52 protein-coding genes and 1 pseudogene (2 of these 53 cut by a window edge) are annotated in these 55896 nt (G+C 73.1%); 25 read left to right on the top strand and 28 right to left on the bottom strand.

Going from position 1 to position 55896, the window contains the following annotated elements:
- Positions 1 to 706, top strand: partial view of a coenzyme F420-0:L-glutamate ligase gene (locus Srubr_RS35055; protein WP_189991911.1) — the 3' portion only. Its footprint begins 635 nt before the window's first position; the window shows 706 of its 1341 coding nt (coding positions 636-1341); its start codon lies beyond the left edge, outside the window; it ends in the stop codon at positions 704 to 706.
- Positions 707 to 774: 68 nt separating this feature from the next.
- On the top strand, positions 775 to 1788 hold the full coding sequence (locus Srubr_RS35050; protein ID WP_189991914.1) for a DNA-3-methyladenine glycosylase family protein: 1014 nt from the start codon (positions 775 to 777) through the stop codon (positions 1786 to 1788).
- A 230-nt stretch (positions 1789 to 2018) separates the two neighbouring features.
- Here Srubr_RS35050 and manB read toward each other — a convergent pair whose 3' ends face one another.
- Together manB and Srubr_RS35040 are read right to left on the bottom strand one after the other, a co-directional pair.
- Positions 2019 to 3101 carry a mannose-1-phosphate guanylyltransferase gene (gene manB / locus Srubr_RS35045; RefSeq protein WP_189991915.1) on the bottom strand — a complete coding sequence of 361 codons (1083 nt, stop codon included), beginning with the start codon at positions 3099 to 3101 and terminating at the stop codon, positions 2019 to 2021.
- Between the two features lie 148 nt (positions 3102 to 3249).
- Complete coding sequence (locus Srubr_RS35040) at positions 3250 to 4626, bottom strand: peptidoglycan recognition protein family protein (RefSeq protein ID WP_373313409.1); 1377 nt, start codon at positions 4624 to 4626, stop codon at positions 3250 to 3252.
- Positions 4627 to 4755: 129 nt separating this feature from the next.
- On the opposite strand from Srubr_RS35040, the gene Srubr_RS35035 reads away from it, so the two are divergent.
- From Srubr_RS35035 to Srubr_RS35020, 4 genes are all read left to right on the top strand, one after another.
- Complete coding sequence (locus tag Srubr_RS35035; protein WP_189991918.1) at positions 4756 to 5511, top strand: TIGR03089 family protein; 756 nt, start codon at positions 4756 to 4758, stop codon at positions 5509 to 5511.
- 185 nt (positions 5512 to 5696) lie between these two features.
- Positions 5697 to 6881: an LCP family protein gene (locus Srubr_RS35030; protein WP_373313411.1), complete on the top strand. Its 1185-nt coding sequence runs from the start codon at positions 5697 to 5699 to the stop codon at positions 6879 to 6881.
- A 240-nt stretch (positions 6882 to 7121) separates the two neighbouring features.
- A complete protein-coding gene (locus Srubr_RS35025; RefSeq protein ID WP_189991922.1) occupies positions 7122 to 8882 on the top strand; it encodes an LCP family protein in 1761 nt (586 codons plus the stop codon).
- A gap of 80 nt (positions 8883 to 8962) precedes the next feature.
- Positions 8963 to 10618 carry an LCP family protein gene (locus Srubr_RS35020; RefSeq protein WP_189991924.1) on the top strand — a complete coding sequence of 552 codons (1656 nt, stop codon included), beginning with the start codon at positions 8963 to 8965 and terminating at the stop codon, positions 10616 to 10618.
- A gap of 44 nt (positions 10619 to 10662) precedes the next feature.
- Here Srubr_RS35020 and Srubr_RS35015 read toward each other — a convergent pair whose 3' ends face one another.
- Positions 10663 to 11685, bottom strand: coding sequence for a glycosyltransferase family 2 protein (locus tag Srubr_RS35015; RefSeq protein ID WP_189991926.1), 1023 nt, complete (start codon positions 11683 to 11685; stop codon positions 10663 to 10665).
- Positions 11686 to 11812: 127 nt separating this feature from the next.
- On the opposite strand from Srubr_RS35015, the gene Srubr_RS35010 reads away from it, so the two are divergent.
- A complete protein-coding gene (locus Srubr_RS35010; protein ID WP_455569597.1) occupies positions 11813 to 13303 on the top strand; it encodes an LCP family protein in 1491 nt (496 codons plus the stop codon).
- Between the two features lie 88 nt (positions 13304 to 13391).
- On the opposite strand, the gene Srubr_RS35005 is transcribed toward Srubr_RS35010, so the two are convergent.
- Complete coding sequence (locus Srubr_RS35005; protein WP_189991928.1) at positions 13392 to 13967, bottom strand: acyl-CoA thioesterase; 576 nt, start codon at positions 13965 to 13967, stop codon at positions 13392 to 13394.
- Between the two features lie 92 nt (positions 13968 to 14059).
- On the opposite strand from Srubr_RS35005, the gene Srubr_RS35000 reads away from it, so the two are divergent.
- Positions 14060 to 15382, top strand: coding sequence for an LCP family protein (locus tag Srubr_RS35000; RefSeq protein WP_189991930.1), 1323 nt, complete (start codon positions 14060 to 14062; stop codon positions 15380 to 15382).
- 108 nt (positions 15383 to 15490) lie between these two features.
- Here Srubr_RS35000 and Srubr_RS34995 read toward each other — a convergent pair whose 3' ends face one another.
- Both Srubr_RS34995 and Srubr_RS34990 read right to left on the bottom strand, forming a co-directional pair.
- Positions 15491 to 15856, bottom strand: coding sequence for a four-helix bundle copper-binding protein (locus tag Srubr_RS34995; RefSeq protein WP_189991932.1), 366 nt, complete (start codon positions 15854 to 15856; stop codon positions 15491 to 15493).
- A gap of 203 nt (positions 15857 to 16059) precedes the next feature.
- The gene (locus Srubr_RS34990; protein WP_268257569.1) at positions 16060 to 17217 is read right to left on the bottom strand and encodes an acyl-CoA dehydrogenase; all 1158 of its coding nucleotides are present in this window, start codon (positions 17215 to 17217) and stop codon (positions 16060 to 16062) included.
- A gap of 188 nt (positions 17218 to 17405) precedes the next feature.
- On the opposite strand from Srubr_RS34990, the gene Srubr_RS34985 reads away from it, so the two are divergent.
- Positions 17406 to 18749, top strand: a complete 1344-nt coding sequence (locus Srubr_RS34985; protein ID WP_189991934.1) for a UDP-glucose dehydrogenase family protein — start codon at positions 17406 to 17408, stop codon at positions 18747 to 18749.
- A 177-nt stretch (positions 18750 to 18926) separates the two neighbouring features.
- Here the strand turns inward: Srubr_RS34985 and Srubr_RS34980 are convergent, their stop codons facing one another.
- Positions 18927 to 19433, bottom strand: a complete 507-nt coding sequence (locus Srubr_RS34980) for a CGNR zinc finger domain-containing protein (protein ID WP_189991936.1) — start codon at positions 19431 to 19433, stop codon at positions 18927 to 18929.
- Between the two features lie 84 nt (positions 19434 to 19517).
- On the opposite strand from Srubr_RS34980, the gene Srubr_RS34975 reads away from it, so the two are divergent.
- A complete protein-coding gene (locus Srubr_RS34975; protein ID WP_189991938.1) occupies positions 19518 to 19877 on the top strand; it encodes a VOC family protein in 360 nt (119 codons plus the stop codon).
- A 31-nt stretch (positions 19878 to 19908) separates the two neighbouring features.
- Positions 19909 to 20301: a VOC family protein gene (locus Srubr_RS34970; RefSeq protein ID WP_189991939.1), complete on the top strand. Its 393-nt coding sequence runs from the start codon at positions 19909 to 19911 to the stop codon at positions 20299 to 20301.
- Positions 20302 to 20320: 19 nt separating this feature from the next.
- Here Srubr_RS34970 and Srubr_RS34965 read toward each other — a convergent pair whose 3' ends face one another.
- The 3 genes from Srubr_RS34965 to Srubr_RS34955 are packed head-to-tail and all read right to left on the bottom strand — an operon-like array spanning position 20321 to position 23177.
- On the bottom strand, positions 20321 to 21514 hold the full coding sequence (locus tag Srubr_RS34965) for a dipeptidase (protein ID WP_189992735.1): 1194 nt from the start codon (positions 21512 to 21514) through the stop codon (positions 20321 to 20323).
- 5 nt (positions 21515 to 21519) lie between these two features.
- Positions 21520 to 22041, bottom strand: coding sequence for a 5-(carboxyamino)imidazole ribonucleotide mutase (purE, locus tag Srubr_RS34960; protein WP_189991942.1), 522 nt, complete (start codon positions 22039 to 22041; stop codon positions 21520 to 21522).
- Entirely contained in the window at positions 22038 to 23177 is a 1140-nt protein-coding gene (locus tag Srubr_RS34955; RefSeq protein WP_189991944.1) for a 5-(carboxyamino)imidazole ribonucleotide synthase, read from the bottom strand. The genes purE and Srubr_RS34955 overlap by 4 nt, the downstream gene beginning before the upstream one ends.
- A gap of 192 nt (positions 23178 to 23369) precedes the next feature.
- On the opposite strand from Srubr_RS34955, the gene Srubr_RS34950 reads away from it, so the two are divergent.
- Entirely contained in the window at positions 23370 to 23873 is a 504-nt protein-coding gene (locus tag Srubr_RS34950) for a GtrA family protein (RefSeq protein ID WP_189991945.1), read from the top strand.
- A gap of 33 nt (positions 23874 to 23906) precedes the next feature.
- Here the strand turns inward: Srubr_RS34950 and Srubr_RS34945 are convergent, their stop codons facing one another.
- Positions 23907 to 25181, bottom strand: coding sequence for an ATP-binding protein (locus tag Srubr_RS34945; RefSeq protein ID WP_189991948.1), 1275 nt, complete (start codon positions 25179 to 25181; stop codon positions 23907 to 23909).
- A gap of 37 nt (positions 25182 to 25218) precedes the next feature.
- Complete coding sequence (locus tag Srubr_RS34940) at positions 25219 to 25896, bottom strand: response regulator transcription factor (RefSeq protein ID WP_189991950.1); 678 nt, start codon at positions 25894 to 25896, stop codon at positions 25219 to 25221.
- A gap of 493 nt (positions 25897 to 26389) precedes the next feature.
- Between Srubr_RS34940 and Srubr_RS34935 the strand changes: the two genes are divergently transcribed.
- On the top strand, positions 26390 to 27895 hold the full coding sequence (locus Srubr_RS34935) for a peptide MFS transporter (RefSeq protein ID WP_189991952.1): 1506 nt from the start codon (positions 26390 to 26392) through the stop codon (positions 27893 to 27895).
- Positions 27896 to 27961: 66 nt separating this feature from the next.
- On the opposite strand, the gene Srubr_RS34930 is transcribed toward Srubr_RS34935, so the two are convergent.
- The 6 genes from Srubr_RS34930 to Srubr_RS34905 form a co-directional block, all read right to left on the bottom strand.
- A complete protein-coding gene (locus Srubr_RS34930) occupies positions 27962 to 29266 on the bottom strand; it encodes a hypothetical protein (protein ID WP_189991953.1) in 1305 nt (434 codons plus the stop codon).
- A gap of 2 nt (positions 29267 to 29268) precedes the next feature.
- Positions 29269 to 30399, bottom strand: coding sequence for a hypothetical protein (locus tag Srubr_RS34925; protein ID WP_189991955.1), 1131 nt, complete (start codon positions 30397 to 30399; stop codon positions 29269 to 29271).
- A complete protein-coding gene (locus tag Srubr_RS34920; RefSeq protein WP_189991957.1) occupies positions 30396 to 31289 on the bottom strand; it encodes a COG1470 family protein in 894 nt (297 codons plus the stop codon). Before Srubr_RS34920 ends, Srubr_RS34925 begins: the two co-directional genes overlap by 4 nt.
- Positions 31290 to 31428: 139 nt before the next feature.
- Positions 31429 to 32166: an LPXTG cell wall anchor domain-containing protein gene (locus Srubr_RS34915; protein ID WP_189991959.1), complete on the bottom strand. Its 738-nt coding sequence runs from the start codon at positions 32164 to 32166 to the stop codon at positions 31429 to 31431.
- A 562-nt stretch (positions 32167 to 32728) separates the two neighbouring features.
- Complete coding sequence (locus Srubr_RS34910; protein WP_189991961.1) at positions 32729 to 33289, bottom strand: ATP-binding protein; 561 nt, start codon at positions 33287 to 33289, stop codon at positions 32729 to 32731.
- A 312-nt stretch (positions 33290 to 33601) separates the two neighbouring features.
- Entirely contained in the window at positions 33602 to 33979 is a 378-nt protein-coding gene (locus tag Srubr_RS34905; RefSeq protein WP_189991963.1) for an STAS domain-containing protein, read from the bottom strand.
- Between the two features lie 248 nt (positions 33980 to 34227).
- Between Srubr_RS34905 and Srubr_RS34900 the strand changes: the two genes are divergently transcribed.
- Positions 34228 to 35124, top strand: a complete 897-nt coding sequence (locus tag Srubr_RS34900; RefSeq protein ID WP_189991965.1) for an RNA polymerase sigma factor SigF — start codon at positions 34228 to 34230, stop codon at positions 35122 to 35124.
- Positions 35125 to 35255: 131 nt separating this feature from the next.
- Here Srubr_RS34900 and hutI read toward each other — a convergent pair whose 3' ends face one another.
- The 4 genes from hutI to hutU are packed head-to-tail and all read right to left on the bottom strand — an operon-like array spanning position 35256 to position 40772.
- On the bottom strand, positions 35256 to 36431 hold the full coding sequence (hutI, locus tag Srubr_RS34895) for an imidazolonepropionase (protein WP_189991967.1): 1176 nt from the start codon (positions 36429 to 36431) through the stop codon (positions 35256 to 35258).
- Positions 36432 to 36451: 20 nt separating this feature from the next.
- Positions 36452 to 37789: a formimidoylglutamate deiminase gene (locus Srubr_RS34890; RefSeq protein ID WP_189991969.1), complete on the bottom strand. Its 1338-nt coding sequence runs from the start codon at positions 37787 to 37789 to the stop codon at positions 36452 to 36454.
- Complete coding sequence (locus Srubr_RS34885) at positions 37786 to 39111, bottom strand: allantoate amidohydrolase (protein WP_373313413.1); 1326 nt, start codon at positions 39109 to 39111, stop codon at positions 37786 to 37788. Before Srubr_RS34885 ends, Srubr_RS34890 begins: the two co-directional genes overlap by 4 nt.
- Entirely contained in the window at positions 39108 to 40772 is a 1665-nt protein-coding gene (gene hutU, locus Srubr_RS34880; RefSeq protein WP_189991971.1) for a urocanate hydratase, read from the bottom strand. The genes Srubr_RS34885 and hutU overlap by 4 nt, the downstream gene beginning before the upstream one ends.
- 298 nt (positions 40773 to 41070) lie before the next feature.
- Between hutU and Srubr_RS34875 the strand changes: the two are divergent.
- The 5 genes and pseudogenes from Srubr_RS34875 to Srubr_RS34855 all read left to right on the top strand — a co-directional run bounded on the left by Srubr_RS34875 (position 41071) and on the right by Srubr_RS34855 (position 44703).
- Positions 41071 to 42430, top strand: a pseudogene (locus Srubr_RS34875) (type III PLP-dependent enzyme domain-containing protein).
- A gap of 187 nt (positions 42431 to 42617) precedes the next feature.
- Positions 42618 to 43001: a hypothetical protein gene (locus Srubr_RS34870; protein ID WP_189991973.1), complete on the top strand. Its 384-nt coding sequence runs from the start codon at positions 42618 to 42620 to the stop codon at positions 42999 to 43001.
- Positions 42998 to 43807: a transcriptional regulator gene (locus Srubr_RS34865; RefSeq protein WP_189991976.1), complete on the top strand. Its 810-nt coding sequence runs from the start codon at positions 42998 to 43000 to the stop codon at positions 43805 to 43807. The genes Srubr_RS34870 and Srubr_RS34865 overlap by 4 nt, the downstream gene beginning before the upstream one ends.
- A gap of 31 nt (positions 43808 to 43838) precedes the next feature.
- Complete coding sequence (locus Srubr_RS34860; protein WP_189991978.1) at positions 43839 to 44318, top strand: roadblock/LC7 domain-containing protein; 480 nt, start codon at positions 43839 to 43841, stop codon at positions 44316 to 44318.
- A 10-nt stretch (positions 44319 to 44328) separates the two neighbouring features.
- Positions 44329 to 44703 carry a roadblock/LC7 domain-containing protein gene (locus Srubr_RS34855; RefSeq protein WP_189991980.1) on the top strand — a complete coding sequence of 125 codons (375 nt, stop codon included), beginning with the start codon at positions 44329 to 44331 and terminating at the stop codon, positions 44701 to 44703.
- A 6-nt stretch (positions 44704 to 44709) separates the two neighbouring features.
- Here the strand turns inward: Srubr_RS34855 and Srubr_RS34850 are convergent, their stop codons facing one another.
- Positions 44710 to 45303, bottom strand: coding sequence for a hypothetical protein (locus Srubr_RS34850; protein ID WP_189991982.1), 594 nt, complete (start codon positions 45301 to 45303; stop codon positions 44710 to 44712).
- Between the two features lie 94 nt (positions 45304 to 45397).
- A complete protein-coding gene (locus Srubr_RS34845; RefSeq protein WP_189991984.1) occupies positions 45398 to 46240 on the bottom strand; it encodes a MurR/RpiR family transcriptional regulator in 843 nt (280 codons plus the stop codon).
- Between the two features lie 130 nt (positions 46241 to 46370).
- Here Srubr_RS34845 and Srubr_RS34840 point away from each other — a divergent pair, with 130 nt between their 5' ends.
- Together Srubr_RS34840 and Srubr_RS34835 are read left to right on the top strand one after the other, a co-directional pair.
- The gene (locus Srubr_RS34840; protein WP_229926548.1) at positions 46371 to 47798 is read left to right on the top strand and encodes a purine-cytosine permease family protein; all 1428 of its coding nucleotides are present in this window, start codon (positions 46371 to 46373) and stop codon (positions 47796 to 47798) included.
- Between the two features lie 10 nt (positions 47799 to 47808).
- Positions 47809 to 48285: a hypothetical protein gene (locus tag Srubr_RS34835; RefSeq protein WP_229926549.1), complete on the top strand. Its 477-nt coding sequence runs from the start codon at positions 47809 to 47811 to the stop codon at positions 48283 to 48285.
- Between the two features lie 364 nt (positions 48286 to 48649).
- Here Srubr_RS34835 and Srubr_RS34830 read toward each other — a convergent pair whose 3' ends face one another.
- Positions 48650 to 50041, bottom strand: a complete 1392-nt coding sequence (locus Srubr_RS34830) for a cystathionine beta-synthase (RefSeq protein ID WP_189991986.1) — start codon at positions 50039 to 50041, stop codon at positions 48650 to 48652.
- A 160-nt stretch (positions 50042 to 50201) separates the two neighbouring features.
- On the opposite strand from Srubr_RS34830, the gene Srubr_RS34825 reads away from it, so the two are divergent.
- The 3 genes from Srubr_RS34825 (at position 50202) to Srubr_RS34815 (ending at position 53740) form a co-directional block, all read left to right on the top strand.
- Positions 50202 to 51218, top strand: a complete 1017-nt coding sequence (locus Srubr_RS34825; RefSeq protein ID WP_189991988.1) for an SGNH/GDSL hydrolase family protein — start codon at positions 50202 to 50204, stop codon at positions 51216 to 51218.
- Positions 51219 to 51434: 216 nt separating this feature from the next.
- Positions 51435 to 52655 carry an acetyl-CoA C-acetyltransferase gene (locus Srubr_RS34820; protein WP_189991990.1) on the top strand — a complete coding sequence of 407 codons (1221 nt, stop codon included), beginning with the start codon at positions 51435 to 51437 and terminating at the stop codon, positions 52653 to 52655.
- Between the two features lie 290 nt (positions 52656 to 52945).
- Positions 52946 to 53740, top strand: coding sequence for a hypothetical protein (locus Srubr_RS34815; protein WP_189991992.1), 795 nt, complete (start codon positions 52946 to 52948; stop codon positions 53738 to 53740).
- A gap of 141 nt (positions 53741 to 53881) precedes the next feature.
- Here Srubr_RS34815 and Srubr_RS34810 read toward each other — a convergent pair whose 3' ends face one another.
- Positions 53882 to 54193, bottom strand: coding sequence for a hypothetical protein (locus tag Srubr_RS34810; protein ID WP_189991995.1), 312 nt, complete (start codon positions 54191 to 54193; stop codon positions 53882 to 53884).
- A 99-nt stretch (positions 54194 to 54292) separates the two neighbouring features.
- Between Srubr_RS34810 and Srubr_RS34805 the strand changes: the two genes are divergently transcribed.
- The gene (locus Srubr_RS34805) at positions 54293 to 54523 is read left to right on the top strand and encodes a DUF4287 domain-containing protein (RefSeq protein WP_030615555.1); all 231 of its coding nucleotides are present in this window, start codon (positions 54293 to 54295) and stop codon (positions 54521 to 54523) included.
- A 59-nt stretch (positions 54524 to 54582) separates the two neighbouring features.
- On the opposite strand, the gene Srubr_RS34800 is transcribed toward Srubr_RS34805, so the two are convergent.
- Together Srubr_RS34800 and Srubr_RS34795 are read right to left on the bottom strand one after the other, a co-directional pair.
- On the bottom strand, positions 54583 to 55425 hold the full coding sequence (locus Srubr_RS34800) for a Bax inhibitor-1/YccA family protein (protein ID WP_189991997.1): 843 nt from the start codon (positions 55423 to 55425) through the stop codon (positions 54583 to 54585).
- A 148-nt stretch (positions 55426 to 55573) separates the two neighbouring features.
- Positions 55574 to 55896 carry the 3' end of a 4-hydroxybenzoate 3-monooxygenase gene (locus tag Srubr_RS34795; RefSeq protein ID WP_189991999.1) on the bottom strand. It continues 853 nt past the right edge of the window, so 323 of the gene's 1176 nt are visible here — the last part of the coding sequence; its start codon lies beyond the right edge, outside the window; it ends in the stop codon at positions 55574 to 55576.

Here is a 55896-nt window from a genome sequence, read left to right as displayed (position 1 = left end):
GCGCGGGCTGTCCCACGTCGTGCACCCCGATGCGCCCGAGGGCACGGAGGAGGGCGCGCGGGCGCTGGTGCGCCGGGCGCAGGACGACATGTTCCGGCTCGGCACCTCGGAGGCGATCCGGGAGGCCGTCACCCAGCGCCGCACCGTGCGGTCCTTCACCGACGCCCCTGTGGACCCGGGCGCCGTCCGGCGCGCGGTGGCCGCGGCGGTCACCGCGCCCGCCCCGCACCACACCACGCCGTGGCGGTTCGTGCTGCTGGAGTCGGAGGAGTCGCGGGCCCGGCTGCTCGACGCGATGCGGGACGCCTGGATCGCCGACCTGCGCCGGGACGGCAAGAGCGAGGAGTCCGTCGCGAAGCGGATCCGGCGCGGTGACGTCCTGCGCCAAGCGCCGTATCTGATCGTGCCCTGCCTCGTCATGGACGGCGCGCACACCTACGGCGATCCCCGGCGCGACGGCGCGGAGCGGGAGATGTTCGTGGTCGCGATGGGCGCGGGCGTACAGAACCTGCTGGTCGCGCTGGCCGGGGAGCGGCTGGGCTCGGCGTGGGTGTCGTCCACGATGTTCTGCCGGGACGTGGTGCGCGAGGTGCTCGGGCTGCCGGCGGACTGGGACCCGATGGGCGCGGTCGCGGTCGGCCGGCCCGCCGAGGAGCCCCGGCCCCGGCCGGAGCGGGACGCGGGGGCGTTCGTGGAGGTGCGCTGAGCGCCTACCCTCGTAAAGCGGAACCGGTACCTCCGGAACACCCCGACCGGCCTCTCTAGGACTCCCCCGTGGCAGGACGCTTTCCCCAGCGGCCCACGCGTACGACCGTGCGCGGCGGGCATGCCGGCGTGCCCGGGGCGGCCGGTACGCCGCGGCAGGCGGCGCCCGCGCGGGTCCGCCGGTGGGTGCCGGACGGCCCGCTGGACCTCGGGCTGACCCTCGGGCCGCTGCGCCGCGGGCCCGCCGACCCGACGTTCCGGGCCACCGCGGACGGGTCCGTGTGGCGGGCGTGCCGTACGCCCGCCGGACCGGGCACGTTGCGCGTGCGCGCGTACGGCGGTGAGGTGCTCGGCGAGGCGTGGGGGCCGGGGGCCGGGTGGCTGCTGGAGCAGTTGCCGGAGCTGCTCGGCGCCGCCGACGATCCCGGGGCGTTCGTGCCCCGGCACCGGGTGGTGGCGCTGGCCCGGCACCGGCGGCCCGGGCTCCGGCTGACCCGGACCAGGCTGGTGCTGGAGTCGTTGATCCCGTCCGTGCTGGAGCAGAAGGTCACGACCGACGAGGCGTACCGGGCGTGGCGGCTGCTGGTACGGCGGTTCGGGGAGCCGGCGCCGGGGCCCGCGGGGACGGGCGAACGGCCGATGTCCGTGATGCCCTCGGCGCGGACCTGGGCGCTGATTCCCTCCTGGGAGTGGCACCGGGCGGGCGTGGACGACAAGCGGGCGTCCACGATCCTGCGGGCCGTACGGGTCGCCGCGCGGCTGGAGCAGACGGCGGGGATGCCTGCGGACCAGGCCCGGGCGCGGCTGGAGATCGTGCCGGGCGTGGGGCCGTGGACGTCGGCGGAAGTCGTGCAGCGCAGTCATGGGGCGGCGGACGAGGTCACCGTCGGGGATCTGCATCTGCCCCGGATCGTGGGCTGGGCCCTGGCGGGCGACCGCGACGCCGACGACACGGAGATGCTGCGCCTGCTCCAGCCGTACGCCGGGCAGCGGCACCGCGCGGCCCGGCTGATCCTGCTGAGCGGCCACGTACCGGCCAGACGCAAGCCGAAGATGCCTCGGGTGGACATCGGGGTGCTGTGAGGTGCGGGGGATGCCGGGGGTGGGTCGCTTGGCTGGGGATCGGTGCCTTGAAGGCTGCGGCGCCGGCGGTTACCCAAGGGGCGCGGGGAACCGCGCGCTCGGCCGGCGACGGGCCCGCGGACGGCGTTGATCGGCAGCGCCCGCCCGTTCCCCGTGTCGGGGGTCTGGGGGCGGAGCCCCCATGGGTGGTGCCTGCGGCAGGCGGTGCCCCACACCGACCCCGGGCCGGATCACTGGTCGGAGGAGAAGCGGAGCGCCCCCGCGGGGATGCGGGCGTCGCACCACACCCGTACGCCCTCGCGGAGTTCGTTGTCGGCGCCCACGACCGCGCCGTCACCGATGACCGTACCGGTGAGGACGGAGCGTTCGCCGACGCGGGCGCGGGTGCCGATGAGGGAGTCGGTGACGACGGCGCCCGGCTCGATGACGGCGCCGGGAAGGATGGTGGAACCGGAGATCCGCGCCCCCTCGGCCACGAACGCGCCCTCGCCCACCACCGTGCCGCCGGTCACCTTGGCGTCCGGCGCCACCCTGGCCGTGGGCAGCACGAGACGGTCGCCGCAGCGGCCGGGCACGGCCGGGGAGGGCGCGCGGCCGAGGACCAGGTCGGCCGAGCCGCGCACGAAGGCGGCCGGGGTGCCGAGGTCCAGCCAGTACGTGGAGTCGACCATGCCCTGGAGATGGGCGCCGGCCGCCAGGAGACCGGGGAAGGTCTCGCGTTCGACCGAGACCGGCCGGTCCGCCGGGATCGTGTCGATGACCGAGCGGCGGAAGACGTACGCCCCCGCGTTGATCTGGTCGGTGACGATCTCCTCGGGGGTCTGCGGTTTCTCCAGGAACGCCAGGACGCGCCCGGTGCCGTCCGTGGGCACGAACCCGTAGGCGCGCGGGTCCGCCACCCTCGTCAGGTGCAGCGAGACGTCCGCGCCCGTCGTCTCGTGGGTGTCCACCAGGGCCCTGATGTCCAGCCCCGTCAGGATGTCCCCGTTGAAGACCAGCACCGGGTCGTCGGGACCGGAGCGCAGCCGGCCGGCGACGTTGCGGATCGCGCCGCCCGTGCCGAGGGGCTCGTCCTCCGTGACGTACTCGATGTGCAGGCCCAGCGCGGCGCCGTCGCCGAAGTACGGCTCGAAGACCTCGGCCAGATAGCTGGTGGCGAGGACGATGTGCTCCACGCCCGCGGCCCGTGCCCGCGCGAGCTGGTGGGTGAGGAACGGCACCCCGGCGGCCCGGACCATCGGTTTGGGCGTGTGCACCGTGAGCGGTCGCAGCCGGGTGCCCTTGCCGCCGACCAGAAGGATCGCTTCCGTCACCTGTCGTCTCCGCTTCCAGCCGGACCGGCCGAACTGACTCGTCTCACTCGTTTCGGCCGGTCAGTGTACGCAGACCGGAGGACGGCGCCTCGACCGGCCGCGCGGTGTCCGGCCGGATCGGCGCGCGCTTTCCCCCGTCCGCCCGGACTCAGCGCCCCTGGTAGCGCGCCGCGCTGGTGCGGACCGTGCCCAGCTTGGCGTAGAGCCGCTTCCCGGGACACTCGGTGGCGTATCCGTCCCGGTGGCCGGACATCACGTTCAGCCGCACCTTCTTTCCCTTGGGGTAGAGGTTGCCGCCACCCGACGTGAGGTACGTCCTCGCCCTCGGGTCGGCTCCGTGGAGGCCGAGCTTCCACGCGGCGAGCCGGGCGACGGCCGTCACGGCGGCGCCCGGCGGCTGGGTCGTGCCGTGGCTGCCGATCACGGCGACGCCCATGCTGTCGGTGTTGAACCCGAGGGTGTGCGCGCCGAGCACCGCCTTGGCCACGCCCCCGGCCCGGCCCTCGTAGAGCTTTCCGCACTTGTCGACCAGGAAGTTGTAGCCGATGTCCCGCCAGCCCATGCTCTTGACGTGGTAGCGGTAGATGCCGCGGATGACGGAAGGGGCCTGGGCGCAGGTGTAGTTGTTGCCCGAGGCGGTGTGGTGCACGAAGGCCGCCTTGATCTTCTTCGTGTAGACGAACCCGCGTTCACGCAGTGACTCGTCGGCGCCCCAGCCCCGGCGCGTGACGATCTTCGGGCGCGGACCGATGTACTGCTTGCCCCGCGACGGGCCCTGAAGCTTCGTCAGTTCCAGCTCGGTGGCCGGGCGGTCGAGTTCCGGGATCTCGGTGGTGCCGTAGGCGGCGATGTCGGCGTTGGCGCCCGAGGCGGCGATCGCGGCCTCCGTGTCCAGCGCGGTGCGCGGCGGCTCGTCGACGGGCGCCCCCGCGGCCGGTGCCCCTCCCGCGGTCTCCCCCGCGTCCTGACCGGGGTCGACCAGTTCCAGGCGCAGCCCCGACGGCAACGCGCTCCGCCCGCCCGTCTTCTCCGCCCGCACCCGTACGTCCACGCCGTCCGAGGCGCCCACCCACAGCGGCGCGGTCGCCCCGCGCACCCGGCGGGCGGAGCGTTCCGCGGTGCCCGGGTCGGCGCCGTGGTCGGCGTGCGCCTCGACGTCCTGCCAGCCGGTCCACTCCCCCGTCACGGCGGACCGGGTACGCACCCGCACCCGGCCGCGCAGCTCGGTGCCGGGGTCGTCCCACACCACGCCGAGCAGCGCGAAGCGGCCGAGGCCGGTGCGGCGCAGCCCCTGTTCCGGGGCCGCGCCCGGATCGCCTTCACGGGACAGCGGGACGAGCGGCAGCGAGCGGGTGCTCCCCGGAACCGCGCCCCCGGACGCGGACCTGGGCACGGGCACGGGCCCGGACACGGCCCCGAACGCGGGCGGGGCCGGCGTGAGGGCGAGGACCGCCGCGCAGGCGGCACCGAGGGATCGGAGGGTGGACGGAAGGGCGCCGGAAGAGGAAGCAAGGAATCCACGCATGTACACGAATTTGGGCATAGCCGTACAAATCTGTCCATAGGTCAGCTGACGGGTCGTCGGACGGGGTTCCGCCGAACCGGTGGCCCGTTCCCCCCGTGCGCAGGCCCGCCCGCGCGTACCCTGTCCCGGGTGAACGCCACCGATCGCACCCCCGCCGACCTGCTGACTTCCGCGCTCGCCGCGGACCCCGGCCGCCCGCTGGTGACCTTCTACGACGACGCCACGGGCGAACGCGTCGAACTGTCCGTGGCCACCTTCGCCAATTGGGTGGCCAAGACCGCCAACCTCCTCCAGGGCGACCTGGGCGCCGAACCCGGTGACCGCGTCGCGCTGCTGCTGCCCGCGCACTGGCAGACGGCGGTGTGGTTGCTGGCCTGCTCCTCGGTGGGCGCGGTCGCGGACGTCGCCGGGGACCCGGCGGCGGCCGACCTCGTGGTGAGCGGCCCCGACGCGCTGGAGGCCGCGCGGGCCTGCCCCGGAGAGCGGGTGGCGCTGGCGCTGCGGCCCCTGGGCGGTCGGTTCCCGCAGCCGCCGGCCGGATTCCTCGACTACGCCGTGGAGGTGCCGGGCCAGAGCGACCGGTTCGTCCCCTTCGCGCCGGTGGACCCGCGAGAGCCGGCGCTCGTCGTCGCCGGACGGGAGTTCAGCGGCGCGGAGGTGGTCGAGTACGCCTCGGCCGAGGCGCCCTCGCTGGAGCTGACCGGGCCCGGGTCCCGGCTGCTGTCCGGGCTGCCGTACGACACCTGGGAGGGGCTGAGCGCCGGACTGTTCTCGCCGCTGGCCGCCGGCGGGTCCGTGGTGCTGTGCCGGCACCTGGACCGGCTGGACGAGGAGTCCCTCGCCAAGCGCGTCGCGAGCGAGCGGGTGACCGCGGTACGCCGCTGACCCCGTACGGCGGCCGTCCCGCGGCGGAGCCGCGCCAGCCCGCGCCGTCCACCCCGGCGCCCCCACGCCCCGGCGGCCCTCCGTCTCACCCGGTCGGAGCAGCACAGGGCGCTGCCCGGCCCGCTCCCCCGCATCGTCGTAAGGGCAGCACGTGACGCTCGTACGCCATGAGGGGATGGCCCATCGTGACCGACACCGCAGGCAGGTCCCTCGGTAGCGGTCGCGGGCCGGGGGCCTCGGCCACCGGGGACGGGCTCATACGGCGCCGGCGGCGCCGGCTGCGGAACTCGGCGCTGGGGGCGGCCGCCCTCCTCCTCGCCGCCGCCGGCGTCGGCTGGGCCGGCTACGCCCGGCTCAGCGCCAACATCACCCCCGACGAGGCCGCCGCCGCCGAACTGGCGCGCTACGAACGGGAGCGGCCCACCGCGCTGGTCCGGGACGCGCAGAACATCCTGCTGATCGGGTCCGACACCCGGGCCGGGGAGGCCAACCGCGCGTACGGCAAGGGCGTCCGCGGCCAGCGGTCGGACACCACGATCCTGCTGCACCTGGCCGCCGACCGGACCAGCGCCACCGCCGTGTCGCTGCCCCGCGACCTGATGGTGGACATCCCCTCCTGCCGGCAGGAGGACGGCACCCGCAGCGACCCGGTGTTCGCGATGTTCAACCACGCCTACGAGGTGGGCGGTTCGGCGTGCACGATCCGGACCGTGGAGAAGCTCACCGGCATCCGCGTCGACCACCACATGGTGCTGGACTTCGCCGGGTTCAAGGAGATCGTGGACGCCGTCGACGGCGTCGAGGTGTGCCTGGAGCAGCCGGTGGACGACAAGGCGGCGAAGCTCCGGCTGCCCGCCGGGCGGGTCACGCTGAACGGGGAGCAGGCGCTCGGGTACGTGCGCGCCCGCAAGTCGCTCGGCAACGGCAGCGACACCGAGCGGATCAAGCGCCAGCAACGGTTCCTCGGCGCGCTGGTCGACAAGGTGCGCGACGACGACATCCTGCTCAATCCGGTGAAGCTGTACCCGCTGCTGGACGCGGCGACCTCCGCGCTGACCACCGACCCGGAGCTGGCGAGTCTGCGCGGCCTGTACCGGCTGGCGCGCGGGCTGCGCGACATCCCCACGGAACAGGTCCGATTCCTGACCGTGCCGAGACGGTCGTATGTCTACGACGCCAATCGTGACCAGCTCGTGGAGCCGGAGGCCGAAAAACTGTTCGGGCAACTGCGGACCGATCAGCCGGTGGCGGTGTCACCCGAGAATTCACAGGAAGTTCCCCGGGACGTCACAGGCGCGGGCGGCCCGGACGGCCCCTCGCCCGCCCCGACGTTTCGCGGGTACACCGCCGCCGAACACACCTGCGCGTGAGCCGCCTACCAAAAACGGTGAACCTCCGTTTTGAAAATGGGCGGGATTGCCCGGTTGTAGGCACGGCGAATTTGTCATCGGCGTCGTCCGACGCTGAACTGGGCGGATAGTGTGAGCGATCCGGTGCACCTGGCCGCGAGGTCCGACGGGCTTTGTCGGGGCCGTGCACTGTTTCACCGAGACCCGAGCGCCTTGGAGGGGGAAGGCGCCGCGTGGCCCCGACGGAGGATTCGGACAACCGTGGACGCGCAAGGCCGTGGGCGGGCGGACAACATCGACCCCGCAGACCAGTGGGTGCTCAATCCGAACACCGGCGAATACGAACTGCGACTGAGCCCTTCCGCAGCGCAGCCACCGGTTCCCGGACCGCGCAGACCGTCCGCCGAGGACGACGGCGGTGCGGCGGGCGGCCGTGCCCGGCGGCAGGGCGGCGAGAGCCGGCAGCCGTCCCGGGCGCACGGCTCCGACGTGCCACCGCCGCGCTCGGCCCGGCGCCGGGCCGCGGAGCCGGAGGCGCCGCAGGGCCGGCGCGCGTCCCGGCGGCCGGCGAAGAAGCCGTCACGGGCGAAGAAGGCGCTGCTGTGGACCGGCGGGTCCATGGCGTTCGTGCTGGTCGCCGTGACGGCCGCCGGCTACCTGTACATCAAGCACCTGAACGACAACATCACGTCCGTGTCCGACGACGGCGCCAGCACCGGTGGCTTCCGCAAGGACGAGGCGATCAACATCCTGCTGATCGGCACCGACAAGCGCACCGGCAAGGGCAACGAGGGCTACGGCGACGCGGGCAGCGCCGGGCACGCGGACACCACGATCCTGCTGCACGTGTCGAAGGACCGCTCCAACGCCACCGCGCTGAGCATCCCGCGCGACCTCATCGTCGACATCCCGGACTGCCCGACCCAGCAGGAGGACGGCACCCAGAAGATCATCCCGGGCGCGACGGGCGTCCGGTTCAACACCAGCCTCGGCCAGGACGACCGTACGCCGAGCTGCACCATGCGCACGGTGACCGAGCTGACCGGGATCAAGCCGGACGACTTCATGGTGGCCGACTTCAACGCGGTCAAGACGCTGACCGAGGCGGTCGACGGTGTCGATGTCTGCCTGGCCAAGGACATCGACGACCCGGACTCGCACCTGAAGCTGTCCAAGGGCAACCACACGATCTCCGGTGAGCAGGCGCTGGCGTTCGTGCGCACCCGGCACTCCGTGGGCCTCGGCGGCGACCTGAGCCGGATCGGGCTCCAGCAGCAGTTCCTGGGCGCGCTGATGCGCAAGCTGAAGGGCAACTCCACGCTGACCAGCCCGACGAAGATGGTGAAGCTGGCGGAGGCCGGCACCAAGGCGCTGACCGTGGACGACAAGCTGGACAGCATCACCAAGCTGAAGGACCTGGGCCTGGAGCTGGGCAAGCTCGACCCGAAGAACCTGACCTTCACCACGCTGCCGGTCAAGGACAACCCGGCCGACGGCACGGTGCACAAGACGGTGATCGTGGATCCGGCGCTGGCCCCGCAGGTGTTCGAGGCCATCCAGAACGACGTCTCCTTCACCGACGTGAAGAAGAAGGAGAAGGCGGCCAAGGACGCCCAGGCCGCCCGGCTGAAGGGCACCCAGGCGCCCGCCTCGGAGGTGCGGGTGCGGGTCCTGAACGGCGGGGCGCAGGCCGGCAGCGCGCAGGCGGTCCTCGGGTGGCTGCAGAACGACCAGGGCGTGACCAAGTCGGAGAACGGCGGCAACGCCCCCGAGAAGCTGGCGAAGACCACGCTGGAGTACGCGCCCGACCAGGCGGCCCAGGCCCGCCGGCTGGCCGCGATCATGGGCCTGTCCGGGGCCGCGCTGAAGCCGGGCGAGAGCGTGACCAACGCGCAGGGGCTGCCGGCGATGACGCTGACCCTGGGCGCGGACTTCAAGGGAGCGGGGGTCTCCCTGACACCTCCGACGAAGGCGCCGAAGGTCGACAAGTCCACGGCGGACAAGGTGAAGTGCGCTTCGTAGGTAACCCATGGGGCCCGTCGTGCGTCTAACCGGACGCGGGACGGGCCCGCTGCTTGGCGCGAGGGCGGGGAGGGCAGGGAGTGGCGCAGAGCAAGGTGCGCGGAAAGGCTCCGGCGGTCGAGGACGCGGTGGCGCGCACGCCTGCGGCCGCGGGGGCACCGGCGGGTCCGGGCCGGGCTGGGGGCAGGCGGCGGCCGGGCGGTGCGCAGGCCGACCGGCGGCGGCGCAGACGGCGGGTGCTGCGCTGGTCGGCGACGGTGCTGGCGGTGGTGATACTCGGCACCGCGGGCGCCGGATATCTGTACTACCAGCATCTCAACGACAGTCTCCAGAAGGGGCGGCGCGCCAACGGCGACGACTCCAAGGCGCACCGGACCGCGCCGAACGCGGCCGGCCAGACCCCGCTGAACATCCTGCTGATCGGCTCCGACAGCCGGAACTCCGCGGAGAACGTGAAGCTCGGCGGCAGCCGGGACCACGCCGGCGACCCGCCGCTGGCGGACGTGCAGATGCTCATCCACCTCTCGGCGGACCGCGAGAGCGCCGCGATGATCAGCATCCCGCGTGACACCCGGGTGGACATCCCCGCGTGCACGGACCCCGACACCGGCAAGGAATACCCGCCGACGAACGACATCATCAACGTCACCCTGGCCCGTGGCGGGGCCGGCTGCACGCTGCTGACCTGGGAGAACCTCACCGGGGTCTATATCGACCACTGGATGACGATCGACTTCGCGGGCGTGGTGCGGATGGCCGACGCGATCGGCGGCGTCGACGTCTGCGTGAACCAGAACGTGTCGGACCACCCGACGCCCACCGTGCCCGGCGGGTCCGGGCTGAAGCTGACCAAGGGCACGCACAAGGTGAAGGGCGTGCAGGCCCTGCAGTGGCTGCGCACCCGGCACGCCTGGGGCGACGACCTGATGCGGGCCCGCGCCCAGCACATGTACCTGAACTCGATGATCCGCACGCTCAAGCAGCAGAACGTGTTCACCGACACCGGCCGGCTGATGGACCTGGCGGACGCGGCCGTCAAGTCGCTGAAGGTGTCCGAGGAGATCACCTCGGTCAAGAAGCTCTACGACCTCGGCATGCAGATGAAGTCGGTGCCGACGGACCGCATCACCTCCGTGACCATGCCCAACCTGAAGGACCCGCGCAACGAAAACCACGTCATCCCCGACGAGAAGAACGCCGGCAAGATGTGGCAGATGCTCCGGGACGACGTGCCGTTCGACAAGAACGGCGGGAAGCCGGACGGGAAGGGCGGCAAGAAGGGCACGGCCGCGAAGAAGCCGGACAAGAAGCCCTCGCTGGACCCGGCCGCGCTCGGGGTGCTGGTGCGCAACGCCACCCGGACCTCCGACGAGGCCGCGGTACGGCAGCGGGCGTCGGCGATCGCCCAGGTGCTCGCCGGCAAGGGCTACGCCCGGGCGCAGGCCGACGCCTCGGGGAGCCTGGCCGAGGACAAGACGCTGGTGCGGTATCCGAGCGCGGACCTGGAGGGTGACGCCCAGGCGGTGGCCGGGGCGCTGGGCATCCCGATGGCCCAGGTGCAGAAGTCGACCGACGTCTCGGGGGTCACGGTCGTCGTCGGCGCGGACTGGCGCTCCGGCCCGTCCTACCCGAAGGAGTCCGAGCCGAAGGCCGGCGACCTGCCGGAGAACTCCGACGCCGTGAACGGCTCGGACACCTCCAAGTGCATGGACGTGTACGCGCCGTACCGCTGGTAGCGGACCGGCTTCCGGGGCCCCGGTGGACGGGGCCCCGCGCGGGTTCAGGCGTGGACCGCGGGCCGGCGGGAGGCGATGACCTTGCGCGCCAGCGACTTCGGGCTGGTAAGGAAGCCCCAGCCCCAGGACATGTGCATCGTGGCCAGGGCCACCGGTATGCGCAGCCGGGCCGCCGGCGGCAGCCCCTTGCCGGCCGGGACCGAGCCCGCGACGATCGCTGCCAGGTAGCCGCCGGGGACCACCAGGCCCCAGGGGGTCAGCGCGACGCCGACGACGAGGCCCGCCGCGATCGCGCACACCGCCACCGGCGGGGCGAGGTAGCGCAGGTTGATGGACCCGGAGTGGTAGCGGGCGACGACGTGCCGCCAGCGGCCGTAGTCCTTGTACTGCTTGGCCAGCGCGCGCACCGACGGCCGCGGCCGGTACGACACCCGCAGCTCGGGCGAGAACCAGATCAGCCCGCCCGCCTCACGGATCCGGAAGTTCAGCTCCCAGTCCTGGGCGCGGATGAACTCCTCGTTGTAGCCGCCCTGCTGCTCCAGCGCCTCGCGCCGGAACACGCCGAGGTAGACGGTCTCGGCGGGGCCGGCCTGGCCGCCGGTGTGGAAGGCCGCGTTGCCGACGCCGATCTTCGACGTCATCGCGGCGGCCACCGCGTGCTCCCAGGCGTTCTCGCCCTCGGCGTGCATGATGCCGCCGACGTTCTGCGCGCCGGTCTCCTCCAGCAGCCGCACGGCGGTGGCGATGTAGTTCGGCGAGAGCATGCCGTGGCCGTCCACGCGGACCACGACCGGGTGCCGGGACGCCTTGATCGCCGCGTTCAGGGCGGCCGGGGTGCGGCCGGTCGGGTTGGGCACGGTGTGCACGCGGGGGTCGGCGCGGACCAGCTCGGCGGCGATCTCGTCCGTGCGGTCCGTGGACGGACCGAGGGCGATCACGACCTCCATCTCGCCGCCGTACTCCTGCGCGAGGATCGCTTCGACGGCTCCGCGCAGATGCCGCTCCTCGTTGAGGACGGGCATGATCACGGACACTGCGGGGAGCCGCACGTCGGGCTTGGCGTTCATAGGAGCCTCACGTTACCGCGAACGGGGGACACGGATGCGCGCCACCGGGGCCGCGGCGCGGGCTGGAGATCGTATCGGCCTACTGTGCTCCAGGATTCCGCGTACGGCCTCGTCCGGAGGTGTCCCCTTGCCCAGCCCGCCCCGGTCCCCGGCGCGTCCGCAGCGCCGCCCGCAGCCGCCCCGCCGTGTGCCGCGCCCGCCCGAGCGGGCCATGACGCCGGTCCGGCCGCCACGGCGGCCCCGCTGGGCCATGCGGGCGGTCACCACCCTGTCGGTCGTGGTGCTCGCCTCCGCCGGGATCGGCCACGCGGTGGTCAGCAGCCTGGACGCGGGCATCGCCCGGATCGACGCCTTCAAGGACATGAAGAACCGGCCCCGGGGCGGGCACGGCATGAACGTGCTGCTGGTCGGCACCGACGCCCGGGACAGGGTCAGCGAGCGGGACCGGCGCGCCTTCCGGCTGGGCGGCCAGCCCTGCCACTGCACCGACACCATGATGATCGTGCACGTCGCCGACGACCGGGAGCGGGCCACGGTGGTGAGCCTGCCACGCGACTCCTACGCCGAGATGCCGGCGCACACCGACCGGAACTCGGGGCGGCGGCACGGCCCGCACCCGGTCAGGCTCAACGCGGCCTACGCCGAGGGCGGCCCGCAGCTGACCATCCGCACGGTGGAGAACATGACCCACGTGAAGATCGACCACTACCTGGAGGTCGACTTCACCAGCTTCATGCGGACCGTGGACGTGCTCGGCGGGGTCGAGGTCTGCACGCCGACCCCGCTGAAGGACCGGTACACCGGGCTCGACCTCGCCCCCGGACGGCACACCCTGCGGGGCGGGCAGGCCCTCCAGTACGTGCGCGCCCGGCACGTCGACGGGGCCAGCGACCTGGGCCGGATGAAACGGCAGCAGCGGTTCCTGGCCGCGCTGCTCGACAAGACGACCTCCTCCGGGGTGCTGCTGAACCCGATGCGGTTCCGGGACGTGACCCGGGCCGTGCTCGGCTCGGTCCGCGCGGACGCGGGCTTCGGCACCGACGAGCTGCTCGACCTCGGCCGGGCGATGCGGAACTTCTCGCCGTCCTCCTCGGAATTCACCACCGTGCCCATCGGGCGGCTGGACTACCAGGTCAAGGGCATCGGCTCGACCCTGAAGTGGGACACGGCGAAGGCGGCGAAGCTGTTCGCGGCGGTACGCGACGACAAGCCGCTGGCCCAGGACCCCGCGCGCCGCTCCCGGGGACCCGCGCCGGTGCCGGTGGAGGTGGCGCCGGAGACGATCCGGGTGCAGGTGGCGAACGGCACGGGCACCGTGGGGCTGGGCAAGCGCCTCGACGCGGCGCTCGCGGCGACCGGTTTCGCCACCACCCACCGGCCGGTGACCGCCCCCGCCCACGTGCCCCGCACGCTGGTCTTCTACGACCCCCGCTGGGACCGCTCCGCCCGCTCCCTGGCCGCGGCCCTGCCGGGCAGCGAGCTGCGGGCGGTGCCGGGCCAGGGACCGCTGCTGAAGGTGACGGCCGGCGCCGACTTCAAGGACGTCCGCCGCGTGCGGTTCGACGACCCGGGCCGCCCGGAACAGAGCGTGCTGCGGGGCGACGAGGTGGTGTGCTGAGCGGTGGGCCGCCCGTGCCGTACGGCGGCGCGGCGGTGTGCGGTGTGTTCTCGGTGTGCTCGGTGTTCTGGGTGCTTCCCGGGGGCGCTCAGTCCTCGAAGCCCTCCGCCGCCCGCTGTTCGCGCAGCTCGCGGATGGCGCGGCGGCGGGCCAGGCGGTGGGTGCGGCGGATCTGCGCCTCCTGGTAGCGGCGGCGGTCGCGGTCGGTCTCGGGTATGACCGGCGGCACCCGGCGCGGCTTGCCGTCGGCGTCCACCGCGGCGAAGACCAGGTACGCGGAGCCGACCTGGGTGGGCGGGGCCGACTCGTTCCAGCGCTCGGCGAGGACCCGGACGCCGACCTCCATCGAGGTCCGGCCGGTCCAGTTCACCTGTGCCTTCACATGGACCAGGTCGCCGACGCGCACCGGCTCCAGGAACGCCATCTCGTCCATGGACGCGGTGACGGCGGGTCCGCCGGAGTGCCGGCCGGCCACGGCGCCCGCCGCGTCGTCGACCAGCTTCATGATCACCCCGCCGTGCACCGTCCCCAGCAGGTTGGTGTCGCTGTGGGTCATGATGTGGCTGAGGGTGGTGCGGGAGGCGGAGGTGGGCTTGCCCGGGATCTCCGGTTCCACTTCCGTGGCCTGGTCTGTCATGCCCTCCACCTTATGCCGACGGCGCATTCGCGGAATTTGTGTCGGCTTCGCAACAGCACCGCCCTGTTTTTCCGACAGCCCTTGTCCGGCACACCGCTGCGCCCGGCACACTGGTGCGCATGAATGACTGGCCCGAGGGATGGTCCGACGACAACCGCGGCCCGCGCTACGGACGCGGCAGTGCCGGCGCGCAGCCGGAGAGCGCCCGCGTGATGCGTCAGGTGCGGCGCGGCCCGGCGGTACCGCCCGGACCGCGCTCGGGGCACGACGGCTCCGGCCCGGCGGTGCCGCCGTACGGTGCCGGGGTGCCGCAGCAGCCGTCGTACGTGGACGGCCGGGGCCATGAACCGGGCACCGGCGGCGGGTACGACAGCGGCTACAACACCGGCCAGGTCTACGGCACCCCCGGCGGTCGCGGTCCGGGCGCTCCGGGGGGCGCGCCCGCCCGGGGCCCGCGTCCGGCGCCGAACTGGCGGCGGCGGATCAAGTGGACGGCGATCACGGTGGCGGGTGTGCTGGTCGTCACGTCGGTCGCGACCTACTTCTGGGCCGACTCCAAGCTGCGCCGCGAGGTGGACCTGTCCACGGTCATCGACCGGCCGGAGGGCGGCGACGGCACGAACTACCTGATCGTCGGCTCGGACAGCCGTGAGGGCATGTCCAAGGAGGACAAGAAGAAGCTGCACACCGGCGGCGCCGACGGCAAGCGCACCGACTCGATGATGATCCTGCACGTCGGCGACAACGGCGACACGCTGATCTCGCTGCCGCGCGACTCGGACGTGGTGGTGCCGTCGTACCAGGGGTCGACGTCCGGGAAGGTGTTCCCGGCGCAGGGCCGGCACGCCAAGCTGAACGCCACCTACGCCGAGGACGGGCCGACGCTGCTGGTCCGCACGATCGAGGCCAACACCGGGCTGCGCATCGACCACTACGTGGAGATCGGCTTCCAGGGGTTCGCCAGCATCGTGGACGCGGTGGGCGGTGTCGAGATCACCATCGACAAGGGCTTCAAGGACAAGTGGTCGGGCGCCGACTTCGAGGCCGGCAAGCAGACGCTGAACGGCCAGGAGGCCCTCGCGTTCGTGCGCACCCGGCACGCGTTCGCCGCCTCCGACCTCCAGCGGACCAAGAACCAGCAGAAGTTCCTCGCCGCCCTGGCCCACCAGGTGGCGACGCCGTCGACGATCCTGAACCCGTTCACGTTCTACCCGACCATGGGCGCGGGCCTGGACTCCCTGATCGTCGACAAGGACATGTCGCTGTGGGACCTGGCGTCGATGTTCTGGGCGATGAAGGGCGTCAGCGGCGGTGACGGCACCTCGATGAACATGCCGATCTCCGGTTCCGCGGGCGGCAACCTGGTCTGGGACAAGGCCAAGGTGAAGACGCTGGTGGACGAGCTGAACAACGGCGAGAAGGTCACCGTCTCCGGGAACTAGGCGCCGGGGAGCGAGGGCCGGGGGCGCCGGGAAGCGGGGCGCGGGTGCGCCGGGCCGGGTGCCCCCGGCCGTGCCGTCGCGGCTGCGGCTGCGGCTGCCGTTGCGGGGCTACACGCGCCCGGCGCCCGCCATCGTCCGGCAGCTCTCGGCACAGCGGCGACACGCCTCGGCACAGCGCGTCAGCTGCTGGTCGTCCGGCATGGTGGTACACGCCTCGGCGCACATGTCGCACGCCTTGGCACACAGCGCGCACATGTCGGTGTGCATGGGCGAGCGGCGCATCATCATGTCGGCGCACATCCGGGTGGTCTCGGAGCAGTCCATCAGCGCGCGCATGATCTGCATCTGCTGCTGGCCGCCCTTCTGCATGCAGGAGCTCATGGTCTCCTCGCAGATGCTGTGGCAGTCCATGCAGGCGGCGATGCAGTCCTGCATCTCCCGCGTGAGCGCGGGCATCGTCGGCGACTGGGTCATGGCTCCTCCTGGGAAGGCGGGGGCCCGGGGCGGACCCCGTGCCCTTCCGTCTTACGCCCGGCCCCGCCACCCCGCACGTCGGGCCCGCGCCCCCTCACCGGTCCACGGCCCGGAGCAGGAGGCCGGCCAGAAGGACGAGCGGGTCGTCGTCGCCGGAAGGCGCCCGGAGGGACGCCTTCCGAAGACCCCGAACCCCCGGACGGCTACGGCAGGTTGCGCGCCATGACGATGCGCTGGACCTGGTTCGTGCCCTCGTAGATCTGGGTGATCTTGGCGTCGCGCATCATGCGCTCCACCGGGTAGTCGCGGGTGTAGCCGTAGCCGCCGAGGAGCTGGACGGCGTCGGTGGTGACCTCCATGGCGACGTCCGAGGCGAAGCACTTGGCGGCGGCGCCGAGGTAGGTGAGGTCGGCGTCGCCGCGCTCGGAGGCGGCGGCGGCCTGGTAGGTGAGGGCGCGGGCCGCCGAGATCTTCATCGACATGTCGGCGAGCATGAACTGGATGCCCTGGAAGTCGGCGATCGGCTTGCCGAACTGCTTGCGCTCCTGGACGTAGCCCTTGGCGTAGTCGAAGGCGCCCTGGGCGACGCCGAGGGCCTGGGCCGCGATGGTGATGCGGGTGTGGTCCAGGGTCTTCATGGCCGTCATGAAGCCGGTGCCCTCCTCGCCGATCATGCGGTCGGCGGGGATGCGGACGTTGTCGAAGTAGACCTCGCGGGTCGGGGAGCCCTTGATGCCGAGCTTCTTCTCCGGGGCGCCGAAGGAGACGCCCTCGTCGGACTTCTCCACGACGAAGGCGGAGATGCCCTTCGAGCGCTTCGAGGGGTCCGTCACGGCCATCACCGTGTAGTACTCGGAGACGCCCGCGTTGGTGATCCAGCGCTTGACGCCGTTGAGCACCCAGTGGTCGCCGTCGCGGACGGCCTTGGTCTTCATGCCGGCCGCGTCCGAGCCCGCGTCCGGCTCGGAGAGGCAGTACGAGAACATCGCGTCGCCCTTGGCCAGCGGGCCCAGGTACTTCTTCTTCAGCTCCTCGGAGCCGGAGAGGATCACCGGCAGCGAGCCCAGCTTGTTCACGGCCGGGATGAGCGAGGAGGAGACACAGGCGCGGGCGACCTCCTCGATCACGATGACCGTGGCGAGCGCGTCGGCGCCGGAGCCGCCGTACTCCTCGGGGACGTGCACGGCGTGCAGGTCGTTCGCCACCAGGGCGTCGAGGGCCTCCTGCGGGAAGCGGGCCTCCTCGTCCACCACCGCGGCGTACGGCGCGATCTTCGCCTCGACCAGGGAGCGGACGGCGTCCCGGAGCATGTCGTGCTCCTCGGACGGGCGGTACAGGTCGAAGTCAGCCGATCCGGCCACGGTCTCTCACGCTCCAAAGACGCAGTGATACTGACGCTAATTACCGTTAAGTAACTCAAATTTTAGAGGTCCGGCCCTCACCCGCCTACGTGACCTACGCGACAGCGGGAGAAATGCCCCGCGAGCGGCCCGGATATGCTCGGGCCCGCATGACCGAGCACGACCGACGGACCCGAGCTGGAGCACCCATGAGCCTGAAGATCACCGTGATCGGCACCGGCTACCTCGGCGCCACGCACGCCGCGGCCATGGCCGAGCTGGGCTTCGAGGTGCTGGGCCTGGACGTCGTACCCGAGAAGATCGCGCTGCTGGAGCGCGGCGAGACGCCGATGTACGAGCCGGGGCTCCAGGAGCTGCTGCGCAGGCACGTCGCCGGGATCGAGGGCTCGACCGGGCGGCTGCGGTTCACCACGGACTGGGCCGAGGCCGGGGCCTTCGGCGATGTGCACTTCGTGTGCGTCAACACCCCGCAGAAGCACGGCGAGTACGCCTGCGACATGTCGTACGTGGACTCCGCGATCGCCTCCCTCGCCCCGCATCTGCACGGCCCGGCCCTGGTCGTGGGCAAGTCGACCGTGCCGGTGGGCTCCGCCGAGCGGCTGGCGGCCTACCTCGCCGAGCACGCCCCGGCGGGCGCGGACGCCGAGCTGGCCTGGAACCCGGAGTTCCTGCGCGAGGGCTTCGCCGTCCAGGACACCCTGCACCCGGACCGGATCGTGGTCGGCGTCCGTGGCGAGCGCGCCGAGAAGCTGCTGCGCGAGGTGTACGCGACGCCGGTGGCCGAGGGCACGCCGTTCGTCGTCACCGACTTCCCGACCGCGGAGCTGGTGAAGACGGCCGCGAACTCCTTCCTCGCCACCAAGATCTCCTTCATCAACGCGATGGCGGAGGTGTGCGAGGCGGCCGGCGGTGACGTGGCGAAGCTCGCGGAGGCCATCGGCCACGACGACCGGATCGGCCACAAGTTCCTGCGCGCCGGGGTCGGCTTCGGTGGCGGCTGTCTGCCCAAGGACATCCGGGCGTTCATGGCCCGCGCGGGCGAGCTGGGCGCCGACCAGGCGCTGACCTTCCTGCGCGAGATCGACTCCATCAACATGCGCCGGCGCGGCCAGATGGTGGAGATGGCCCGGGAGGCACTCGGCGGCGGCTCCTTCCTCGGCAAGCGGGTCGCGGTGCTCGGCGCCACCTTCAAGCCGGACTCGGACGACGTGCGCGACTCGCCCGCGCTGAACGTGGCCGGGCAGATCCACCTCCAGGGCGGCCAGGTGACGGTGTACGACCCGAAGGGCATGGCCAACGCCCGCAAGGTCTTCCCGACCCTGGGCTACGCCGACACCGCGGAGGAGGCCGTCCGGGGCGCCCATGTCGTCCTGCACCTGACCGAGTGGCGGGAGTTCCGCGAGCTGGACCCGGCGGCGCTGGGCGAGGTCGCGGCGGCCCGGGTCCTGCTCGACGGCCGCAACACCCTCGACCCGGAGCTGTGGCGCCGGGCCGGCTGGACGTACCGGGCGATGGGGCGGCCGACGGCCTGACGGCACGGCGTGTGACACGCCGAAGAGCGACGGCCCCCCTGTTGACGCGGGGGGCCGTTCGTCATCCCGGGTCGCGGGCAGTGGTGGCCGTTCCGCGTGGCGCACGCCCCCGGTTCGGCCGAGGCTCAGTCGGCCGAACCGGGGGCTGTGCGCATTGTGCACCATCGGTGGCGGGGGTCAGGGGCCCTTCGCGCGGTAGCGGCGCATCTTGGCGCGGGCGCCGCAGAGCTGCATGGAGCACCAGCGCCCGCGGCCGGCGGGGCTGCGGTCGTAGTACGCCCAGTGGCAGGTCTCGGACTCGCACGCCTTGAGCCTGGTCCAGGTGCCGGCGACGAGCGCCTCGGCGACGGCGGTGGCGACGCGGGAGAGCAGCGGACCCTGCACGGCGGGGGCCAGTCGGGCGGAGCCGTCGTGGTCGTCCACGGCGACGTACAGCGGGGCCCGGGCGAGCAGGGTGCCGAGCGGGGTCACGGCGCGGTGCGGCGGGTGGCCGGCGTGGGCGAGCAGCGCGGCGCGCAGCGACTCGCGCAGTTCGCGGGCCTCGGCGACGCCGTCCTCGGTGATCCCCAGCCGGACGCGGGCCTCCGGCGTGTCCAGCGCGTCGGTACCCGCCTCCAGGTCGAGCGTGTTCACCAGTGACTCGACCAGTGCCAGGCCGCCCGGAGCGGCGGATCTCTCGCTCATGCTTGCGACGTTACCGCTTCTGGCGGAGTATGGGGTAACCGTTACCGGTTACCTTTCCCTACAGGTAACGACGAGGAGGTAGTCATGGCTTTCGCCAAGCTCGAAGCCGTGGTCCTGGACTGTCCCGACCCCCGTGCCCTGGCCGGCTTCTACGCCGCTGTGCTGGGCGGCACGGTGGAGGACGACGGCGACTGGGTGGACCTGAAGGTGCCCGGCGGTCCGACGCTCGCCTTCCAGCGGGCGCCCGGGTTCGTGCCGCCCCAGTGGCCCGCGGCTGACCACTCCCAGCAGTTCCACCTGGACCTGACCGTGCCGGACCTGGACGCGGCCGAGAAGGAGGCGCTGGAACTGGGCGCCAGGCCGCTGGACACCGCCGACCGGTCCCGCAGCTTCCGTGTCTACGCCGACCCGGCGGGGCACCCGTTCTGTCTCTGCGCCGGCTGAGATCTCTCGAACACCAGAAACCGGAGGACCCATGGCACCCGTGGCCCGTTTCCGTACCGTCGTGCTCGACTGTCCCGACCCGCACCGCCTGGCCGCCTTCTACGCGGCGGTGGCCGGGGGCACCCCGGAGCCCGAGGACGACGACTGGGTCGTCCTCCAGGTGCCGGACGGGCCCCGGCTGGCCTTCCAGCGGGCCGAGGGCCACACACCGCCGGAGTGGCCGCGCGCCGACCGCAACGGCCAGCAGCTCCACATCGACTTCGACGCGGGCCCGACCTGGGCGGACATCGACGCCGCCCACGAGCGGGTGCTCGCGCTCGGCGCCCGTCCGCTGGACCTGGAGGACCGCGGGAAGAAGGACTTCCAGGTGTACGCCGACCCGGCCGGGCATCCGTTCTGCCTGTGCCGGATCGAGCACACGTGAGGACCCTCGGACGTCCCGGTCAGCTCTCGCCGGGTGTGCCGTCCAGTTCGCCGATGGTGGCGAGGGAGGGGCCGCGGGTGGCCTGGAGATCGCGGGCCACGTCCTCCGCCGCGCCCAGCACGCGTACCGCGTTGCGCCAGGTGAGCTTGGCCAGGTCGGTGCGGGACCAGCCGCGGTCCAGCAGCTCGGCGAGGAGGTTCGGGTAGCCGGAGACGTCGTCCAGGCCGTCCGGGGTGAACGCGGTGCCGTCGTAGTCGCCGCCGATGCCCAGGTGGTCGATGCCGGCCACCTCGCGCATGTGGTCCAGGTGGTCGGCCACCACGGACACCGTGGCGACCGGGCGCGGGTGGCGCTCCTCGAAGGCGCGGTGCAGCCGCATCGCCTCGGGGCTGGTGTCCAGGTGGTGCAGCCCGTGGGCGCGCAGGTTCTCGTCGGCGGCGGCCGTCCAGTCGACGGCGGCCTGGAGCACGAACTTGGGCACGAACGTCACCATCGCCACGCCGCCGTTGGCGGGCAGCCGCTCCAGGACGTCGTCGGGGATGTTGCGCGGGTGGTCGCAGACCGCGCGGGCGGAGGAGTGCGAGAAGATCACCGGCGCGGCGGAGGCGTCCAGCGCGTCCCGCATGGTGGTGGCGGCCACGTGGGAGAGGTCGACGAGCATGCCGAGCCGGTTCATCTCCCGGACCACCTCGCGGCCGAAGGCGGTCAGGCCGCCGGCCCTGGGCACGTCGGTCGCGGAGTCCGCCCAGTCCACGTTGGAGTTGTGGGTGAGCGTCAGGTAGCGCACGCCGAGCGCGTGCAGGGCGCGCAGGGTGCCCAGGGAGTTGGCGATGGAGTGGCCGCCCTCGGCGCCCATGAGGGAGGCGATACGGCCCTCGGCGCGGGCCGTCTCCAGGTCGGCGGCGGTCCGCGCGGGCGCCAGGTCCGCCGGGTAGCGCTCCAGCATCCGGCGGACGCAGTCGATCTGCTCCAGGGTGGCCGCGACCGGGTCCGGCTGCTCGGCCGGCACGTACACCGACCAGTACTGGGCGCCGACCCCGCCCGCGCGCAGCCGCGGCAGGTCGGTGTGCAGCCGGTCGCGGCGGTCCCCGGCGATGTCCAGGGCGTCGAGGTCGTAGCGGACCTGCTCGCGCAGCGCCCACGGCAGGTCGTTGTGGCCGTCCACGACCGGGAACTCGCGCAGCAGTTCCCGGACCTCCTCCAGCGCGCCCATGCCGGTCACTTCCCGAAGCCGAAGCCGCTCGCGCCCTCGACCTTGGCGCGCAGCCGCTTGCCCTTCTCGGTGGCCTGGTCGTTCAGGTCCTGCTGGAAGTCGCGCATCCGGTGCAGCAGTTCCTCGTCGTGCGCGGCGAGCATCCGGGCCGCGAGCAGACCGGCGTTGCGGGCGCCGGCCACGGAGACCGTGGCGACCGGGACGCCGGCCGGCATCTGCACGATGGACAGCAGCGAGTCCATGCCGTCGAGGTACTTCAGCGGCACGGGCACGCCGATGACCGGCAGCGGGGTGACGGAGGCGAGCATGCCGGGCAGGTGGGCGGCGCCGCCCGCGCCCGCGATGATCACCTTCAGTCCGCGGTCGGCGGCCTGCTCGCCGTAGGTGATCATCTCGCGGGGCATGCGGTGCGCGGAGACGACGTCGACCTCGTAGGCGATCTCGAACTCGTCCAGGGCCTTGGCGGCGCCCTCCATGACGGGCCAGTCCGAGTCCGACCCCATGACGATGCCTACAACTGGGCTCATTCGGTGATCGTGCCTCTCAGGTAGCCGGCTGCGTGACGGGCGCGCTCCAGCACGTCGTCCAGGTCGTCGCCGTAGGTGTTGACGTGTCCGACCTTGCGGCCGGGCTTCACGTCCTTGCCGTACATGTGGATCTTGAGCTTGGGGTCCCGGGCCATGCAGTGCAAGTACGCGGAGTACATGTCCGGGAAGTCGCCGCCCAGGACGTTGACCATGACCGTCCACTTGGCGCGCGGACGCGGGTCGCCCAGCGGCAGGTCCAGGACCGCGCGGACGTGGTTGGCGAACTGCGAGGTGATCGCGCCGTCCATGGACCAGTGGCCGGAGTTGTGCGGGCGCATCGCCAGCTCGTTGACCAGGACGCGGCCGTCGCGGGTCTGGAACAGCTCGACGGCGAGGTGTCCGACGACGTCCAGTTCCTTGGCGATGCTCAGGGCCAGCCGCTCGGCGTGCAGGGCGAGGTCCTCGGGCAGGTCCGGGGCGGGCGCGATCACGGTGTCGCACACGCCGTCCACCTGCCGGGACTCCACCACCGGGTAGGCGACGGCCTGGCCGTGCGGGGAGCGGACGACGTTGGCGGCCAGCTCGCGGACGTAGTCGACCTTCTCCTCGGCGAGGACGGGGACGCCGGCGCGGAACGGCTCCGCGGCCTCCTCGGGGTTCTCCACGACCCACACGCCCTTGCCGTCGTAGCCGCCGCGGACCGTCTTGAGGACGACGGGGAAGCCCTCGCCCTCGGCCGCGAACCGCACCACGTCCTCGGGGTCGGCCACGATCCGGTGCCGGGGGCACGGGATGCCGATCGCGTCGAGCTTCGCCCGCATCACGCCCTTGTCCTGGGCGTGCACCAGCGCGTCGGGCCCCGGGCGCACGGGAATGCCGTCCGCCTCCAGGGCCCGTAGGTGCTCGGTGGGGACGTGTTCGTGATCGAAGGTGATCACGTCGCATCCGCGCGCGAACTCGCGCAGCGTGTCCAGGTCGCGGTAGTCGCCGATGACGACATCGCTCACGACCTGCGCCGCGGAATCCTGAGGGGTGTCACTGAGGAGCTTGAACCTGATGCCCAACGGGATGCCCGCCTCGTGCGTCATACGCGCGAGCTGCCCCCCGCCGACCATGCCGACTACCGGGAACGTCACACCCTTAGGGTATCGGCCGTACGGGGTGGCCGGATCGCCTCCCTCCATGAACTCTTACCCGACGCTTCCCCATCTCTTTCCGGCCTGTTTTCCAGCCTGTTTCCCGGCTGTGGGCCGGTCCATGGGCGCGCCGGGGCCCGCACGGCTAGCATGGCGGGGTTGTCGAACCCTACCGACGGGAGCTGCCCAGCCATGGAACCTCGTTCCGAGAGGCTGCAACGGCTCGTACGCGAGATGGCGAAATTCGGCGCCGTCGGCGGGGCCGGGGTCCTCGTGAACCTCGGAGTGTTCAACCTGGTCCGGAACATGTCGGACCTGCCGGTGGTACGGGCGAGCATCATCGCGACCGTCGTGGCCATCGTCTTCAACTACGTCGGCTTCCGGTACTGGACCTACCGCGACCGCGACAAGGGCGGGCGCACCCGGGAACTGGTGCTGTTCCTGCTGTTCAGCGCGGCCGGCCTGGTGATCGAGAACGGCGTGCTGTACCTGGCGACGTACGGCTTCGGGTGGGACACCCCGCTGCAGAGCAACGTCTTCAAGTTCGTCGGCATCGGTGTGGCGACGCTGTTCCGGTTCTGGTCCTACCGCACCTGGGTGTTCCGGACACTGCCGGCCGGGGAGGCCGTGGCGGGTGCGGAATCGATTCTGAAGCAGGAGCCCAGGCGGCCCGCGCACCGGCAGCGGGTCCCGTAGGGGGCCGGTTCCGTAGCGGTCGCCGCGCTCCCGTCAGCGGACCGTCGACCGGTGCTCCTCCTCCGCCTTGGGCGGCGGGGGCGTGCGGGAGAGGAACAGGCCGAAGACCGGGGGCTGCGCCTGGAGCAGCTCCAGCCGGCCGCCGTCGGCCTCCGCGAGGTCCCGCGCGACGGCCAGGCCGATGCCTGTGGAGTTCCGCCCGCTGATCGTCCGCTCGAAGATCCGCGCACCGAGGTCGGCCGGCACCCCCGGCCCCTCGTCGGTCACCTCGATCACGGCCTGGTTGCCGGTGACCCGGGTGCGCAGGGCCACCGTGCCGCCGCCGTGCATCAGCGAGTTCTCGATCAGCGCGGCCAGCACCTGGGCGACCGCGCCCGGCGTGCCCACCGCCGTCAGGTGCCGCTTGCCGGAGCTGACGATGGCCCGGCCGGCGCTGCGGTAGGCGGGCCGCCACTCGGCGAGCTGCTGCTGGATGACCTCGTCCAGGTCGAAGGCGACCGCGGAGCCGGTGCGCGGGTCGCGCGAGTTGGTCAGCAGCCGCTCCACCACATCGGTCAGCCGCTCCACCTGTGTCAGCGCGATGGTGGCCTCCTCCTTCACCGTCTCCAGGTCGCCGGTGAGGGTGATCTCCTCCAGCCGCATGGACAGGGCGGTGAGCGGGGTGCGGAGCTGGTGCGAGGCGTCGGCCGCGAGGCGCCGCTCGGCGGTCAGCATGCGCGCGATCCGCTCGGCGGAGGAGTCCAGCACATCGGCTACCCGGTCCAGCTCGGGCACGCCGTACCGCCGGTGCCGGGGGCGCGGGTCGCCGGAGCCGAGGCGTTCGGCGGTCTCGGCGAGGTCGGTCAGCGGGGAGGCGAGCCGGCCCGCCTGCCTGAGGGCGAGCAGCACGGCCGCGACCACCGCGAGCAGCGCGACCAGCCCGATGATCAGCAGCGTCCGGCCGACCTCGCGGGTCACCGCGGAGCGGGGCTCCTGCACGGTGACCGTCTCGCCCTCCTCGCCGCGCTGCGTGAACTGGATGGTGTCGCCCTCGGGCTTCTCGCCGATCTCTATGGGCGCCTTGCCGGGCATGCGGATGACCGCGTACTGGTCCTTGCTGACCGGGTTGCGCAGCACGTCCGCGTTCACGTTCTCCGCGGCCAGCAGCCGGCTGTCCACGATGCTGGCCAGCCGCACCGCCTCCGACTCGACCCGCTCCTGGGCGCTGTCGCTGATGGTCCGGGTCTCGACGGCGACGAGCGAGACACCGAAGACGGCGATCACCACCAGCACGACGGCGAGGGTGGACTGGATGAGACGTCGACGCATGGTCCGTTACCTGGGGTGATCGCCGGCCCGGCCCGGCTCAGCTCTTCTCGAAGCGGAAGCCCACGCCGCGCACCGTCGCGATGTACCGGGGGTTCGCCGCGTCGTCGCCGAGCTTCTTGCGCAGCCAGGAGATGTGCATGTCGAGGGTCTTGGTCGACGACCACCAGGTGGTGTCCCAGACCTCGCGCATCAGCTGGTCCCGGGTGACCACGCGGCCGGCGTCCCGCACCAGCACCCGCAGCAGGTCGAACTCCTTGGCGGTCAGCTGGAGCTCCTCGTCGCCCATCCACGCGCGGTGCGACTCGACGTCGATGCGCACCCCGTGCGTGGCCGGCGGCTGCTGCGGCTCGGCGGACCCGCGGCGCAGCAGCGCCCGCACCCGGGCGAGCAGTTCGGCGAGCCGGAAGGGCTTGGTGACGTAGTCGTCGGCGCCCGCGTCGAGGCCGACGACGGTGTCCACCTCGTCGGCCCGCGCGGTCAGGATGAGGATCGGCACGGTGTGGCCGTCGGCCCGCAGCCGGCGGGCGACCTCCAGGCCGTCCATGCCGGGCAGCCCCAGGTCCAGCACGACCAGGTCGACGCCGCCCTGCAGTCCGGCGTCGAGCGCGGCGGGTCCGTCCTCGCGCACCTCGACCTCGTAACCTTCCCGGCGCAGGGCGCGGGCCAGCGGCTCCGAGATGGACGCGTCGTCCTCGGCGAGCAGTACACGGGTCATGGGGTGATGGTAGTCCGCCCGTGTACGGTGCCGGGGCGTGATCGCTTTCCCGGCCTCTTACCTTCGCATCCGGCTGGTACGAACCATTGACCTGGGGATGCGATCGTAGTGGAGACCTTCGAAACCGGTTGCGCGGTTCCCGCGACACCTGTGATCCGCGTCTCAAGTCCTTCCATATCCGGCACTGTCCTGCCGTATGGTGACCTGAACGCCTGTAGTACGCACCGGGGACCTTTGGCGAGCAGTCGACGCTGAAGGTCTCTTTTGTGTACGGGCTGATCGATCAGCCTTGAAAGGAATGACCTCTGGCCGGGCTCCGGGCGCAGCGACGCGTGTGGGGCGTGGATCCCGGTGGTCGCCGTCCGCCGCCTCCGTGATCCGGGGGCGGACTCCCCCTGGGCGTGGGGGTGGCCGGCCGACCTGCCGGTGCCGGCCGCACCCCCACCGGGCGCGCAACGCTCCAGCCGCGCGTCCCGACCAGCAAGGAACGACCATGGCGTCCAGCCTGACGAAGGACTCGGTCCGACCGGGCACCCCCGGTTCCGAGAAGACCTTCTTCGGCCACCCCCGCGGACTGGCCACTCTCTTCATGACCGAGATGTGGGAGCGTTTCTCCTACTACGGCATGAGGGCCCTGCTCCCGCTGTACCTGGTGGCCCCGGGTGGCCTGCACCTCAACGGTGGCACGGCGAGTGCGATCTACGCGGTGTACCTGTCGCTCGTCTACCTGCTCGCCCTGCCCGGCGGCTGGTTCGCCGACCGCCTGCTCGGCCCGCGCAAGACGGTCGCCGTCGCGGGCGCGGTCATCATGCTGGGCCACCTGTGCCTGGCGGTCCCCTTCGCCGCGAGCTTCTACGTCGGCCTGGTGTTCGTCGCCATCGGTTCGGGTCTGCTGAAGGCCAACATCTCCACGATGGTCGGCCACCTCTACAACGGCCCGGAGGACCCGCGCCGGGACGGTGGCTTCACGCTCTTCTACATCGGCATCAACCTCGGCGCCTTCGTCGCCCCGCTGGTCATCGGCACCATCGGCGAGAACGTCAACTGGCACCTGGGCTTCGCGCTGGCCGCGCTCGGCATGGCGCTGGGGCTGGTCCAGTACCTGCTGGGCGGCCGTCACCTGAACCCGAAGAGCAGCGAGGTCCCGACCCCGCTGACCGCCGAGCAGAAGGCCGCCACGCTGCGCAAGGGCCTGATCTGGCTGGCCGTCGCCGCGGTGTTCTACGGCGTCGTCGGCGGCACCGGTCACTTCACCCTGAACTGGGCGCTGATCCCGCTCACCGTCATCGGCCTGATCGTGCCGATCCTGGTCATCGCCCGGATCATGCGGGACAAGGACCTGGACGCGGGCGAGCGCTCGAAGGTGTCGGCGTACATCTGGTTCTTCGTGGCCGCCGCCGTCTTCTGGATGATCTACGACCAGGGCGGCTCGACCCTGTCGCTGTTCGCCAAGGACGGCGCCGAGAACTCGGTCTTCGGCTGGGACTTCCCGGTCTCCTGGTACCAGTCGGTCAACCCGGTCCTGATCATGGCGCTGGCGCCGGTCTTCGCCTGGCTGTGGCTGTGGCTGAACCGGCGCGGCAAGGAGCCGAGCACGATCGTGAAGTTCTCTTCCGGTCTGGTGCTGGTCGGTGTGTCCTTCTTCGTCTTCCTCGCCCCGCTGTCGATCGCCGAGGGCGGCCACAAGGCCGCGGCGCTGTGGCTGGTCGCGATCTACTTCGTGCAGACCGTCGGTGAGCTGACGCTGTCCCCGGTGGGTCTGTCGGTGACCACGAAGATGGCGCCGCAGAAGTACGCCTCCCAGATGATGGGTGTCTGGTTCCTCGCGGTGACCGCGGGCGACTCCGTCACCGCCCTGCTGTCCAACCCGGCCGTCGGCGGCGTCAACCTCGACAAGAAGGGCTTCGTCGCCCTGGAGGCCGTGCTCGCCGTGATCGCGGGTGTGGCGGTGTGGATGTACCGCAACAAGGTCAAGAAGCTGATGGGCAACATCAACTAGTCCGTCCGGTCCGTCGGGACCGAGCCGGGAGGGCCGCCGCACCCAGTGGGTGCGGCGGCCCTTCGGCTATCGGGTCCTCCGCCGTGGCATCAGCGTGAACACCGCGGCGCCCAGCAGGACCGCCGTGCCCGCCACCAGGCCCAGGGCCCGCAGCGCGCCGTGGTCGCTCGCGCCGGTCTCGGCGAGGCCGCCGTCACCGCCGGCGCCGCCGCCCGTCGCGGCCGTGCCCGAGGACCCGCCCGCCGCCGACGTGCCGCCCGCCGCGCCGCCCGGCTGCTCCGTGGTGTCCAGGGTGAGCGAGACGGCCGTCTTCACCGGCGTGCACGTCGTGGTCGTACCGAGCGCCTTGACCGTCAGCACGCCCGGGGAGAGCGTCGAGGAGCCGCTGGCGCCGGGCTTGTAGGTGCCGGTGAGGTCGGGGATCTCGATGGGGGCGCCTGCCTTGATCGGTCCCGCGTTCTCCGGTCCCTCCACGTGCACGGTGCCCTTGTCGGCGCCGCCCAGCACCACCTCCATGGACGGCTTCACCGAGCCCCTCGGGATCTCGGCCGGGCTGTCCATCACCGACTTGCCGAACTTCACGGTGAGGGCGTAGCTCCCGCCGTCCTTCCGCGCGTCGATCCGCACCGGCGAGGTCGCGCTCTTGTCGCCGATCGGCGTCTTGCAGGCGTACGGGACCTGCACCTCCTTGCCGGGGAAGCCGGACTGCCCGGTGCCGCCGGTGCGGCCGGTGGCCGTGGGGGTGGCGGTGGCGGTGTGCGTCGGGGTCGCCGTGTCCGACGGCGTCGTACTGGGCGTGGTGGTGGGCGTCGCGGTGGACGTGCCGCCACCGCCTGCCGTCACCCGGATCGTCGCCGCTTTGGGCACGGTCTCCTTGGGCGCGCACTCGGTGTCCGTGGACATCGCGTTGACGGTGTACGCGTCCGGGGTCAGCGTCACCTCGCCCGCGGCGGTCAGCTTCAGCGTGCCCTTCATGGCGGAGAGCACCATGGCGCCGCCCTTGGGGATCGCGGGGTTCTCCCGGGGCCCCCGCATCGCGATGTCGGCCGTCTGCGCGCCGGCCGCCTTCAGCACCCCCGACGGCTGGACCGAGTTCGCGGGCAGGTCGATGATGTCCGGGTTCCGGGAGGCGGCCTGGACGAACGTCCACCCGATGGTCACGGTGTCGCCCACCTCGGCCGTGGCCGGTGCGGTGATCCCGACCTTGGTGGTGCCGTCGACGGGGTCGATGCCCGCGGGCGGCACGCAACGGGTGGCGTACGCCACGTCGGCCGCCCGCGCGGGCGTCACCGCCGGGCCCAGCAGGATGCCCGCCGCACCGAGCACCAGCAGGGCTGCCGTGCTCCCGGCCGCTGTGCCTGTCCTTCGCATGCTCACGTGGGTCCCTTCGGGGTGGGAGTCGCAGGACTCGTCGGACTGTCGTCGTGCGGTGCGGAGGACCGGCCGGCCGGACCGCGCGGGGCGGAGTCCGGGGTGAACCACGGCAGGCTCGCCGCCCCGGCGGCCGGGTCGCGCGCGGGGACCGGGGGGTCGCCGGGGGTGTGCGGGGCGCCCCGGGCGCCGGTGGTACGAAGGCGTGGCAGGCGTACGCGCGGGCGCGGGCCGGAGTGCGGGGCGGTGCGGTGCGGGCGCCCGCCGGGTCCGGGCGGGCGGAGCCGGTCGACCACCGCCATGCCGGCGCGGAACAGCGCGGCCGGGACGACCAGGCAGAGCAGGACCCAGAACAGCGTCACGCCCCAGGGCCGGGGCACGCCCCAGGGCTGCTCGGCCAGCACCCGGCCGGCGTACCGCAGGGTCACCGTGTACTCGCCGTGCGCCCCGGCCGACAGCTCGACGGGCAGCTCGATCCGTGCCTTCTTCCCGGGCGCCAGGGTGCCGCGCCACCGCCGCTCGTCCCACTGGGGGGCGAACACGCCGTGCGCGGTGCCGACCTGGAACACCGGGTTCTCCACCGGGCTGGTGCCGGTGTTGCCGACGGTGAACACCAGAGTGCGGCCCGGCGGCGCCCCGAACCAGGTCAGCAGCCCGCCCGACCCGGTCAGCCGGGTGTCGGACAGCACCGCCAGCCGGCCGGCGGAGCGCTCGGCGGGCAGCGGGGCCACCGGGTGCCCGGCGACCTCCAGGACGGCGTCCGCCTCGGCGCGGGCGCCGGTAACGGTGGCCACGTGCACCACGCAGGGGCAGGGCACGGGCGGCTCGGCGACCGGGAGCGGCCGGGCGAACGCGCCGCCGGCGTCCGTGGTCACGGCCCGGCCGTCGCCGTTGGCGCAGGAGTTGGTGCCGCCGATCACGCCCCGGTCCGGGGTGGCCCGCCCGCACACCAGCACCATCAGCAGCGCCCGGGGCCGCCAGCCGGTGCCGCTCACGGTGACCGAGCCGCCCGCCCCGGCCCGGACCGCCGACAGCCGCACGGACGGTCCGTCCGCCGCCCGGGCCGGGCCGGGCGGGACGGCGAGGGCCAGCAGCAGCGCGGCGGCCAGCGGCAGCGGCGCGAGGCGCCTCACGACACCGCTCCCGTCGGCCCGGCCCCGGCCCGCCGGGGCTTCCGCGCGCGCCGCCACCCCAGAAATACGGCCCCCGCCGCGGCGCCGCCGCCCACCGCGCCCCACGGCACGTACGCGGCCGAGGTGCCCGCCGTGGCACGCGCCCCGCCCGCCGCCGTCACCGTCAGCCGTACCCGTACCTCGTCCAGCACCGGCCGGCCGGGCCACGGCTCGCTGAGCGTCCGCCGGGCGCCCGGGGGCAGCCGGACCGGCAGGGCGCGCGGGGCACGGTCCAGGACGCGCCGGCCGAAGAATCCGTCGGCGCGCACCGCGAGCCTCGGTACGAGGACGGTCGTACCGCGGTTGACCAGGTCGTAGGTGATCCGGTCGGCGTGTACGGCGAGGTGCTCGACGGTCAGCGCGGCCAGCGCGGGCCCGCCGACGCGCAGCCGGACGGGCACGGCGGCCACGCGGCCGTGGGCGTCCCGCGCCTCGATGGCGCCGGTGCGGTCGCCGGGCCCGGCGTCGCGCGGCACGGTGAGGGTGAAGGGCACCTGCGCCCGGGTGCGGGCGGGCACCCGCAGACCGTCGCGGCTGAACACCGCCGGGACGCCGGTGCCGCGCAGCCGGACCGCGACCGGGGTCCGGCCCGGGTTGGTCACGGACACCGTGTCCCGCAGCACCGCCCCGGGAGTGCCCTCCGCGTAGAACGCGGGCCGCCCGCCGCCCAGCGGGGCGACCGACCATCCACCGGACCGCGCGACGGCCGACGGGGCACCGGTCAGCGGGGTGAGCGTCAGGACGACGGCGAGGACGGCCGGGAACGCCAGGCGAGCAGGACGTACGAGGGGGCGGGGAGGGCGCGGCGCGCGGCGCGGTGGTGGGGCGAGGGCGGGTGCGGCGGTCGGCATGGGCGGCTCCAGCGGTGGTGGCCGAAGGGTCGGCGGGAGACGGCACCGGGACGGCGGCGGTGTGCGGTGCGGCCGGGTCCGACGGGGAACGGCCGGGCCTTGTCGACCTCGGGAGTGGTCCGGCCGTGGGCGTGGTCCGTCAGCCGCGGGCGGTACGGCCGCGCCGGGACAGCCACAGGGCGCCCGCGGCTCCGGCGAGGAGCACCGTGCCGCCGAGCGTGCCGAGGGCGACCGCGGAGTCCTGCGGACCGGTCTGCGGCAGCTGCCCGCCTCCGGACGCGCTCCCGGAACCACCGGCCGTGCCCGAGCCGCCACCGGTCGAACCCGAGCCGCCCGTCGTGGCCGAGCCGCCGGTCGGGGAGCCGCCGGGCGCCGTCACGGTCAGGGTCAGGGCCGGTCCGGGGCTGTTCGTCGGCGTGCAAGTGGTCGTCGTACCGAGGGCCTTGATGGTGAGCGTGCCGGGCGTGAAGGTGACCGCGCCGCTCTTCCCGGGTGTGTAGGTGCCGCTCAAGTCGCTGATCTTGATGGGGGTGTTGGCGGGGATCGCGGCGGTGTTGGCGGGCCCGGTGACGGTGAACGTGCCGCTGTCGGCGCCGCCCAGTTCGATGGTGGCGCTCGGGTTCATCGCCCCCTTGCCCAGTTCGATGGGGCTGGAGGAGACGCCCTTCTGCCAGGACATCGTGATCTTGTAGCCGGAGCCGCTCGGGACGCCCTTGATGTCGATGGGCGACACCGCGCTCTTGACGCCGATCGGCGTCTGGCAGCGGTAGTTGACGTCGGTCACCTCGGCGTGGGCCGCCGGCGCGGCCACCAGTGCCGCCGCGCCGGCCAGGGCCGCGGCGGACACGAGCGCGGCGGTTCGTTTCGGGTACGGCACGGTCGGTCCACCCCATCCGTTCCTGACGGCATATCAGATTCGGCCGTCAAGGTACGCCCGGGGTCGTGAGGAAGGAAGACGCGTCACACGCCGGAGTTCGACGGTCGGGCGCGGGCGACGGGGTTCAGGCTGCGGGGTCCGGCGCGCACGGCGGGGTGGGGCGGTCCCGCGCGGGCGGCGGGGTGCCGGAGCGGGAACGGCGGACAGGGCACCCACCGGCACGGCCGGGCCGGGAGACCCACCGGCCACGCCAAGGGCCGTGCGGGCCACCGCCTTCGGCCGGGCCGGCGCCCCACCGGCCACGACCAGCCATGGCACTCACCGACTACGGCCGGGCCGGAGCACCCACCGACTGCGATCAGGCCGGGCCCCACCGGCGCGGTCAGGGCCGGGCACTCGCCGACTACGGCCAGGTCAACGCCCCACCCGCCGACCGGCCACGGCACCCACCGACTACGGCCGGGCCGGAGAGCCCACCGGTCACGGTCGACCATGGCGCTCGCCGGTCACGGTCAGGTCAACGCCCCACCCGCCGGCCGGCCACGGCACCCACCGGCTGCGGTCAGGCCGGCGCGCCCAGTTCCGCCCACACCGTCTTGCCCGGTGTGCCGGAGATCCGGATGACGCCCCAGTCCAGGCACAGCCGCTGCACGATGAACATGCCGTGGCCGCCGGGCCGACCGGCCCGGTGCGGGGTGCGCGGGGCCGGCTGGCCGGTGCCCCGGTCCGAGACCTCCACCCGGATCACCTTGTTGTCGCAGGTGAGCCGCAGTTCCTCGGGGCCCTCGGCGTGCAGGCAGGCGTTGGTGACCAGTTCGGAGACGACGAGCAGCACGTCCTCGGCGGCGGCCCGCCGGTCGGCGGTGGCGGCGGGCAGCCAGTCCCACGCGTACAGCGCCTGGCGGGTGAAGTCGCGGGCGAGCGGGACGACCCCGCTCTCGCCTTCCAGACGGAGTCTGCGCACCTGCCGCCCGCGGCTGCGCGGAGTGCCGTCGGTCGGCACGGACGGCGCGGCTGCCCCCGCGGTCGCGCCGACGGCCGGCGCGGCCCCCTCGGACGCCCCGGAAGCGCCGCTGGGCTCCGGGCCGCGCTCGCCCGGCGAGTAAGGCCGGGTGGTGCTCATCAGCGCTTCACCTCACCGATTCACCAGTTCACGATTACAAAAGTCCGGTCAGCGGTCCGAGCGGCACCGCGGCCCGTGATCCGGTCAAGGGCCGGACCGCGGGCGCCGGCCGCGTCGGCCGTCGCACCACCCGGGGACCGCCCGCCCGTCCGCCGGACGCGCGCCCCGTGCGCGTGCCGGCCGGGCCGTCCCCCGCCTTCTTCTGCCCTCTCCTGCCCGACCGATCCCGGGGAACACCCCCGTGTTCGGGTGACCCGCGCAACGCCCGCGGGGGCCGGGCGCGGACCGGTCCGTACGGCAGGACGCGGCGGCTCAGTCGGCACCGTCGGCCAGGGCGGCCTCCACGGAGTCATGGACGGAGAAGACCGTCTCGGCCCCGGTGATCTCGAACACCCGGGCCACCACCGGCAGCATGCCGGCCAGGTGGACCCCGCCACCGGCGGCGTCCGCCTTCAGCCGGGCGCCGAGCAGGACGTTCAGTCCCGTGGAGTCGCAGAACTCCAGGCGGGAGCAGTCCACGACGAGCCGTGAGAAGCCCTTGTCCAGCAGGTCGTCGAGGGGCTCACGCAGAAGATCGGCGGTGTGGTGGTCGAGCTCGCCCGCCGGTCTCACAACGGCGCTGGAGCCCTCTTCCCGCACCTCCACCAGAAGCCGGCCCGACTGTGCGCTGCCGACCGTCCCGTGGTCCATGCCGTCTCTCTCTCCCGAGGTCGTGGCTGCTGATGCCCTCGAACATTACGCCTTCCCTGCGCACTCCGACACCCGAACATCCGCACACAATCGGACATACCGCAACAGAACGCACTTGCGACCCGCTCGGTGCAGCGGGTAGGGCTAGTAAGGACACACATTCCTACACGCCGGCTTCGGAGGCGCCGCACACCGCAGTGCACGTACTGGCTTCGGCAGCCATATGCCGAGAACGATGGAGGACACCCATGTCACCCCGGCTCGACGCATCGCATACCCCGATCGCGACGTCGACACCCCCACCGGAACAGCTGGATCATCCCATCGACCCCCTCGACCCCTTCGAGGGACTCCCGGAGATCCCCCCCTACGACGAGATCGGCCCGGTCGATGCGCGGGCCCTGTCCAAGACCCTCTTCGAGCGGCTGGAGTCGCTGGAGGAAGGGACGTACGAGCACGCGTACGTCCGCAACACCCTCGTTGAACTCAACCTCGCGCTCGTCAAGTTCGCCGCCTCCCGCTTCCGCTCCCGCAGCGAGCCGATGGAGGACATCATCCAGGTCGGCACCATCGGCCTGATCAAGGCCATCGACCGCTTCGAACTCTCCCGCGGCGTCGAGTTCCCCACTTTCGCGATGCCCACCATCATCGGCGAGATCAAACGGTTCTTCCGTGACACCTCGTGGTCCGTGCGGGTCCCGCGCCGGCTTCAGGAACTGCGCCTGGACCTCGCCAAGGCGGGTGACGAGCTGGCACAGCAGCTGGACCGCGCGCCCACCGTCACGGAACTCGCCGAACGCCTCGGCATCTCCAGCGAGGAGGTCGTCGAGGGCATGGCCGCCTCGAACGCCTACACCGCCTCCTCGCTGGACGCCCAGCCCGAGGAGGACGACTCCGAGGGCGCGCTCGCGGACCGCATCGGCTACGAGGACCACGGGCTCGAGGGTATCGAGTACATCGAGTCCCTCAAGCCGCTGATCGCCTCGCTGCCCTCCCGGGACCGGAAGATCCTCTCCCTGCGCTTCGTGGCGAACATGACCCAGTCCGAGATCGGCGAGGAACTGGGCATCTCCCAGATGCACGTGTCCCGGCTGCTGTCGCGCACGCTGGTACGGCTGCGCAAGGGGCTGACCCTGGAGGAGTGAGCAGCGCGGCACTTCACGCGCCGCGGTGAGCGGTCCGGCCGTCAAGAACCGGACCGCCCGCGGGGTCCTCGTGCGCGGGCCGGGCCGTCCGCGGGGTCCTCATGCGCGGGGCCGGGCCGTCCGGCGGCCGGTCAGACGACGCGTACGCCCGCGCGCCACACCGCGTCGACCAGCGGCACGCCCGGGCGGTAGGCCAGGTGGACATGGCTCGGGGCGTCGAGCAGGAGCAGGTCCGCGCGGGCGCCCGGGGCGATCCGGCCGATGTCGGTGCGGCGCAGGGCGGCGGCGCCGCCCGCCGTCGCCGACCACACCGCCTCGTCCGGGGTCATCCCCATGTCCCGGACGGCCAGGGCGATGCAGAAGGGCACGGACGAGGTGAAGGACGAGCCCGGGTTGCAGTCGGTGGACAGGGCGACCGTCACGCCCGCGTCCAGCAGGCGGCGGGCGTCCGGCCACTCGGCGCGGGTGGAGAACTCGGCGCCGGGCAGCAGGGTGGCGACCGTGCGGCTGTGCGCCAGGGCGTCGACGTCCGCGTCCGTCAGGTGGGTGCAGTGGTCGGCGCTGGCCGCGTCCAGTTCCACGGCCAGCTGGACGCCGGGGCCGTAGGAGAGCTGGTTGGCGTGGACGCGCGGGTGCAGGCCCTTCGCCTTGCCCGCCGTGAGGACGGCACGGGCCTGGTCGCCGTCGAAGGCGCCCTTCTCGCAGAACACGTCGATCCAGCGGGCGTGCGGCGCGCAGGCGTCCAGCATCTCGCCGGTGACGAGGGCGACATAGGCCGCCGGGTCGTCGGCGTGATCGGGGCTGACGACGTGCGCGCCGAGGTACGTCACCTCCTCGGTGTGCCGGGCGGCCAGGCGCAGGGCGCGGGCCTCGTCCTCGACCGTGAGGCCGTAGCCCGACTTGGTCTCGAGCGTGGTCGTGCCCTGGCGCAGGGCCTCGGCGAGGTACCGGGTGAGGTTCGCCTCCAGTTCCGCGTCGCTCGCCGCGCGGGTGGCCGCGACCGTGGTGCGGATGCCGCCCGCGGTGTAGGGGCGGCCGGACATGCGGGCGTTGAACTCCTGCGTCCGGTCACCGGCGAAGACCAGGTGGGAGTGGGAGTCGACGAAGCCCGGCAGCACCGCCCGGCCGGCCGCGTCGACCCGGTTGTCAGTGGCGGGTGCTTTGCTTGACTCACCGGTCCACACGACCCGGTCGCCGTCGATGACGACGGCCGCGTCCCGGACCAGACCGAGAGGGGAGCCGTCACCCAGGGAGGGGTCGTTGGTGACCAGCGTGGCGATGTTGGTGATGACGGTGCTGCTGCTCATGGTGTCCTCGTGGGTGGTCGTCAGGCGCGGAGGGCTTCGACGGCCCGCGCCAGGGCTTGCGGCACATCGGGGACGAGCGTGTGCGCCCCGTCGCGCACGATCTGCCGGCCCCCCACGACCGTGTGCCGGACGTCCGCCGCGCTCGCCGCGAATACGGCCGTCTCGGCGCCCAGTCGGGGCGGTGGCCCGGCCGTCCTGACCGAGTCCAGGGCGATCGTCGTCAGGTCGGCGAGCGCGCCGGGCTCGATGGTGCCGGCCTCGTCCCAGCCGAGGGCGGCGTGGCCGTCGGCGGTGGCGGCCCGCAGCAGGGCGGCGGCCGTCCAGTGGCCCCGGGTGCGGCTGCGCAGCCGCTCGTTCAGCTCCATCGCGCGCGCCTCTTCGAGCAGGTCGATCACGGCGTGGCTGTCGGAGCCGAGGGAGAGCGGGGAGCCGGCCCGCTGCAGGGCGACGGCCGGGCCGATGCCGTCGGCCAGGTCCCGTTCGGTGGTGGGGCACATGCAGGTGCCGGTGCCCGAGCCGCCGAGCAGGGCGATGTCCTCCTCGGTGAGGTGGGTGTTGTGCACACCGGTGGTGCGCGGCCCGAGGACGCCGTGGTCGGCGAGCAGCCGGGTGGGAGTGCGGCCGTGCGCGGCGAGGCACGCCTCGTTCTCGGCGGGCTGCTCCGACAGGTGCACGTGCAGCGGGGCCCGCCGTTCCCGGGCCCACTCGGCCACGGTCGCCAACTGCCCTGCGGGCACGGCCCGTACGGAGTGGATGGCCGCTCCGATCCGCGCGTGATCCCGTTCCTTGAGAACTGCACAGCGTTCGGCCCAGTCCGCCGCGCTGCCGTCGGAGAAGCGCAGCTGGTGGGCGCCCGGCGGCTCGCCGAAGCCGGCGGAGAGGTAGCAGGTGTCCAGGAGGGTGATCCGGATGCCGGCCTCGGCGGCGGCCTGGATCAGCGCCTCGCCCATGGCGTTGGGGTCGGCGTAGCGGGTGCCGCCGGGGGCGTGGTGCACGTAGTGGAACTCGCCGACGCAGGTGATGCCGGCCAGGGCCATCTCGGCGTACACCGCGCGGGCCAGGGCGTGGTAGCTGTCCGGGGTCAGCCGGTCGGCGACGGAGTACATCACCTCGCGCCAGGTCCAGAAGGTCCCGGAGCCGACCTGGACCGTGCCGCGCAGGGCCCGGTGGAAGGCGTGGCTGTGGGCGTTGGCGAGCCCCGGCAGGGTGAGCCCGCGCAGCACCTCGGCGCCCGGGGGCGGGGTGTCCACGTCCGTGCGCACGGCGCCGATGCGCCCGCCGGCCACGTCCACGGCCACGCCCGGCTCGACTCGGTCGCCGAGCCAGGCGTGCTCCAGCCAGTAGGTTCCGTTGGTCACCGGCAGGCCAGCCCTTCCAGTACGTCGGCGAGCGCGCGCACCCCGGCCACGCAGTCGTCCTCGGCCGCGAACTCTGCCGGGGAGTGCGAGACACCGGTGGGGTTGCGCACGAACAGCATGGCGGTCGGAACGCTCCCGGACAGGATTCCGGCGTCGTGTCCCGCTCCGGTCCCGAGGACGGGCACGGTCAGACCGGTGTCCTTGCCGAGAATCCGGGCGAGTTCGTCCCGCAGGGCGTGGTCGAACTCGACGACCGGGGTGAAGGACTCCCGGACGACGTCGAGATCGACGCCGTGGGCGTCGGCGTACTCCCGGGCCGCCTTCTGGACGCCGTCCACCACCGTGTCCAGGGTCTGCTGGTCGGCGGCGCGGGAGTCGAGCCAGCCGCGCACCAGCGAGGGGATCGCGTTGACACCGTTGGGTTCCACCGCGATCTTGCCGAAGGTGGCGACGGCACCGGCGAGTTCGGCCTCGCGGCGGGCGGCGAGCACGGTCTGGGCGTACGACAGCATGGGGTCGCGGCGGTCCGCCAGCCGGGTGGTGCCGGCGTGGTTGGCCTCGCCCCGGAAGTCGAACCGCCAGCGTCCGTGCGGCCAGATGGCGCTGGCGACGCCCACCCGGTCACCGGACAGGTCCAGCGCCCGCCCCTGTTCGACGTGCAGCTCCACGAACGCGCCGATCCGGGCGAGCCGTTCGGGGTCGGGCCCGATGGCCTCGGGGTCGTACCCGGCGGCCTCCATGGCCCGGGGCAGGCCGACGCCGTCGCCGTCGGTGAGCCGGTGGGCCTGCTCGGCGGTCAGCTGCCCGGCGGTGAGCCGCGATCCGACGCAGGCGAGCCCGAACCGGGCCCCCTCCTCGTCACCGAAGTTGACGATGGCGAGCGGCTTGGTGAACGGCACGCCCCGGCCGCGCAGTTCGTCCAGCGCGGCGAAGGAGGAGACCACGCCGAGGGGCCCGTCGAAGGCCCCGCCGTCCGGTACGGAGTCCAGGTGGGAGCCGGTGACGACGGCGTCCCCGGCGGCCGGGTCCCCCAGCCAGGCCCACTGGTTGCCGTTCCGGTCGACCTCGTAGGTCAGCCCGCGCGCCCCGGCCTGCTCCCGGAACCAGTCCCGGCACTCGGCGTCGGCCCCGGTCCAGGCGTGGCGCCGGTAGCCGCCGGTGTCCGGGTGCCGGCCGATGGGCAGCAGTTCGCGCCACATCTCGTGGAAGGAGGCGCCGTGTGCGGGCCGTGGGCCGCCACCCGGTACGGCGGGACCCCCGGACGACGACGAGGGGCCGGCCTCCACCGGCGGGACTCCGTGCCCGCCCTGACCCGTCGTCACGCCTCGTCACCCTCACGCATCGGCACCCGGACCCCCCGCTCCCCCGCGACGGACTCGGCGATGTCGTACCCGGCGTCCACGTGCCGGATGACGCCCATGCCGGGGTCGTTGGTGAGCACGCGCCGGATCTTCTCGCCGCCCAGCTTCGTGCCGTCGGCCACCGTCACCTGGCCGGCGTGGATCGAGCGCCCCATCCCCACGCCGCCGCCGTGGTGGATGGACACCCACGACGCGCCCGAGGCCACGTTGACCATGGCGTTCAGCAGCGGCCAGTCGGCGATCGCGTCGGAGCCGTCGAGCATGGCCTCGGTCTCGCGGTACGGCGAGGCGACCGACCCGCAGTCCAGGTGGTCCCGGCCGATGGCCAGCGGCGCGGCCAGCTCCCCGCTCGCGACCATGTCGTTGAACCGCTCGCCCGCCTTGTCCCGCTCGCCGTAGCCGAGCCAGCAGATGCGCGCGGGCAGGCCCTGGAAGTGCACCCGTTCGCCGGCCATCCTGATCCAGCGGGCCAGGGACTCGTTCTCCGGGAACAGGTCCAGGATCGCCTTGTCGGTCTTGGCGATGTCGGCCGGGTCGCCGGACAGCGCGGCCCAGCGGAAGGGGCCCTTGCCCTCGCAGAACAGCGGGCGGATGTAGGCGGGGACGAAGCCGGGGAAGGCGAACGCCCGCTCGTAGCCGGCGAGCTTGGCCTCGCCCCGGATGGAGTTGCCGTAGTCGAAGACCTCGGCGCCGGCGTCCAGGAAGCCGACCATGGCCTCCACGTGCCGGGCCATGGACTCGCGGGCGCGGGTGGTGAAGCCGGCCGGGTCCTTCGCCGCCTCGGCGGCCATGTCCTCGAAGGCCACGCCGACCGGGAGGTACGCCAGCGGGTCGTGGGCGGAGGTCTGGTCGGTGACGATGTCGATCGGCGCGTTCCTGGCGAGCAGCTGGGGGACCAGGTCGGCCGCGTTGCCGAGGACGCCGATGGACAGCGGCTTGCGCTGGTCGCGGGCCTCGGTGGCGAGCTGGAGGGCGTGGTCGAGGGAGTCGGCCCGGACGTCGAGGTAGCGGTGCTCGATGCGGCGCTCGATGGCGCGCGGGTCGCAGTCGATACAGATCGCGACGCCGTCGTTCATGGTGACGGCGAGCGGCTGGGCGCCGCCCATGCCGCCGAGGCCGGCGGTCAGCGTGATGGTTCCGGCGAGCGTGCCGCCGAACTTCTTCGCGGCGACGGCGGCGAAGGTCTCGTAGGTGCCCTGGAGGATGCCCTGGGTGCCGATGTAGATCCAGGAGCCGGCGGTCATCTGGCCGTACATGGTCAGGCCGAGGGCCTCCAGGCGGCGGAACTCCTCCCAGTTGGCCCAGTCGCCGACGAGGTTGGAGTTGGCGATGAGGACGCGCGGGGCCCACTCGTGGGTCTGCATCACACCGACCGGACGGCCGGACTGGACCAGCATGGTCTCGTCCTGCTTGAGGGTCTTCAGGGTGCGGACCATGGCGTCGAAGGAGCGCCAGTCGCGGGCGGCCTTGCCGGTGCCGCCGTAGACGACGAGCTTGTCGGGGTGCTCGGCGACCTCGGGGTCGAGGTTGTTCTGCAGCATGCGCAGGGCGGCTTCCTGCTGCCATCCCAGGGCGCTGAGTTCCGTGCCGCGCGGTGCTCGTACGGGGCGGGGTCCCGACATCTCTGTCTCCTCCTGTGCCTACGACTATTCACATCCTGTAGCCCTGAATAGGGCTAGTCAATACATGGGGTGGTCCCGTACGGGCGTGGCGGGTATCCGGCTGGAGACACCGGAAGCCCGGGACAGGACGGAGAGGACGGAGAGGCCCGTGAAGGAGATCGGGGCCGCACAGGACGCCGGGGCCGGAACCGGACAGGACCTCGGTGATGGGGCCGCACAGGGCACCGGGGCCGGGGCGGCACGGGAGCCCGGGGCCGTACCGGAGCCCGGGGCCGTACCGGAGTTCGGGACCGGGGCCGTGGCGGAGCCCGGGATCGAGGCCCGGGAGCGGGCGGCCCGGCGGGACCGGGCGGTGCGGGCGGCCGTCGAGCAGGGGCTGCTGGGGCCGGACGCGGCCGTGGTGGGGCTGTTGGACGTCACCGGCATCCGGGAGTCGGCGGCGGCGCTGCGGGCGGCGTTCGAGGCGGTCGTGACGCCGGGGATACCGGTGCTGCACGCCTTCGCGGTGAAGGCGTGCCCCCTGGTGCCGGTGGTGCGGCTGCTGCACACGGCGGGCCTCGGCGCCGAGGCGGCGAGCCCCGGGGAGCTGGCGCTGGCCCGCGCCGCCGGGGTGCCGGCCGCGCGGACGGTGCTGGACTCGCCCGCGAAGACCCCGGCGGAGCTGCGCGAGGCCCTCGCCCTCGGGGTCGCGGTGAACGCGGACAACCAGCAGGAGCTGCGCCGGCTCGACGCCCTGGTGCGCGCCGTCCCGTCCCGGTCCCCGCTCGGCCTGCGGGTCAACCCGCAGATCGGCGCCGGTGACATCGGCGCGACCTCGACGGCGACCCGGACCTCGAAGTTCGGTGTGGCCCTGCGCGACGAGGGCGCGCGCCCGGGTCGTGGAGGCGTTCGCGCGGCGGCCGTGGCTGACCCGGCTGCACACGCACACCGGCTCGCAGGGCGTCCCGCTGCCGCTGCTGGCCCAGGGGGTGGCGGAGGTGTACGCGCTGGCGGAGGAGATCAACGCCGCCGTCGGGCGCCGCCAGGTCGACACGATCGACATCGGTGGCGGGCTGCCGGTGAACTTCGCCTCGGAGGAGACCGCGCCGACGTTCGCGCGGTACGCGCGGCTGCTGGCCGCGCGGGTGCCGGGGCTGTTCGACGGGCGGTACGGGCTGGTGACGGAGTTCGGGCGGTCGCTGCTGGCCCGGCACGGCGTGGTGGTGGCCCGGGTGGAGTACACCAAGACCGCGGGCGGGCGGCGGATCGCGGTGACCCACGCGGGCGTGCAGGTGGCGGTGCGGACGGTGTACGCGCCGGGTGCGTGGCCGCTCAGGATCGCCGCGTACGACGCCGGGGGGCGGCCGAAGGCGGGGCCGAGGACCGTGCAGGACATCGCGGGGCCGGCCTGCTTCTCGGGCGACCTGCTCGCCGAGGGACGCGCGCTGCCCCCGCTGGAGCAGGGCGACTACGCGGCGGCGCTGGACACGGGGGCGTACGGCTTCGCCCACCACTACGCCTACAACTCCCTCGTCCGGCCGGGGATCCACGGCTACGCCCCGGACGGGTACGGCGGCATGGCCTTCGCGACCGTGCGGCGGGCCCAGACCGTCGCCGAGGTGGTGGCCGACTCCGGAGGGGCGCACGCGTCGGCGCTCACCACCCTGCGGGCTCCCTGAAGCCGCCGGCACGCCCCGGCCGCCGGCCGGAAGAAAGGATCAACGGCCGCGGAACACACGTCAGTTGGACAACACTAGTACGTCGGACGAATGTTCCACCGGAAATTGCCAAAGGCCCCGCCTCCCGCACACACGTTGCGTAGTGTCGGCGTCACTCAGCCGGAGTCCCAGGCGGGAGGAAGCCACGGTGCCCGGAATCGACGAGTGCTTACTGGAAGCGATGCGCCTGCCCGGTGCCCGGGGGGCCGCGCTGGTGGACTGGACGAGCGGACTGGCCCTCGGCACGGTCGGGGAGGCCCCCGGCGGGGACCACGAGACGAGTGCCGCCGAGGCCGCCGAACTGGCCCGGCTGGCCGCCGAGCACGGCACCTTCACCGCGGTCCGCGCGGGGCTGCCGCCCGTGGAGGACCTGATCGTCAGCAACGGTGACAGCTACCACCTGCTGCGGTTCGTGGACACCTCCTTCGACAGCAGCGTGTTCCTGCACCTGTGGCTCGGCCGCGAGGAGGGCAACCTCGCGCTCGCCCGGATCCGGCTCGGCGAGATGGCCGCCCGGCTGGTGCTGGGATGACCATGGTCCGGATCCCTCCGCCGGCCCTGCCGGTGCGGGACAGGCGGGCCGCGCGCGCCCTGTCCCCGATGCTGACCCGGCTCGCCGACGAGCGGGCCACCGGCGTCCTGGTCCGCGAACACGGCGTCCTGCACCTCGCCGAGGGCCGGGTGGTGCACGCCGAGAGCCCCCTCGCCCCGGATCTCGGCGTGCTCCTCACGGCCCACGGCACCCTCGCGGCCGCCGCCTGGCAGCGCGCCGCCGCCCGGGCGCCCGGCCCCGCGCGGGCGGCGGAACTGCTGCTGCGCTCCGGGGTGCTGCCCACCGGCGCGCTGGAGCTGTGCCACCTGGACGCGCTGTACGACGCCGGGTACTTCGCGCTGGCACCGAGCGGCACCCCGGGCCGGTTCCGGTACGGCGCCGGGCCCCGGCCCGGCCCGCTGCCCTCGGTGCCGGTGGTCGCGCTGGAGCGCGCGACGCTGCGCCGCCGGCTGCTGCTGCACCGGCTGTGGCCGGACCCGGCCGCCGACAGCGTCCCGCTGATCCGCGCCGACCCGGCCCCCGGCCCCGCCCGGCCGGTCACTCCCCGGCAGCGGGCCGTCCTGGACCGCGTGGACGGCGTCCGCACGGCCGCCGACCTGGCCCGGGACCTGGGCCGGCAGGCCTTCCACACGCTGGTCGACGTCCGCCGGCTCACCGCGGCCGGCTGGATCGCGCCGGTGCCCGCGGGCCCCGCACCACCGCCCGCACCACCACCCCTCCCGGTCACCACCGACCCCGACATCGCGCTGCTGAAGAGGCTCAGGGATGCGCTGGAGGCGCTTTGAACGGCACCGCCCCGCCGAAAGGAGACAGTTGATGGTGACCGAGGACGGCCTGCGGACCGTGCTGGCCGAACTGCACCGGCTGCGCACCCGGGTGCCGCAGCTCACCGGCGCCCTCGCGGCCGGCGTCGACGGCCTCGTCATCGCCCACGACACCCCCGGCGTCGACCCCGAGGGCCTGGCCGCGCTCACCGCCGCCGCGCTCGGCGTCGCCGTACGGACCTCCGACGCCACCGGGAACGGGGCCCTGCGGGAGCTGCTGGTGCGCGGCGAGCGCGGCTATGTCGCCACCTACGCGGCCGGCCGCACCGCCGTGCTGACGCTGCTCGCCCAGGACCGGGTCAACGTGGGCCGGCTGCACCTGGAGGGCCGCCGGGCCGGCGCCCGCGTCGGGGAGCTGCTGGACGCCGCCGAGGCCGTACGCCCGCTCCCCGGCACCGCCCCCGCACGCCCCCGGGACTCCCGCGCGCCGCACCCCACGGCCGCCGAGACCCGCACCGCAACCGACAGCTGAGAGGACCCCCATGTCCGACACCGCGACCGCCCTGAAGCAGGCCCTCACCACCATCTCGGGCGCCACCGGCGCCGCGCTCGTCGACTACACCAGCGGAATGGCGCTGGGCACGATGGGTGACAGCGCGAGCTTCGACCTGAACGTGGCCGCCGCCGGGAACACCGACGTGGTCCGCGCCAAGATGCGCACGATGGAACTCCTCGGCCTCAAGGGCGAGATCGAGGACATCCTGATCACCCTGACCGACCAGTACCACCTGATCCGCCTGCTCAAGGGCCGGGGCGGCAACGGACTGTTCCTGTACCTGGTGCTGGACTCCTCCCGGGCCAATCTGGCGATGGCCCGGCACCAGCTGCGCAGGATCGAGGAGGAGCTGGAGGTCTGAAGCGGCTCAGACCAGGGCCGCGGTACGGCGGCGGGCCCCGCCCGGGGCCGCGTCGCCGGCCGCGACGCCCGTGGCCCGCAGGCTCTTGACGGCCTTGCCCGCCGGGTTCCCGCCGCCCCGGCCGAGCCAGTCGACGCGCACCCACAGCAGGGCCTCGGCGGACCGCTCCAGCCGCCCGATCCAGGCGGCCTTCAGCCACAGCCCGGCACCCAGCCCGGCCAGCAGCAGCCCGCCGGCCACGGGCACCGCGAACGCCGAGCCGAGCGCGAGCGCCCAGCCCAGCAGCAGCCACCAGCGGTGTCCCCGGCGCCAGCCGCGCACGGTCACCGCGCGGTCCTGGAGCACGTCGTACTTGCCGGCGCGGGCCGCCCCGCGGGCGAGAGCCGCGTACCGGCCCCGGCGGGCCAGCAGCACGCCGGCCGCGCCGAGCAGGAACAGCGCCGCCCCGGCCGTCGTCCCGATCCGCCGCCCGGTCAGCCCCTCGGGCACCGCCCCGAGCCCGGCGGCGACCACCCCGAGCCACCACAGCGGCGCGGCGCCCGCCCGTACGACGACGGCCACCCGTGCCAGTCCCTGCCCTCCGCGTCCTCCGCGCGCCACGTCAGCCTCCCGTGTCACGTGTCCACAGCGCTTGCGTCTCGATGGGGAAGCTAATAGCAGAACGTGAGACGAATCTGAGAGCGGCGCGGCCCGGTCACTCCACGAACAGGCCCCGGGCCGCCGCCTTGGCGTCGAACTCCTCCAGCCGGGCCTGGGCGTCCGGCAGGTCGTCGCACAGCGCCTCCAGCAGCACCCGGCCGAGCAGCATCGGCGCGCAGGCGGTGTCGAAGGCGAGCCCGGTGCCGACGGCGGCGGGCAGCAGCAGGTCGGAGTGCTTGGCGACCGGCGCGAACGCCGAGTCGGCGACCGTGACCACGGTCAGGCCCGCGTCCTTGGCGTGGGCGAGGGTGTCCACGACCTCGCGCGGGTGCCGGGGCAGCGCGAAGCACAGCAGGGCGGTGGCGCCGGCCCGGACGGCGGCGTCGATCCGGTCCTGGACCATCGTGCCGCCCTCGTGCAGCAGCCGGACGTCCGGGTGGACCTTGGCGGCGAAGTAGGCGAAGCCGTAGGCCTGGGAGGCGGCGGCGCGCAGGCCCAGCACCGGCAGCGGCCGGGAGGCGGCGAGCAGGCGGCCGGCCCGCTGCACCGGGCGCGGGTCGGCGAGCAGCTCGGCCAGGTGCCTGAGGTTCTCGATCTCGGCCTCGACGGCCTGCTGGTACTCGTTGTAGGCGCCGGCGCCCGTGGTGGGTCCGGCCGGGACGACCTCGCGCAGGTGCCGGCGCAGGGCGGGGTAGCCGTCGAAGCCGAGGGCGACGGCGAACCGGGTCACCGACGGCTGGCTGACCCCGGCCAGTTCGGCCAGCTCCACACTGGACAGAAAGGGCACGTCGGCGGCGCGGCGCACCATGCTGTGCGCGATGCGGCGCTGGGTCGGCGTGAGCCGGTGGCCCTCGAAGAGCGCCTGCAACCGGTTCGCAGGGCTGTCGCTCGCGCTCATGCGGTACTCCCCCTCCAGATCTCCTCGACGCCCCGGGAGAGTACAGCGCCGGGGCATTGACAAACACCGGCCGCCTATTCAGACAGTGTGTCGCTGCATACCGTTATACAGCCCGGTGTGGGGAGAACGCATGGCACAGTTCGTGGAACCGCGCTCCATCGATGTCGTCCCGGACGAGGAACGGCACGGCAGGGCCTTCGGCCAGTTCACGCTGTGGCTGGGGGCCAACCTCCAGATCACGGCCGTCGTCACCGGCGCCCTCGCGGTCGTCTTCGGCGGGGACGTGGTCTGGTCGGTGCTCGGCCTGCTGCTCGGCAACCTGCTCGGCGGCGCGGTGATGGCCCTGCACTCCGCGCAGGGCCCGCGGCTGGGCCTGCCGCAGATGATCCAGTCGCGGGCCCAGTTCGGGGTGCGCGGGGCGGTCGTGCCGCTGCTGCTGGTGGTCGTCATGTACGTCGGCTTCTTCGCCTCCGGCAGCGTGCTCGCCGGGCAGGCGGTGGGCGAGCTGACGCACACGGACGACACCACCGGGATCGTCGTCTTCGCCGCCGTCACGGGGGTCATCGCGACCGCCGGGTACCGGGTCGTGCACGCCCTCGGCCGGGTGGCGAGCACGGTGTGCGCGCTCGCCTTCGTCTTCCTCGCCGTACGCCTCCTGGACCGCGCCGACACCTCCGCGCTGCTGCACGACGCGCACTTCTCGCTGCCGCTGTTCCTGCTGGCGGTGTCCCTGTCGGCGTCCTGGCAACTGGCGTTCGGGCCGTACGTGGCCGACTACTCCCGCTATCTGCCGCGCTCGACGTCCGCGAAGGCGACCTTCTGGTGGACGCTGTCCGGCTCGGCGCTGGGCTCGCAGTGGTCCATGACCTTCGGGGTGCTGGCCGCGGCCACGGCCGGGGAGGCGTTCCTGGACAGCCAGGTCGGCTATGTCGTCGGCCTCGGCGGCACCGGCCTGGTCGCGTCCTTCCTGTACTTCGTCATCGCGCTCGGCAAGCTCACCGTCAACGTCCTCAACACCTACGGCGGTTTCATGTCGCTGGTGACGGGCGTGAGCGGCTTCCGCGGGCAGCGGCGGCTGTCCCCGGCGGGCCGGGTGGCGTACATCGCGCTGGTGATGACGGCGGGCACCGCGGTGGCCCTGCTGGGCAAGGACAGCTTCCTGTCCTCGTTCAAGGACTTCCTGCTGTTCCTGCTGACGTTCTTCACGCCCTGGTCGGCGATCAACCTGGTCGACTACTACCTGATCTCCAAGGAGCGCTACGACCTCGCGGCCCTCGCCGACCCGCACGGCCGTTACGGCGCCTGGCGCTTCGACGCCCTCGCGGTGTACGCGGCCGGCCTGCTGGCCCAGCTGCCGTTCCTCGCCACCGGCTTCTACACCGGCCCGCTGGTGGAGCCGCTCGGCGGCGCGGACGTCTCCTGGATCGTGGGCCTCGCCGTGCCGGCGCTGCTGTACCGGCTCGTCGCCCGCCGCCTCCCGCCGCCGGACGCGCCGCCGGCCGTCCCGGCGCCGGAACCGGGGGCCAGCACCAGTGCGGCCGGTCCCCCCGCTTCCTAGGCTGACCGGCATGGACAGTCTCGATCCGCGCGACACCGGCCCCGGGGCGGACACCGCTCCCCGTCAGGCTCCCGGCCTCGGGAAGGACCCCGACCTCAGGAGGGAGCTGGACGCGACCGTGCGGGCCCGCGCGGAGCTGGGCGACGAGTACGACTCCGCCCTGGCGGACTCCTTCCTGGAGCGGGTCGAGCGGCGGATCGACGACGCGGTGGACCGCCGGGTGCGCCGGCAGCTGGCCGAGCGGCAGCTCGCCGACGCCCGCGCGGCCCGGCGGCCGGCCACGGCCGGCCCCTGGGCCGAGCGGTACGGCTTCGCGCTGATCACGCTCGTCCTTGCGATCCCCCTGTCCGCGATCGCGGGCGGCACGGCCGGGCTGTCCGGGCTGGTGGTCGCCTGGCTCGGCATCATCGGCGTCAACGCGGCCCAGTCCGTACGCCTCAACCGGGAACCCCGGGCCGGCCACGACCACCCCGCGCCCGGGGACTGACCGGTGCCGAGAACCGGGCCCAAAGACGGCGGAACGTCTCGCTCCAACTGGGGAGTCGGGCCGGCGTCCGACCGCCGGGAAGACTGTCGCGGGGACCGCCGCACCCCCGTTGCCGGGGGGCGGGACGACGGCGGTCCCCGCGAGGGACGCGGGCCGGTCAGGACCGGTCGTGCGCGTCCGTGGCGTCCATGGAGGTCCGGGAGCCGCTCCGGAGGTCCTGGCGCCGTTCGGCGCCGGCCCGGGCGGGGAGCCGATCCCGCCCTGCCGACGCCCACCAATCTGCCGGACGCGTGTTAAGCGGGTGCTGCGCGCACGTGACACGCTCGTACCACTTGCGCGAACCCCGTCCCCGCGCCCGGCTCGGCTACTTGTTGCCGCCCTTGGCCAGGAAGGCGAGCAGGTCCTGCCGGCTGATGACGCCGGTCGGCTTGCCCTCGACCAGGACGATCGCCGCGTCCGCCTCGCCCAGCACCTGCATCAGGTCGCCGACCGGCTCACCGGAGCCGACCTGCGGCAGCGGGGGGCACATGTGCTTCTCCAGCGGGTCGTCCAGCGAGGCCCGCTTGCTGAACAGGGCGTCCAGCAGCTCCCGTTCCACCACGGAGCCGACGACCTCGGCGGCCATCACATCGGGGTGACCGGCGCCCGGCTTGACGACGGGCATCTGCGAGACGCCGTACTCGCGCAGCACCTCGATGGCCTGGCCGACGGTCTCCTCCGGGTGCATGTGCACCAGGGACGGGATGGAGCCGGCGACCTTGTCGCTCAGCACGTCACCGACGCGGGCGCTGGGGCCCTCGTCCTCCAGGAAGCCGTAGTCCGCCATCCACTCGTCATTGAAGATCTTGCTGAGGTAGCCGCGTCCGCTGTCCGGGAGCAGGACCACCACGACGTCGTCCTCACCGAGCCGCTCGGCGACCTTCAGCGCGGCCACCACGGCCATGCCGCAGGAGCCGCCCACCAGCAGGCCCTCCTCCTTGGCCAGCCGGCGGGTCATCTGGAAGGAGTCCTTGTCGGAGACGGCGACGATCTCGTCCGCGATCTCCCGGTCGTAGGCGGTCGGCCAGAAGTCCTCGCCGACGCCCTCGACCAGGTACGGCCGGCCCGAGCCGCCGGAGTACACCGAGCCCTCCGGGTCGGCGCCGATGACCTTGACCTTCCCCTCGCTGGCCTCCTTCAGGTAGCGGCCGGTGCCGGAGATGGTGCCGCCGGTGCCGACGCCCGCCACGAAGTGGGTGATCTTCCCTTCGGTCTGCTCCCACAGCTCGGGGCCGGTGGAGTGGTAGTGCGAGAGCGGGTTGTTGGGGTTGGAGTACTGGTCGGGCTTCCAGGCGCCCGGGGTCTCACGGACGAGCCGGTCGGAGACGTTGTAGTAGGAGTCCGGGTGCTCCGGCGCCACGGCGGTCGGGCAGACCACGACCTCGGCGCCGTACGCGCGCAGCACGTTGATCTTGTCGGTGCTCACCTTGTCCGGGCAGACGAAGATGCACTTGTAGCCCTTCTGCTGGGCCACGATGGCAAGACCGACACCGGTGTTCCCGCTGGTCGGCTCGACGATCGTGCCCCCAGGCTTCAGCTCCCCGCTCTTCTCGGCGGCCTCGATCATGCGCAGGGCGATGCGGTCCTTCACGGAGCCGCCCGGGTTGAAGTACTCCACCTTGGCCAGGACGGTCGCCCGGATGCCCTTGGTCACGTTGTTGAGCCGCACCAGCGGGGTGTTGCCGACGAGGCTGATCATCGAGTCGTGGTATCGCACCGTTGTCTCCGGTCGCTGCAAAAAGGTGTGTTCGTAGTGGTGTCGCCAGCCTAAGGCCAGCCGTGCGGCGAGCGCGGCCGTTCACTCCCCGTTGAGATTGACGCACGGTCCGTACGGGGCAAGGAGTGGGTGTACGGCTACGAGGAGGTGGCGGCGACGCATGACGAGCATGTCGAGGGCGCGGGTGGCCCGGCGCATCGCGGCCGGGGCGGCGTACGGCGGTGGCGGGGCCGGTCTGGTCGGCGCGGCCGTCATCGGACTGGTGCTGGCGGAGGTCCGGCTGGCCCGGCGGCAACTGGGCAACGGGCTCAGCGGCCGGGTGCCGACGGCCGACGGCGTGTACGGGCGGGCCTACGACATCCCGGGCGAACCGCCGCTGCGGCTGGCCGTGCTCGGCGACTCCACGGCGGCGGGGCAGGGCGTGCACCGGGCGGGCCAGACACCGGGAGCGCTGCTGGCCTCGGGGCTGGCCGCGGTGGCGGAGCGCCCGGTGGAGCTGCGGAACGTGGCGGTCACCGGTGCCCGCTCGGACGACCTGGACCGGCAGACGGGGCTGCTCCTGTCCGCCCCCGGGCCCGTCCCCGACGTGTGCGTGATCATGATCGGTGCGAACGACGTGACCCACCGGATGCCTCCGGCCCAGTCGGTACGGCACCTGTCGGTGGCGGTACGGCGGCTGCGCACGGCCGGCGCGGAGGTGGTGGTCGGCACCTGTCCGGACCTCGGCACGATCGAGCCGGTGCAGCAGCCGCTGCGGTGGCTGGCCCGGCGGGCGTCCCGGCAGCTGGCGGCGGCCCAGACGATCGGGGTGGTGGCGCAGGGCGGGCGCACGGTGTCGCTGGGGGATCTGCTCGGGCCGGAGTTCGAGGCGAATCCGCGGGAGTTGTTCGGGCCGGACAACTACCACCCGTCGGCGGAGGGGTACGCCACCGCGGCGATGGCCATCCTGCCGACGGTGTGCGCGGCGCTGGGGCTGTGGCCGGAGGAGGAGCGGCCGGACGTGTCGCGCCGCGAGGGTTTCCTGCCGGTGGCCCGTGCCGCGGCCGAGGCGGCGGCGGAGGCGGGGACGGAGGTCACGGCGGCGATGCCGGCGGGGCCGCGGGGACCGTGGGCGCTGCTCAAGCGCAGGCGCCGCCGGCGCGTCCCGGAGGCCGAGCCGGCGACTCCGTCGGTGTGAGCCGGACCGGCCCCCGCCCTTTCCCGGGGCACCGGGTGCGTTTCCAGGACACCTGAGCCCTTCCCCGGGGCGTCCGGGCCCTTTCCCACGGCACCCGGGCAAAGCAAGCGCTTAGAAAACTGCGGCCAGTGTCACACCACGACACCGGTGACCTGGACCATACGGCCGGGTAACTTCCCAACCGGCCCTGCCCAACCTCCTTCCCCTGGAGCCGTGATGCCCGAAGCCGTCATCGTCTCGACCGCCCGCTCCCCCATCGGCCGCGCGAACAAGGGCTCCCTGAAGGACCTGCGCCCCGACGACCTCACCGCCACGATCATCCAGGCCGCGCTCGACAAGATCCCCGAGCTCGACCCCAAGGACATCGACGACCTGATGCTCGGCTGCGGCCTCCCCGGCGGCGAACAGGGCCACAACCTCGGCCGCGTCGTCGCCGTGCAGATGGGCATGGACCACCTGCCGGGCTGCACGATCACCCGCTACTGCTCCTCCTCCCTGCAGACCTCCCGCATGGCGCTGCACGCCATCAAGGCAGGCGAGGGCGACGTCTTCATCTCGGCCGGCGTCGAGATGGTCTCCCGCTACGCCAAGGGCAGCTCCGACGGCCTGCCGGGCACGCACAACCCGCTGTTCGCCGAGGCCGAGGCCCGCACCGAGGCCGTCGCCCAGCAGGAGGGCACCACCTGGCACGACCCGCGCGAGGACGGCCTGCTGCCCGACCCGTACATCGCGATGGGCCAGACCGCCGAGAACCTCGCCCGCTGGAAGGGCGTCACCCGCCAGGAGATGGACGAGTTCGGCGTCCGCTCCCAGAACCTCGCCGAGCAGGCCATCAAGAACGGCTTCTGGGAGCGCGAGATCACCCCGGTGACCCTCCCCGACGGCACGGTGGTCAGCAAGGACGACGGCCCGCGCGCCGGCGTCACCATGGAGGGCGTGGCCGGCCTGAAGCCGGTCTTCCGCCCCGACGGGCTCGTCACGGCCGGCAACTGCTGCCCGCTCAACGACGGTGCCGCCGCGCTCGTCATCATGTCCGACACCAAGGCGCGCGAGCTCGGCCTCACCCCGCTCGCCCGCATCGTGTCCACCGGCGTCTCCGGCCTCTCCCCCGAGATCATGGGCCTCGGCCCGGTCGAGGCCAGCAGGCAGGCGCTGAAGCGCGCGGGCCTGACCATCGACGACATCGACCTGGTCGAGATCAACGAGGCCTTCGCCGCCCAGGTGATCCCCTCCTACCGGGATCTGGGCATCGACCTCGACAAGCTGAACGTCAACGGCGGCGCCATCGCCGTCGGCCACCCCTTCGGCATGACCGGCGCCCGGATCACCGGCACGCTCATCAACTCGCTCCAGTGGCACGACAAGCAGTTCGGCCTGGAGACCATGTGCGTCGGCGGCGGCCAGGGCATGGCGATGGTCATCGAGCGCCTCAGCTGACCCACGTCCCACGGTCCGTAGCGGGCCTGGCACGGTACGTCGCGAAAGGGCCCAGAACCGGGGAAACACCACGGTTCCGGGCCTTTCCGTGACCCAATCTCCCCCAGGATGTGACCTATCTCGCTCGCCGGGCGCATCACCGCAGGTCAGCGACGAACAGCTCGGCGCACGGCCGAACCGCGCTCCATACGTCCTGTCCGATTCGTGACGTTACGCACTGACAGCTGGTTAGTCCGCCCTTCAAGCTGATGTAGGAAGTCGGGGGTCGACTTTGAACCGGGAGTATGTCAGTGAGCGCCATGCCGATCGCCCTGCTGCTCACCACGGCAGCCACCGGCGCCGTGGGCGTCGCCGTCCTGCGCACCGTCCTGAAGCTGCGCCGCCAGCTCACCGAGTTGCAGCGGCAGCTCGCCGACGACCAGGCGGCCACCGCGCGCGCCCTGCTGCCCGGTGCCCGGTCCGCCGCCGACGCCGACCGGATACGGGCGGCCGTGGCGGACGCGCTCGCCGAGGAACGGGAGCGGGAGCTGGCCGAGGCGCGTGCCTTCTGGGCCGCCCAGGAGGCCCGGGACGCCTCCGACGCGCCGATGCTGTTCGGCCTGCCCGAGGCCGATCCCTTCCTGCCCCGGCAGGCGGACTTCGCGGGCCTGGAGCCGCTGGAGCCGGTGTCCGAGCCGACCGCCGACGCCGAGGACTTCTCCGGGAGCGAGTCCTCGGAGCTGGCCGCCGCCCGCCGCCGGCACCCCTCGCACCCGGACTTCGTCCCGGCGCAGTCCCCGGCCGTGGGCGACCACGAGCGCACGGTGGCCGCCCTGGAGGAGCTGGCCGCCGGGCAGGTGCGGCTCGCCGACGTGCGCCCCGGCCCGCTGGGCACGCTCGACGTCTACGTCTTCGCCGACGGCACCACGCTGTGCATGACCCCGGGCCACCGCGAGACGGCGGAACGGCTGGCCGCGGCCCTGGAGTCGGGTGAGACGCCGTACCTCCTGGGCGGCTCGGGCGTCTCGGGCTCGTACACGCTGACCTTCGCGTGCGGCGAAGACATGGTGTACATCCTGGCCGACCGGGTGATCGCGTCCCTGTAGTACCCGTAGTACCCGCAGTACCCGTAGTACTCGGGTAGCCGTAGTACCCGCAGTACCCGTAGCACTCGGGTAGCCGTAGTACCCGTAGCCCCCGTCGTACCCGTAGTACCCGTGACCCCGTAGGCGCGGGGGTCGGGAGTCTCAGACCCCGGCCCGCCGCCGCGCCTCCTCCACCAGGCGCACCGCCTCGGCGACCTGGTCGTCGCCGTCCAGCACGACCGCGAGGTCATGGGCGGCCACCAGGATCTGGTCGGCGGCGGCGAACATCCCGGCGTCCGGCATCTCGCGGGGCTCGGCGCCGGGCGATTCCTTCCGCTGGGCCCACCCGGACAGCTCCCGGGCCAGCGCCAGCGCCTCCGCCGCGGCCCCGCGCTGGAGCCGGCTCTGCGGTGCGGCCCGCAGCCGGTCGGCGAAGTGGTCCACTGCTTGGGTCAAGGGCGTCGTATCAACCACCCGCCGAGCGTAACGTGCCGCACTGTTGCCAATACGCGAACGCTCAGGCACGGTGACGTGAAGGACCGGCTTACATCCCCTTTGTGTCCGGAGGCGCCGATGTCCCATGTCTTCTCCGAGGAGACCCACCGCAATCTGCTCGCCCGCATCCCGCACTGCACCGGTCGTGAAGTGTCCGACTGGCTGCGTGCCGTAGAAGAAGGCCCGGCTCTGTTCCGCTTCGAGGAGAAGGTCAGCTGGCTCCGGCACGAGTACGACCTGGCGTACGGCCACGCCAAGGCGATCGTGCACGAGTACGACCTGAGGAGGGCGGCGCGCAGGCTGCTCTGAACGCGGAAGTGCCCCGGGTGACGCACCCGGGGCACTTCGCCGTTTTTTCGTGACCGTCGCTAGTCGTTGCTGCTGAAGATGGCCACCAGCCGCAGCATCTCGACGTAGATCCACACCAGGGTCATGGTGAGGCCGAACGCGGCGAGCCAGGACTCGCTGCGCGGGGCGCCGTAGGCGATGCCGTCCTCGATCTGCTTGAAGTCCAGCGTCAGGAAGAACGCGCCGAGCACGATCGCGATGATGCCGACGAGCGCGCCGAGCGGGCCGAAGCTGCGCAGCCCGCCGTCCTCGGCGACGCCGAACGCGACCAGGAGCAGGTTGACCGCCATGACGACCATGAAGGCGATCGCGATGGACAGGCCGATGCGGGCGTAGCGGGCGGTGACGCGGATCCAGCCGGCCTTGTAGATCAGCAGGGTGGCACCCGAGACCGCCATGGTGCCGAGCACCGCCTGGAACGGGGCGCCGCTCCAGCGGCTGTTGAACATCTCGCTGAAGACGCCGAGGAAGACGCCTTCGAAGGCGGCGTAGGCGAGGATCAGCGCGGGCGAGGGCGTGCGCTTGAAGCTCTGGACCATGGCCAGGACGAACGCGATCAGCGCGGCGCCGACGGCCAGGCCGTAGCTGGTGCCGGAGACCGGCAGCAGGGCCCAGGCGAGGACGGCGCCGACGGCGACCGTGCCGAGCGTGAGGGCCGAGCGGACGATGACATCGTCCATGGTCATCCGGCCGGTGGTGGCCGGGGCCTGGACGTCCGCCTGCGCGTACGGGTTCTGGGCGTACGGGTTCTGCGCGTACGGGTTGCCCTGTGCGTACCCGGCCTGCGGTGCGGTGTTGAAGCCGGCGTAGCCGTTGTCGCGGCTGAAGCCCCGTCGCGAGAAGACCGGGTTGCTGCTCCTCATTTCACTCCTCCATGACTGCCGAGTGCAGTCTTGGCTCAAGAGTAATGGATTGGCAAAGGACCGACCATGATACTTGAGGAGGATCCTTCCCCTTGCATGCTGCGCAACACGCTACGCGGGCCCCTGATTCCCGGCCACGGAGGCAGGGCTAACCGAGCGGGAGCCCGGTGTACGCCTCGGCGAGGTCGGTCTCGGCCGCGCGGCAGGAGGCGATCCGTTCCAGCCGGGCGAGCTGGAGCCGGGCGTCGAAGGGGGTGGCGTCCGGGGCGCGGTGCAGCAGGGTCGTCATGTCGTAGGAGAACCGTTCGGCCTGCCAGACGCGGCGCAGGCAGGTCGCGGAGTAGGCGTCGAGGAGCTCGGGTGAGCCGGTCTCCCGCTCGTGGGCGAGGGCCCGGGCGAGGGTGACGACGTCGCCGACGGCGAGGTTCAGGCCCTTGGCGCCGGTCGGCGGCACGATGTGGGCGGCGTCGC

It is taken from the genome of Streptomyces rubradiris (genome assembly GCF_016860525.1).
Lineage (GTDB): Bacteria > Actinomycetota > Actinomycetes > Streptomycetales > Streptomycetaceae > Streptomyces > Streptomyces rubradiris.
The sequence above is the reverse complement of the archived record's forward strand: the minus strand, read 5'-3'. Positions and strand labels throughout refer to the sequence as shown.

What these genes read in the sequence shown, in the direction of transcription:
- Srubr_RS35040 (WP_373313409.1), bottom strand. Translation starts at nt 4,626, where the DNA reads ATGCGTGGATTCCTTGCTTCCTCTTCCGGCGCCCTTCCGTCCACCCTC.
- Srubr_RS35015 (WP_189991926.1), bottom strand. Translation starts at nt 11,685, where the DNA reads ATGAACGCCAAGCCCGACGTGCGGCTCCCCGCAGTGTCCGTGATCATG.
- Srubr_RS35005 (WP_189991928.1), bottom strand. Translation starts at nt 13,967, where the DNA reads ATGCGCCGTCGGCATAAGGTGGAGGGCATGACAGACCAGGCCACGGAA.
- Srubr_RS35000 (WP_189991930.1), top strand. Translation starts at nt 14,060, where the DNA reads ATGAATGACTGGCCCGAGGGATGGTCCGACGACAACCGCGGCCCGCGC.
- Srubr_RS34995 (WP_189991932.1), bottom strand. Translation starts at nt 15,856, where the DNA reads ATGACCCAGTCGCCGACGATGCCCGCGCTCACGCGGGAGATGCAGGAC.
- Srubr_RS34985 (WP_189991934.1), top strand. Translation starts at nt 17,406, where the DNA reads ATGAGCCTGAAGATCACCGTGATCGGCACCGGCTACCTCGGCGCCACG.
- Srubr_RS34980 (WP_189991936.1), bottom strand. Translation starts at nt 19,433, where the DNA reads ATGAGCGAGAGATCCGCCGCTCCGGGCGGCCTGGCACTGGTCGAGTCA.
- Srubr_RS34975 (WP_189991938.1), top strand. Translation starts at nt 19,518, where the DNA reads ATGGCTTTCGCCAAGCTCGAAGCCGTGGTCCTGGACTGTCCCGACCCC.
- Srubr_RS34970 (WP_189991939.1), top strand. Translation starts at nt 19,909, where the DNA reads ATGGCACCCGTGGCCCGTTTCCGTACCGTCGTGCTCGACTGTCCCGAC.
- Srubr_RS34965 (WP_189992735.1), bottom strand. Translation starts at nt 21,514, where the DNA reads ATGGGCGCGCTGGAGGAGGTCCGGGAACTGCTGCGCGAGTTCCCGGTC.
- purE (WP_189991942.1), bottom strand. Translation starts at nt 22,041, where the DNA reads ATGAGCCCAGTTGTAGGCATCGTCATGGGGTCGGACTCGGACTGGCCC.
- Srubr_RS34950 (WP_189991945.1), top strand. Translation starts at nt 23,370, where the DNA reads ATGGAACCTCGTTCCGAGAGGCTGCAACGGCTCGTACGCGAGATGGCG.
- Srubr_RS34945 (WP_189991948.1), bottom strand. Translation starts at nt 25,181, where the DNA reads ATGCGTCGACGTCTCATCCAGTCCACCCTCGCCGTCGTGCTGGTGGTG.
- Srubr_RS34940 (WP_189991950.1), bottom strand. Translation starts at nt 25,896, where the DNA reads ATGACCCGTGTACTGCTCGCCGAGGACGACGCGTCCATCTCGGAGCCG.
- Srubr_RS34935 (WP_189991952.1), top strand. Translation starts at nt 26,390, where the DNA reads ATGGCGTCCAGCCTGACGAAGGACTCGGTCCGACCGGGCACCCCCGGT.
- Srubr_RS34930 (WP_189991953.1), bottom strand. Translation starts at nt 29,266, where the DNA reads ATGCGAAGGACAGGCACAGCGGCCGGGAGCACGGCAGCCCTGCTGGTG.
- Srubr_RS34920 (WP_189991957.1), bottom strand. Translation starts at nt 31,289, where the DNA reads ATGCCGACCGCCGCACCCGCCCTCGCCCCACCACCGCGCCGCGCGCCG.
- Srubr_RS34910 (WP_189991961.1), bottom strand. Translation starts at nt 33,289, where the DNA reads ATGAGCACCACCCGGCCTTACTCGCCGGGCGAGCGCGGCCCGGAGCCC.
- Srubr_RS34905 (WP_189991963.1), bottom strand. Translation starts at nt 33,979, where the DNA reads ATGGACCACGGGACGGTCGGCAGCGCACAGTCGGGCCGGCTTCTGGTG.
- Srubr_RS34900 (WP_189991965.1), top strand. Translation starts at nt 34,228, where the DNA reads ATGTCACCCCGGCTCGACGCATCGCATACCCCGATCGCGACGTCGACA.
- hutI (WP_189991967.1), bottom strand. Translation starts at nt 36,431, where the DNA reads ATGAGCAGCAGCACCGTCATCACCAACATCGCCACGCTGGTCACCAAC.
- hutU (WP_189991971.1), bottom strand. Translation starts at nt 40,772, where the DNA reads ATGTCGGGACCCCGCCCCGTACGAGCACCGCGCGGCACGGAACTCAGC.
- Srubr_RS34865 (WP_189991976.1), top strand. Translation starts at nt 42,998, where the DNA reads ATGACCATGGTCCGGATCCCTCCGCCGGCCCTGCCGGTGCGGGACAGG.
- Srubr_RS34860 (WP_189991978.1), top strand. Translation starts at nt 43,839, where the DNA reads ATGGTGACCGAGGACGGCCTGCGGACCGTGCTGGCCGAACTGCACCGG.
- Srubr_RS34855 (WP_189991980.1), top strand. Translation starts at nt 44,329, where the DNA reads ATGTCCGACACCGCGACCGCCCTGAAGCAGGCCCTCACCACCATCTCG.
- Srubr_RS34845 (WP_189991984.1), bottom strand. Translation starts at nt 46,240, where the DNA reads ATGAGCGCGAGCGACAGCCCTGCGAACCGGTTGCAGGCGCTCTTCGAG.
- Srubr_RS34840 (WP_229926548.1), top strand. Translation starts at nt 46,371, where the DNA reads ATGGCACAGTTCGTGGAACCGCGCTCCATCGATGTCGTCCCGGACGAG.
- Srubr_RS34835 (WP_229926549.1), top strand. Translation starts at nt 47,809, where the DNA reads ATGGACAGTCTCGATCCGCGCGACACCGGCCCCGGGGCGGACACCGCT.
- Srubr_RS34825 (WP_189991988.1), top strand. Translation starts at nt 50,202, where the DNA reads ATGACGAGCATGTCGAGGGCGCGGGTGGCCCGGCGCATCGCGGCCGGG.
- Srubr_RS34820 (WP_189991990.1), top strand. Translation starts at nt 51,435, where the DNA reads ATGCCCGAAGCCGTCATCGTCTCGACCGCCCGCTCCCCCATCGGCCGC.
- Srubr_RS34805 (WP_030615555.1), top strand. Translation starts at nt 54,293, where the DNA reads ATGTCCCATGTCTTCTCCGAGGAGACCCACCGCAATCTGCTCGCCCGC.
- Srubr_RS34800 (WP_189991997.1), bottom strand. Translation starts at nt 55,425, where the DNA reads ATGAGGAGCAGCAACCCGGTCTTCTCGCGACGGGGCTTCAGCCGCGAC.